The sequence below is a fragment of the uncultured Aliivibrio sp. genome, from assembly GCF_946479765.1.
In the GTDB taxonomy this organism is placed as follows: Bacteria; Pseudomonadota; Gammaproteobacteria; order Enterobacterales; family Vibrionaceae; genus Aliivibrio.
Genome location: NZ_CAMLHO010000007.1, coordinates 1 through 57,671 on the forward strand (window position 1 = coordinate 1; position 57,671 = coordinate 57,671).

A 57,671-nucleotide genomic window follows, 5' to 3' on the forward strand; every position below is an offset into this window, starting at 1 on the left:
CGCAACCTTGCCAAGGTTGAGGTCACGAGTTCGAGCCTCGTGTGTCGCTCCAAATAAAATAAAAGCGCTGAATTATATTCAGCGCTTTTATTTTATTTAAAATTAATGCTGTGAAGCATTAACCTCATAAAAAATTCTGCTCTTTTAGAACATTCTGATTCAAATATCAAACAAGAATCAAGCCGTCTATATTATCTATCTGTATTTACCGTATTTCTCAATGATTTATGGCAACAGAGGAATAGTTATATGTGTTCATTACCATATAACTAACAGACTTATCCACACGTTAAATTTTGTGGATAAGTCTGTTAGTTGTTTTGAAATGGCCTTATAAAAAAGAGATGGAATAAAGATCTTCTTTCTATTTAATGATCGTAGGTATTGTTGTTTTTATTTATCTACTTGATATTTAAGGATTTAATATTTTATATGCATTATTTTGAACGATTTGAAAGATCTTTTTGCTTGACTTCTTTGATCCTAATCATATTCCTGTCTTGTGTTTAACTTTTATATTAATCATATTGTTTGCCTCACATAAAAATGTTTTCCACATTTATTACGATCAGCCTCTAATTTTATTTATAAGTAAAAAGCGTAGCGTTATATGCTGTTGGGTATTAGGCGTCTCTTGGTAAGCCTTTTTCTATAATGCGAATAAGGCGTTGCTCTTTTCTATTTTGATTTACTTGATGAGATTGCTGCTGCTCTATTGCCCAAAGAAGGTGAATATCTAAATTATCATCTAGGTTAAGTCGTTCATTAAGTGCAGAGATAATCTCACTAGAGTGAGGTGCGTTTCCCATCGCAATAGATATATTACGTAACCATTGCAGGTGACCAATACGGCGAATGGCAGACCCTTCCATATTTTTTAAAAAGGTCGCTTCATCCCAAGCAAAAAGAGAAAGTAAGTCTGAATTATCTAGTGACTCTCTACGATAAAAGTCACTTTGTTGTGTAATGTCTGCTTCGCGGTTCCAAGGGCAGACCAATTGGCAGTCATCACAGCCATAAATTCGATTTCCCATTAATGAACGGAATTCTTCGGGAATGACGTCACTGCTTTCAATAGTGAGATAGGAAATGCAGCGACGAGCATCAATAACGCCATTATCTAATATCGCATTAGTAGGGCAAGAAGTGATACAAGCTGTACATTTACCACATTGATTCTCAATTGGCTTATCAATAGGTAATGGGATATCAACTAATAACTCACCTAAGAAAAACCAAGAACCAGCATTTTTATCAAGTAATAGTGAGTGCTTCCCTGTCCAGCCGAGCCCTGCTTTTTCAGCTAAAGGTCTTTCTAGAATAGGAGCAGAATCCACAAACGGTCGATAACCGAGTAGTTCGACTTCCGCTTCAATTTTTTGACCTAGTTTCTTGAGTTGGTTTCGGATCAGCTTATGATAGTCACGACCTAGGGCATATCGACTAATATAAGCTTGAGTTGGATCGCTTAAATTACTAGCGAAACCTGCTTGGGGTGGAAGATAATCCATACGAGCACTAATGACTCGAATAGTGCCAGGGTGAAGTTCATCTGGTCTTGCTCTCATTACTCCATGGCGGGCCATCCAGTCCATAGAACCGTGATAGCCAGCTTCAAGCCATTGCTCTAAAGCTGCTTCATGTTGAGACAGGTCAACGTCACAGATCCCAACTTTTTGAAAGCCAAGTTCCTGTGCCCATACCTTGATGTTATTTGCGAGTGCTTGATAGTTAATTTTCACAGAGAGATTACATTTTTTTATTACAGTATTATAAGTAAAAGTTTATCATATAGGATTGATAAGACGTACTTCAATACGATTAAAAGGCATTGAATTAACGCAGACTATACAGACTTGTGTGTAAATGTTCAGAATATAAATTGTGAATCTAATACCAAGTCCATCATTTTAGACAATTAAAATAGTGAAATTAGTGAATAATGGAACGCTTTGAATTTAATTTAGCTACTGAAGACGACACTGTTGAATTCGGTAGACAGCTCTCTCAAGCTTGTACCCAACAAACCACCATTTTTCTACATGGTGATCTTGGTGCAGGGAAAACTACATTTAGCCGAGGCTTTATTCGCTCTTTGGGTCACGTAGGTAATGTGAAAAGTCCTACCTATACTTTAGTTGAGCCTTATGAATTGGATAAGTGGCAAGTGTATCATTTTGATCTCTACCGTTTAGCTGATCCTGAAGAGTTAGAATTTATGGGGATCCGTGATTACTTTACTGATGATGCAATTTGTTTAGTTGAGTGGCCAGAGAGAGGCGAAGGGTTATTACCAAGTCCTGATATTGATATTGAACTTCGTTATGATGGTGAAGCTCGTCATGTTGTGATTACGGGTAATAATGAATATGGATGTAGTTTAGTGCAGCGGTTAGATTTGTGTTAATCGGTAAATATTTTCGAGTTTTATGGTATATGCTATTTGTTGTTTTATCGACAGGTAGCTTTTCTGTATTTGCTAATACGTTAGAGGGAGTACGGGTTTGGCCTTCGCCAGATGAAACTCGTATTGTTATCGATCTGAATTCAGAAGCGAATTATAGCTACTTTACGTTGAGTAGCCCTTCTCGTTTGGTTGTCGATCTTAAAGATACTAATGTAAAAGCCAAGCTACCATTAAATGTAAAAGACAGTAATGTCTTAAGTAAAATCCGTAAGAGCTCTCCTCCTTCAAAGGGGACGACTCGATTGGTTTTTGAGCTTAAGCATTCTGTGGTAGCTAAGTTATTTAAATTAGCACCTACGCCTGGGGGCCAATACGGTCACCGTTTAGTGATGGACTTGCCTCATACATCAACATCAGGATCTAAGCCAACGCCAAGCAAACCAACGAAACCTTCAAAACCTATAATCAACTCTACTATGAACCACATTGTAGGTAATGGAGAGATTGTTATTGCCATTGATGCAGGACATGGTGGTGAAGATCCAGGTTCTATTGGTCCAACAAGAAAATACGAAAAGCACGCCACGCTCGCTATTTCAAAAAAAGTGGTTGCTCAAATAAATGCTCAGCCAGGTATGCGAGCAGTCATGACTCGTGGCGGCGATTATTTTGTTAATTTGAATAAGCGTACTGAGATTGCTCGAAAGAATAAATCTCACTTACTGGTTTCTATTCATGCTGATAGCTTTCGTTCTCCACAACCAAGAGGGGGATCTGTTTTTGTACTTAATACTCGCAGAGCGAATACCGAAATTGGTCGTTGGGTAGAAAAACATGAGAAGCAATCGGAATTACTCGGTGGGGCAGGTGATGTACTTGCTAAAAACAGTAATGATAAAAACGTAAGCCAGACGCTACTAGATCTACAGTTTAGCCATTCTCAAAAGGAAGGTTATAAGCTAGCTACGGATGTTCTTGCTGACATGGGGAAAGTGATTAAGCTTCATAAGAAAGCCCCAGTTAATGCAAGTTTGGCAGTATTAAAGTCACCGGATATCCCTTCTATTCTGATTGAAACGGGTTTTATATCTAATCCAACAGAAGAGAAACAGCTTTTCCAACGTGGACATCAAGATAAAATTGCTCGTGCGATTTCAAAAGCGATCATTCGTTATCTTCATGAGAACCCACCACAAGGAACCTTGCTTGCTGCACAAGATCAGCAGAGTAAGCATAAAGTGAGTTCTGGTGAATCATTGTCTTTAATTGCTAAAAAATATGGTACGACAACAGCGAAACTGAAGAGTGCAAATAAACTAAAGAGTGCAAGCTTAGCAGTTGGACAAGTATTAATAATCCCAAGCAATAAACCAGTTTATGTTGCACCTAAAGTGTCGACACCAAAAGCGAAATCGTCAGTGACACAATCACGTAAAACGATTACTCACACGGTTCGCTCTGGTGAATATTTAGGAAAAATAGCATCGAGATATAAAGTATCTACCAGCAATATTCGTTCATTGAATAGACTTAAATCAGATACTTTGTTTGTCGGCCAAAGACTAAAAGTAAGCATTGTTGCTCCAATTCAAAAGCATACGGTGAAACGTGGTGAATTCTTAGGTAAAATTGCGACTAAATATGGAGTGTCTGTATCTAGCCTTAGAAAAACCAATAAATTGCGTTCAGATGAATTGGCTGTAGGACAGGTGCTCGTTATACCAACCAGTTAAAAAGGACAGGGTTATGCCAATTCAAATCTTACCAGCTCGATTAGCCAACCAAATAGCGGCTGGTGAGGTTGTGGAACGCCCTGCGTCTGTTGTTAAAGAGTTGGTCGAAAACAGTATCGATGCGGGAGCAACTCGCATCGATATTGATATTGAAAAAGGTGGAAGTAAGTTAATTCGTATTCGAGATAACGGCTCTGGTATCGCTAAAGAGGAGTTGACTCTAGCCTTGAGTCGTCATGCGACCTCTAAAATTACAACTCTTGATGACTTAGAAGCGATTGTTAGTTTAGGCTTTCGTGGTGAAGCGCTTGCTTCGATAAGTTCTGTATCCCGCCTCACATTAACCTCTCGTACGATAACTCAAGAAGAAGCGTGGTCAGCGCACGCTGAAGGTCGAGATATGGAGGTAAAATTAAAACCAGCTGCTCACCCAATTGGCACCACGATAGATGTAGTTGATCTTTTCTTTAATACGCCTGCTCGCCGAAAATTCCTTAAAGCCGATAAAACAGAATTTACTCATATTGATGAATTACTCAAACGTATTGCGCTTAGTCGATTGGATATTACGATCACTCTACGTCATAACGGTAAACAAATACGTCAATATCGAGCTGCTCAAACTAAAACGCAAGTTGAAAAGCGCCTTGCAGCAGTCTGTGGTTCTAACTTTTTACAGCATGCATTAGAAGTAGAATTAAAGCATGGAGAGTTAATATTTCATGGTTGGATTTCTTCACCTGAAGGGGCGCGTGTGCAGGGCGATATTCAATATTGTTACGTGAATGGTCGTATGATGAAAGATAAATTGATCAATCATGCAATTCGACAAGGTTATGAATCTTCGTTACTGGCGAACCAATATGCAGCATATATTTTATTTATTGAGATAGATCCACATGATGTTGATGTGAATGTGCATCCAGCAAAACACGAAGTACGTTTTCATCAAGCACGCTTAGTTCATGATTTTATCTATCAAGCTATTTATGGCGCACTACAGCAAAGTGCCACGTTATCTTTACCTCAAGACGGTGAAAGTATCATTGAGGATAAGGAAGCGTATTTCCCACCAATGAAAGAGTATGTTCGTCAGCCTCAACAAGATTACTTTCAAAAAGAGAGTAGCGCGAAGGCTGAACAACTAAAAAATGCGGTGGATTCAGCACCAAGTTATCCAAATAAAGCACCATCAGATTCTTGGGTATCTAGAGCGACAACACCTGTAACGTCATTTTCTTCAGCTAACATTAACAGTAGCCCTCGATCTTTTCAAAATGACAAGCCATCACAAAAAGAGCTGAATCAATATAAGGCGTTATTAACAACGAAGGACAGAGATGCGAAGTCATCATTTCATCAAGTTAATGAAACGACGTTAAATACGGCTGAAAAAATGCCAACAATAGAAAAACATGTACCAACAATGAGTGCTGTTTCTGATGATAACGTATCATTAGGAAAGGTATTAAGTGTGGTAGAAAGAGTCTTTGCTTTGTTACAGCAGGGAGCTCAATTGCAATTGGTTGATTTACGTTATGCTGAATTCTTAAAAAGTTACGGGCAACTTAATAGCATATATATTGAGCCATTAAGAGCTCAGCCTTTATTAATCCCACTTTCTGTCGGAGTTGAAGAGGGGATATGTAATAAAGTATTAGATTACGTTTCTTTCTTGAAACCTCTCGGTATTGATCTTAAAGTTAAAAATAGTACTAACGTGATCGTTATGGCGGTTTGTCAGCCGATCAGGCAGCAGAATTTACAACAATTGATCCCGAATCTGTTAAGGTATCTAAACGACATCAATCCGTCACTTGAACAGGTAATAACTTGGCTTGCTCATCAGGTTCAACATGAAGAAGCAAATTATAGTACCGCTCAAGCGATACAATTAGTGATGGAATTAGAGCAGTTATGGGGAAGTAAGCTCCCTCAGTTTTATCAAAAACTGCTTAAAAACATCGATATTACTCAGGCGATACAAGCATTTAGTCATGAATAAAGCATTACCACAAGCCATCTTCTTAATGGGACCGACTGCGTCAGGTAAAACAAATTTAGCAATTGAATTGCGAAAACGTTTTCCTGTAGAGTTGATAAGCGTAGACTCAGCCCTTATTTATAAGGGTATGGATATTGGTACAGCAAAACCAAATGAAGCGGAACTTTTACAGGCTCCTCATCGTCTTATTGATATTCTAGAACCGACGGAAAGCTATTCAGTAGCAGAATTTCGTCGTGATGCGCTAAAAGAGATGGAAGACATTGTTGCTCAAGGAAAGATACCTTTATTAGTCGGTGGTACAATGTTGTACTACAAAGCACTACTTGAAGGTCTTTCGCCATTACCAGCAGCGGATGCTGACATTAGAGCTCAAATTGAGCAAGAAGCGGAGAATCTTGGATGGGAGGCTATGCATGATCAATTAAAACAAATTGATCCTGTATCAGCAGAGAGAATTCATCCAAATGATCCACAACGACTTTCCCGAGCGTTGGAAGTATTTCGAATTTCGGGTAAAACATTAACCGAATTAACCCAGATTAAAGGGGAAGCTTTGCCTTATCAGGTGCATCAATTTGCGATAGCACCAAAAGAAAGGGCAGAAATTCACCGTCGTATTGAACTGCGATTTGAGAATATGATGGAAGCTGGTTTTGAAGAAGAGGCTCGTGCGTTATACGAACGAGAAGAGCTTCATACAGACTTACCTTCTATTCGATGCGTAGGCTATCGACAAATGTGGGACTATTTTGACGGGGAATGCACATTAGATGACGCAATTTTTCGCGGAGTTTGTGCGACTCGTCAATTGGCCAAGCGACAAATTACCTGGCTACGTAGCTGGAAAGAATTAACTTGGCTGGATAGTGATGACATTGATGGTGCCCTACAGACGATCTCTGATCGTTTAGAGAAAAAATAAGCACAAAAACGTATCAATGTTGTTTAACTTCAGAGCATTTAGTCATAAGCTAAAGACTAATAGCTAAATAAAATTACAATTACAAACCAAAAAGGAAAAAAAAATGGCTAAAGGACAATCTTTGCAAGACCCATTTTTGAATGCACTGCGTCGTGAAAGGATTCCAGTGTCTATCTATTTAGTAAATGGGATTAAATTACAGGGACAAATCGAATCATTCGATCAATTTGTTATCCTATTGAAGAACACAGTAAATCAGATGGTATATAAGCATGCGATCTCTACTGTAGTTCCAGCTCGTGCTGTAAGCCATCACACTGCAAGTGATCGCCCACAAGACGAGCGTCCACAAGAAACAACAGAAGAATAGTCCTATTCTATTATTGAATAGATGGCCTATTAAGGAGTTAATGCTTGTTTGACCGTTATGAATCCGGTGAACAGGCTATTCTTGTGCATATTAACTTCACTTATAAAGGGGAGTTGGAAGATCTCGACGAATGCAAAATGTTGGTATCTTCTGCGGAGATAAACACATTAGCTGTTGTGAAGGGAACCCGTCAATCTCCACTCCCTAAATATTATGTAGGTGAGGGTAAGGCTCTCGAAATTGCTGAGCCAGGATCAGAGCTGAAATCCCAACTGTTTGCTACGCTCGATCCTACGCTACGTAAGATTGAAGTTGCAGATGTGGGTACTTCAATACTTGTTGATACCGTCGGTTTTATCCATCATTTACCCCATGATCTTGTTGCTGCCTTTAAAGGCAACACAGCAAGAAACGCAAGAAGCTAATATCTTGTTACATGTTGTCGATGCCAGTGATGAGCGTTTTCGTGAGAATATTGAAGCAGTAGATATGTTCTTGAAGAGATAGATGCCCATGAGGTGCCTTATCTTCTCGTAATGAATAAGATTGATAACTTAGAAGATCAACAACCACGAATTGAACGTGATGAGGAAGGGGTTCCTCAATGTGTTTGGGTTTCAGCAATGGACGGTCAGGGCATTGATTTACTTTTTCAAGCATTAACGGAACGATTAGCAGGACAAATGGTAGAGCATACATTGTTATTACCACCTGAGTTGGTTGGGTGTTTTCGAAGTAAGTTCTTTCAAATGCATAGCATTATAAAAGAAGAATATCAGGATGATGGCAGCTTGCTTATTGATATACGTATGCAGCAAGTTGATTGGTCTAAATTAGAAAAACGTGAAGAGACTCCGTTAAGTCATTTTTTAATGATGCAATGAGAGTACACAGAATTCTTTATCTTCATAATTACTTTGGAGTTTTCTAATGGCGTGGAATGAGCCTGGAAATAATAACAATAACGACAACAGCAAGAGTGGCGGTGGCGATAATAAAGACCCTTGGGGTAATAAAAATCGTGGCGGTCGTGATCAAGGTCCACCAGATCTTGATGAAGTATTTAACAAGCTAAGTCAAAAACTGAGCGGTAAGTTCGGTGGTGGCAATAAGGGCGGAAACAATAAAGGTGGCAGTGGCTTACCTTCATTTGGTAATGGTGGTGCAATTGGCCTAGGCCTTATCGCCGTTGTTGCCATTGGTATTTGGGTTTTCTCTGGTTTCTATACGATTGGTGAAAGTGATCGTGGTGTGGTTCTGCGTTTAGGGAAATACGATCGCATGGTTGATCCAGGTCTAAACTGGAAACCAACGTTTATTGACCAAGTAACACCAGTAAATATTCAAGCTATTCGTTCATTAAACTCAAAAGGTTTAATGCTAACGAAAGATGAGAATGTAGTTACGGTTGAAATGGGTGTTCAATATCGTGTTGCGGATGCAAGAAAGTATCTGTACACCGTAGTCAATGCTGATGATAGTTTACGTCAAGCGACTGATTCTGCGCTTCGTGCGGTAATTGGTGATGCGAAAATGGATGACATTTTGACCAGTGGTCGTCAAGTGATCCGTCAACGTACTCAAGAGACTCTGAATCGTATTGTTGATAAATATGATATGGGGTTAATAGTCGTTGATGTCAACTTCCAACTTGCTCGTCCACCAGAACAAGTGAAAGCGTCATTTGATGATGCTATCGCAGCTCGAGAAGATGAAGAGCGTTTCATTCGTGAAGCAGAAGCATACAGTAATGATATTCTTCCTAAAGCGACAGGTCGTGCTGAACGTCTGAAGAAAGAAGCTCAAGGTTACACAGAACGTACAGTTAACGGAGCGATTGGTCAAATTGCTCAGTTTGAAAAGCTATTACCTGAATATAATAAAGCACCTGAAGTCACACGTACTCGTTTGTATCTTGATACGATGGAGCGTGTATACAGCAACACAAGTAAGGTTCTTATTGATTCTGAATCTAATGGTAACTTGTTATATCTTCCATTAGATAAAATGATGGGTAGCCAAGGTTCTGTTAAGTCAGCTCCTCAAACATCAACGTCATCATCTAAAAATTATGATTTTGAGTTAGAGAAGAACGGACAACCTGAACCAAAAACAAATACTACAGGTCGAACTACAACTCGTGAAGGGAGATATTAATCATGCGTAAGTTAATGATCCCAACGCTTATCGTTGTTATCGCTATTTTCTTAATGTCACTGTTTGTGATCCCAGAAGGTGAACGCGGTATCGTTACTCGATTTGGTCGTTTGATTAAAGACGATAACGAAATTACACGTATCTACGAACCTGGTTTGCATTTCAAAATGCCAATGTTCGATCGTGTTAATACGTTAGATGCTCGTATTCAAACAATGGATGATCAATCAGACCGTTTCGTAACATCAGAGAAAAAAGACGTTATTATCGATTCATACGTTAAATGGAAGATCAAAGATTTTGGTCAATTCTATCTAGCGACTGGCGGTGGTAACATCTTAACGGCAGAGTCACTATTACAACGTCGTGTATCTGATGGCCTACGAGCTGAGATTGGTAGTAAAACCGTGAAAGAGATCGTTTCTGAGAAGCGTGAACAAGTAATGGCGACAGTACTTTTAGATTCTCAAGAAGGTACGGGTGATTTAGGTATTGAAGTGATTGATTTACGAATCAAGAAAATCAATTTACCTGAAGAGATCTCTGAATCGATTTACCGTCGTATGCGTGCAGAGCGTGAAGCTGTAGCTCGTAAATTACGTTCTCAAGGTCGTGAGAAAGCCGAGGTTATTCGTGCTCAATCAGAACTTGAAGTAGCGACTATTATTGCAGAAGCAGATAAGACCGCACAAATTACTCGTGGTGATGCGGATGCGAAAGTTGCAAAACTGTATGCAGATACGTTTAACAAAGAGCCTGAATTCTTTAGTTTTATTCGTTCATTACGTGCATATGAAAAATCATTCAACAGTAAGAATGACATCTTAGTACTTGATCCTAAGACTGACTTCTTCAAATACATGAATGATCCAATGGGTGGAAAATAAATCTAGTCCTAGATTTTAATTCATACTAATTAAACAAGGTCCTTCGGGGCCTTGTTTTGTTTCTGCTAGGTAGATATTGAAAGGGTAAGTGATGAGTAATGCAGTATGGTTAGCGATTGGTGGTGTACTTATTGTTGAAGGTTTAGGTCCATTAATTGCCCCTAATGGCTGGCGTAATATGGTCGCTCAATTGAGTGAACAGCCCGATAATACATTGCGTCGGATTGGTGGGTGTTTGGTGGTTTCTGGGATAGTTATTTGCAGTGTGATGTTTTGATCTTTTATCTATATGTGAGGTTGTAAACTTGTTTTTTATTTTATTGAGAATAATAAATGATAAATTTGTTTATATTGACAGCGCTTTATTGTGAAAGTGAGATTTCGCTTAAAAATAACTGAAACATTTTTCTATCAATGCTAGAATCCATTTTTAACTAACAAGCAGACTTTGGAAAGATGGGAAATAACGTAGTCGTTCTGGGCACCCAATGGGGTGACGAAGGTAAAGGTAAAATAGTAGACCTTTTAACTGAAGATGCAAAGTATGTGGTTCGCTATCAAGGCGGTCACAATGCAGGCCATACTCTAGTTATCGACGGTGAAAAAACCGTTCTACACTTGATACCATCAGGTATCTTACGTAATAATGTTGAATGCATTATTGGTAATGGCGTAGTACTTTCACCTGATGCTTTACTAAAAGAAATGGCGCCACTTGAAGCGCGTGGCATTCCAGTTCGTGAACGCCTATTCATTTCTGAAGCTTGTCCTCTAATTCTTCCTTATCACGTAGCGCTAGACCAAGCGCGTGAAATCGCACGTGGTAACAAAGCAATTGGTACAACTGGTCGTGGTATCGGTCCAGCGTACGAAGATAAAGTATCTCGTCGTGGCCTACGTGTTGGCGATCTGTTTGATAAAGTTGTTTTTGCTGAAAAACTAAAAGAAGTAATGGAATACCATAACTTCGCGCTAGTTAACTACTACAAAGTAGAGGCAGTAAGCTATGAAGAAGTTCTTGAGCAAGCAATGAGCTATGCTGATCTACTTACTTCAATGGTTATCGATGTTACTGATACTCTTGATGCAGCGCGTAAGCGTGGCGACAAGATTATGTTTGAAGGTGCTCAAGGTACACTTCTAGATATCGACCATGGTACTTACCCTTATGTAACGTCTTCTAACACGACTGCTGGTGGTGTTGCTGCTGGTTCTGGTTTTGGTCCTCGTCACTTAGGCTATATCCTAGGCATTACTAAAGCATACTGTACTCGTGTAGGTTCTGGTCCGTTCCCTACTGAATTGTATGACGGTCTAGATAAACAAGATCCAGTTGGTAAGCACTTAGGTACTGTTGGTCATGAATTTGGCGCAACAACAGGCCGTTTACGCCGTACTGGTTGGTTTGATGCTGTTGCTATGCGCCGTGCAATCCAAATCAACTCTCTATCTGGTATATGTCTAACTAAACTAGACGTATTAGATGGCCTAGAAGAACTTAAAATCTGTACTGGTTACAAGATGAATAATGGTTCTGTACTAGAAGTTTCTCCAATGGCTGCTGAAGCATTTGAAGAAGCAACGCCAGTATACGAAACTATGCCAGGTTGGTCTGAAAATACATTTGGTGCGAAAACAATTGAAGAGCTTCCACAAGCGGCTCTGAATTACATTAAGCGTATTGAAGAATTAACAGGCGTGCCTATTGATATTATCTCTACTGGTCCTGACCGTAACGAGACAATTATCAAAGTACACCCATTCCAAGTTTAATCGCTTAGAGAATGAAGAAAAACCAGCTCATGTAGCTGGTTTTTTTATGTCTAAATTTTGAGGGTAAAGTATTTCATTCATATTTATATCAACATCTGATCAACTATTAATCAATAACTTATAAGGTATGGGCAAAAAATTGCCACTTAGGGCAAATTTTGTCTAAAGAACTTGCCGCTTACGTCGATACAATAAATACAGTTATAAAGAGTTGATGAATTATGAAACTACGACATCTCGTAGCAGCCTGTATGGTAGCACTTGTGCCTATGCATGCTTCTAGCGAAGAGATTGGGGCACCGATCCCAATTTATACCGAAAACCAACTATTTCGACTGTTTGATACCAATTCGCAGCTAAGTCGTGTGAAGACGGTGGATAATTGTCAGTTAGTTGAAGATATCGTTGCACGTGCAACCCAAATTGATTCTCCTGCTTATGAATTCCTTTATGGAGACATGTTGGCGTGGGGTGTGTGTGTAGACCGTGATGTAGAGCTAGGGCTTTACTACATGGAAAATGCAGCAAGGCAGGGTTTGCCTGCCGCATTAGAGCAAATAGGCCGATATTACGCCAAAGGCACATTGGTACAACAAGACCGAGAACGAGCTATCCCATATTTACGTGAAGCGGCAGGTATGGGGAATATAAATGCTCGTATTCATTTAGCTGAGTTGCTTCTTAGTGATTATGGTAGCCCGCTAGATTATGAAGATGCATATCGATGGCTGTATAACTCAGTGACTTCTGATGGCGGTCAGCATAGACGAATTGCAAACTTAAGAAATGGATTGGAAATGCGTATGCCTGGTAATGTGATTGCCAGAGCAAAAAGGCGAGATACGTTCTGGTAGAACGTAATCGTTAATATCTGGCTATGTTAGTTAGATAGGTAATTTCATCAGCTCTAAAAAACGCCCAGTGATTAGTAATCACTGGGCGTTTTTGCATTTTTTAATTTAGCGATTTACAGAACTTTATGAGGGCCAAAGCATTCGTAGTGGATACGATTTTCAGTAACACCAAGTTCAATTAACTGTTTCGCGACATGTTGCATAAAGCCAATAGGACCACAGAAGTAATAATGACCAGCATCAGAGATAATCTCTTCTTTAACTTCAGATAGATTAATCAAACCACTGAATTGGAAATCACAGCCAAGCTTATCAGTGTCTTGTGCTTGGTTATACCAAGTGTAAGCTGAAATATGATCATGCTTTTTAGCTAAAGCAGAAATGTGCTGTTTGAACGCATGCTGAGAGCCATTTTCAGTTGCGTGCAACCAAGTGACTTTTTCTTCATGCTTAGTGAGCGTTTCTAGCATCGAAAGAGTAGGAGTTAAGCCCACTCCTGCTGAAATAAGCGTAACTGGTGTCGATGCCTCAACATCTAAGAAAAAGTCTCCAGCGGGTGCGGTAAGATTTACTTTATCGCCAATATTGAGTGACGCATGTAGGTAATTTGATGCTTTACCGCCTTCTTCTCGTTTTACGGAGATGCGATATGTTTTATCTTGAGGTCCTGAAGATAAGCTGTATTGGCGCACTTCTTGGTTTTCGAATTCTTCAGGGTTTAAATAAATACCGATGTATTGACCTGGCTTAAATGAAGAGACCGCTAAGTCATCTGTTGGCATAAACGTAAAGCTAGTGATGAATTCACTTTCTTTTTCTTTTGTGATTAATTCAAACTCACGCAGTTCACGCCAGCCACCATCAAGATCGTTATTGTCTTGGTAGATTTGCTCTTCGCGTTGAATAAATACGTTAGCAAGAATACCGTAAGCTTCAGCCCACGCATCTAGTACTTCTTGGCCTGGAGAAAACATTTCATCAAGCGTTGCAATTAAGTGACCGCCAACAATATTGTATTGCTCAGCGGTGATCATGAAGCTGGTGTGTTTGTGTGCTATTTTTTCAACAGCAGGCAGTAAGACTGCTAGGTTTTCAATATTACCCGCATACGCGCAGATTGCATTGAATAACGCTTCACGTTGATCGCCATTACGTTGGTTACTCATGTTAAAAATATCTTTTAACTCTGGGTTATGAGCAAACATGCGATCGTAAAAATGAGCGGTTAATGCAGGACCGGTTTGTGCCAGTAATGGAATTGTTGATTTGATGATATCGATAGTGTTTTTGCTGAGCATGATTATTACCTTTAAAGGTGTATTTATAATGTATGTTATAAGTTGTATCTAAAATATATCTTTTAGTCAAGAGAAGAATTACAATGAAAAAGAGACTAAGGAGAGGATATGCAGCTTACAAATTTTACTGACTTTGGCTTGAGAGCCTTGATATACCTAGCTTCGTTGCCTAAAGACGAATTAACCAGTATAACTATTGTGACCGAAACGTTTGATGTTTCGCGTAATCACATGGTGAAAATAATAAACAAATTGGGGCAAGAAGGTTACGTAAAAACCGTTCGAGGAAAGAATGGTGGTATCAGTCTAGGTCAGCCAGCGGATCAGATTATTATCGGTGATGTCATTCGTTCTATTGAGCCATTACAAGTCGTTAATTGTGCTCCTGATTTTTGCCATATCACGTCAGCTTGTCGATTGAAGAGTGCACTTGCTAACGCGAAGCAAGCCTTCTTGAATGAACTGGATAATTACACCATTCAGGATATGTTAACTGATAACAATGAATTGCTGATTTTGTTGCAACGAGTTTAGCTTGTAATTCCAGATCCTTTCCTATCTGTTGTTTCTATACTCAGGTACAATTACCTTATTATCTCCTCTGACTAAGCAGGTCCGCCTATGTCTAAGATTATTCAAAACGATCCTTTCAAAGATCGAGAAGCAGAAAAGTACGAGAATCCAATTCCAAGTCGTGAGTTCATTCTTGAATTTTTCCAAAAAGCAGAAGCGCCTTTAAATCGTAATGACTTATTCGAAGCCCTAGGTTTATCTGGCGAAGATAACTATGAAGGTTTACGTCGTCGTTTAAGAGCGATGGAGCGTGATGGACAATTAGTCTTTACACGTCGTCAGTGTTACGCATTACCAGAACGCATTGAAGTGTTAAAAGGTGTGGTACTTGGACACCGTGATGGCTTTGGCTGGGTTCGTCCTGAAGGGAGCGTTGGTAAAGACAACGATGTGCTTTTACCTTTCCACCAAATGAAAAAAGTCATTCATGGTGATGTGGTATTAGTTCAGCCTACAGGTACCGATAAACGAGGTCGCAAAGAAGGTCGTGTTATACGTGTAGTAGAGCCGCATAATGATGGCATTGTAGGTCGATTCTTTATTGAAGATGGTCTAAGTTTTGTTGTGCCTGATGATTCACGCATCAATCAAGATATATTTATTCCTAATGAGCACAAAATGAGTGCTCGTATGGGAAATGTCGTTGTGATTAATATCACTGATCGTGGTGGTCGTGCTCGCGGCATGTCAGGTCACGTTATTGAAGTTCTTGGTGAGAATATGGCTCCAGGAATGGAGATCGATATTGCGCTACGTACTCACAATATTCCTCATGTATGGCCAACAGCGGTTGAAAAACAAGTTGAAGGCTTAGCAGAAGAAGTACCAGAAGAAGCGAAAGAAGGTCGTGTTGATCTTCGTGAATTACCGTTAGTAACTATTGATGGTGAAGATGCACGAGATTTCGATGATGCAGTATTCTGTCAAGCGAAAGCTTCTGGTGGCTGGCGTTTATGGGTAGCGATTGCTGATGTGAGCTACTACGTTCGTCCTGATAATGCATTAGACAAAGAAGCAATTCAGCGTGGTAACTCGGTTTACTTCCCTGCGCAAGTAGTTCCAATGTTGCCAGAAGTATTATCGAATGGTCTGTGTTCATTGAACCCACAAGTTGATCGTTTATGTATGGTGTGTGAGATGACTATCTCTGCATCAGGTAAATTGTCAGGCTTTAAACATTATGAAGCGGTGATGAACTCACACGCTCGTCTTACTTATAACAAAGTAAGCGATATTCTTGATGGTAATGAAGAGCTAAGCCAGCGTTACGAACCATTGGTTCCGCACCTTAAAGAACTGCATAACATGTATCAGGTGCTGAAAACTACACGTGAAGCGCGTGGTGCGATTGAATTTGAAACCATTGAAACCAAATTTATCTTTAATGCTGATCGTAAGATTGATCGTATTGAACCTGTGATCCGCAACGATGCTCATAAAATCATCGAAGAATGTATGATTTTAGCCAACATTGCTTCTGCTTCTTTTGTTGAAAAAGCAAAAGAGCCAGCCTTGTACCGTGTGCATGAATCTCCAGGTGAAGAGCGCTTAATGGGTTTCCGTGATTTCCTAGGAGAGCTTGGTTTAAGCCTATCTGGTGGGTTAACACCATCGCCAACAGATTATGGACAATTGGTGCATTTGATTGCCGATCGTCCAGATAAAGAATTGATCCAAACAATGCTACTGCGCTCAATGAAGCAAGCAGTATATAACGCAGACAACCAAGGTCACTTTGGTCTAGCATTGAAGCGTTATGCTCACTTTACGTCGCCAATTCGTCGTTACCCAGATCTATTGTTACATCGTGCAATTAAGTACCTTGTAGCGAAAGAGAAAGGCCACAATACCGATCGTTGGACACCAACGGGTGGTTATCATTATTCATTTGATGATATGGATGTTTTCGGTGAACAATGTTCAATGACAGAGCGCCGTGCAGACGATGCAACACGTGATGTGTCTGATTGGTTGAAATGTGAATACATGCAAGATCACATTGGCGAAGAGTTAGAAGGTGTGATTGCTAATGTCACCGGTTTTGGTTTTTTTGTTCGCTTGAATGAAATACACATCGATGGTTTGGTTCATATTTCTTCTTTGGCAAATGATTATTACCAATTTGATGCCGCAGGTCAGCGTTTAACGGGTGAAAGCTCAGGTCAGATCTTCCGTTTGGGTGATCAAGTGACGGTGAAAGTTCTTGCCGTTAACTTAGATAGTCGCAACATTGACTTCGAATGCACGACCTCAATGCGTAAAGCGCGTGGTCAAGGTAAAACAGCCAAAGATAATGCGAAGACGCGTGATGATAAAAAAGCACCTCGTCGTGATCCAAGTTTTAAGCCAAAGGCAAAAGATGATAAATCTGAGCCAAAAGGTCGTGGTCAATTAGCTGATCGTAAATCCAAAGGTAAGGGCAAAGTTAATTCAAAAGCTCAAGCTATGGTTGAACCAACGAAACGTCCTGACGGTTCTGCTGAAGGCGTTCCGGCGAAGAAAAAGCCAAGGCATAAGAAGAAAGTACGCGCAAGAAAACCTAAGCCAAAAGCTGAATAGAACACATTCGATGATGAGGCGTTAATGCCTCATCAGAACTACTAATTTGTAATAGAAAGAAGCGATAACATGAGTAATGAATTTCTTTTTGGTATCCACGCTACCAAAGCTGTATTAGAGCGTGATCCTGCCCGTTTTATTGAAATATTTGTATTAAAAGGTCGTGAAGATGATCGTTTATTGCCAATTATCAAAGAGCTAGGTGATCTTGGGTTTAAGATCCAAGAGCTTCCACGTAAAACGTTAGACGACAAAGCTAAAGGTGCGAATCACCAAGGTATTATTGCTCGTGTTACGCCTGCTAAGCAGTTGAATGAACGTGATTTAGACGACATCATGGATAACACAGCGAATCCATTATTCTTGGTTCTTGATGGCGTAACTGATCCTCATAACTTAGGTGCTTGTCTGCGTAATGCTGACGGTGCTGGTGTGGCAGCTGTGATTGTTCCTAAAGATAAATCAGCATCAATGACAGCAACGGTAAGTAAAGTTGCTTGTGGTGCCGCTGAAATGGTTCCTTTAGTTCGTGTGACTAACTTGGCTCGTACTATGCGTGCGCTACAAGAAAAAGGTGTGTGGTTCGTCGGTACCGCAGGTGAAGCAACACATGATGTATATCAAGCTAAACTAACAGGCCCGTTAGCGATTGTTATGGGTGCGGAAGGTGACGGTATGCGTCGCTTAACTCGCGAGACCTGTGATGACCTGATTAAAATTCCTATGGCAGGTTCTGTAACCAGTTTAAATGTTTCTGTAGCTTCAGGTGTTTGTTTATTTGAAGCGGTACGTCAGCGTTCGCTACAAGGCTAAATAGTCTATAAAACAATTGGCTAAGACGGAAGATGATGACGGTTTCATCGTCTTCTTTTTTTTAATTAGATCCGCGAAAATATTTTTGTGATTTAGGTATCTTTTTCTTGCCAATAACGCTGTTTTTCTATACTATCCGCCGTTCTTAATTCTCAGTCTTTTTTTTAGTTCCTTGCTTCCCTTGGATGACTGAGCCAATCGTGGAAGCTGAATAATCCGTAAGGAGCAACCAATGCGTCATTATGAAATCGTATTCATGGTGCATCCTGATCAAAGCGAGCAAGTTGCTGGCATGATCGAGCGTTACACAGGTTCAATCACAGAAGCTGGTGGTACTATCCACCGTCTAGAAGATTGGGGTCGTCGTCAAATGGCTTACCCAATCAACAAACTGCACAAAGCACACTACGTTCTTATGAATGTTGAGTCTGAGCAAGCTGCAATTGATGAACTAGAAACTGCATTCCGTTACAACGATGCTGTTCTACGTAACATGATCATGCGTACTAAAGCTGCGATCACTGAGCCATCAGTAATGATGAAAGCTAAAGAAGAGCGTTCTGCTAAGCGTGAAGACGCTGCACCACGCGCTGAAGAAGCTGCTGAGTAATTGATTTGATGACCAATCGATTGGAGTTAAGCGGTATTATCGCGAAGGCTCCGGTTCGAAGTCTTAGTCCTGCGGGCATACCTCATTGTCATTTTGTCATTGAGCATCGTTCGATTAAACAGGAGGCTGGCTTATCACGTGAAGTCTATTGCAGAATGAACGTGGTAGTTAGTGGACAAGGGTCTCAAGCTTTAACCGCAAACTTGGTTCAGAGTTGTAACATTATGGTGGGTGGTTTTATCACGTATCAGACAGGCCGAAATGGTGTGTCTAAAGTAGTGTTACATGCTGAGCATATTAACTTAATTTAGATCTGGAGATAGCCCATGGCTCGTTTCTTCCGTCGTCGTAAATTCTGCCGTTTTACAGCAGAAGGCGTACAAGAGATTGACTACAAAGACGTAGCAACTCTAAAAAACTACATCACTGAAGCTGGTAAAATCGTACCTAGCCGTATCACTGGTACTCGTGCTAAATACCAACGTCAGCTAGCTCGCGCTATCAAGCGTTCTCGTTACCTTGCACTTCTACCGTACACAGATAAGCATCTGTAAGTCGATAGCGGTTTAAATAAGTTTATAGAGGACTAAGATAATGCAAGTTATTCTACTTGATAAAATCGGTAACCTAGGTAGCCTTGGCGACCAAGTTAACGTTAAAGCTGGTTACGCACGTAACTTCCTTATCCCACAAGGTAAGGTTGTTATGGCAACTAAAGCTAACGTAGAGATGTTTGAAACTCGTCGTGCTGAACTAGAAGCTAACGTTGCTAAGCAACTAGCTGCTGCAGAAGCTCGCGCTGAGTCTGTTAACGCTCTAGAAGTTACTATCGCATCAAAATCTGGTGACGAAGGTAAACTATTCGGTTCAATCGGTAATCGTGATATCGCTGACGCTGCTACAGCTGCTGGCGTTGCAATCGCGAAAAGCGAAGTTCGTCTTTCTGAAGGCGCTCTACGTACAACTGGTTCTTTCGAAGTTAGCATCCAACTTCACTCTGAAGTATTTGCTACATTGAAATTAGTTGTTGTTGCTGAGTAATCATCAATAGCCAATTAATAATTTAAACGTCAGCCTTAGTGCTGGCGTTTTTTTTATCTATCAATTATCTTGTTTAGCCCCTACCTTTCTCGTCTTCTTTATTTCATCTTGAAAATAGCTCAATAACTACTTGAGAAAAATTCATAATCAGTCTCTTGACTTTGAACCCTATAGCATACATTCTGTAGACATATAGACGTCTAAATCGATGTCATCACGGATGATAGATTTTTTGTAGTACTCATTTTAGGTATTACAGCAGGGAGAGAAAGACATGGCCTACTCACACGCAAGCCACTTAGAGTCACTAAATCAAAATATTGCCGAGCTAGATGGTAGCATTAATGTATCTTTTGAATTTTTTCCACCAAGTTCGGAGAAAATGGAAGAAACGCTGTGGAATTCTATTCACCGTTTAAAAACACTGAAACCAAAATTTGTATCGGTTACTTACGGTGCTAACTCTGGCGAGCGTGATCGTACTCACTCCATTATTAAAGAAATTAAAGAGCAAACGGGTCTTATTGCAGCTCCGCATTTAACGTGTATTGATGCGAGCCGTTCAGAGCTTATTGATATCGCGAATGACTATTGGAGTAATGGCATTAAAGATATTGTGGCGTTGCGTGGAGATATTCCTACTGGTGGCGGTGCTCCTGATATGTATGCGTCTGACTTGGTCGAGTTACTAAGATCACTGCATGATTTTGATATTTCAGTCGCTGCTTTTCCAGAAGTTCATCCTGAAGCAAAAAGTGCACAAGCAGATTTATTGAATTTAAAGCGTAAAGTGGATGCGGGTGCGAACCGTGCGATTACTCAGTTCTTTTTTGATGTTGAAAGTTATTTACGTTTCCGTGACCGTTGTGTGTCTGCTGGTATCGATGTTGAGATTATTCCAGGTATTTTACCGGTTTCAAACTTTAAGCAAGCCTCTCGTTTTGCCAAGATGAATAACGTGAAGATCCCAGGTTGGATGGCTCAGCAATTTGAAGGCTTGGATGATGATCCAGTGACTCGTCAAATGGTAGGGGCAAGTCATGCAATCGATATGACACGTATTCTAAGCCGCGAAGGGGTAAAGGATTTTCACTTCTATACGTTAAATCGTGCCGAGCATACCTATGCACTTTGTCATACGCTAGGTGTTCGACCAAAAGGTTAATATCAATAATAATCAAGATAAGTATTATTTAAAGAGCCGTTCATAGTAACGGTTTTTTTTCGTCTGTAGTCTGGGATAGGGATAATAAAAAAGGCCACCGAAGTGACCTTGAATATAGGAAGGTTAATGTTAACGCTATGGTTAGCCTGTATTACGCATACCTGCAGAAATACCTGCAATGGTAACCATCAAGGCTTCTTCAAGCTCTGGTGATGTCTCTTCTTGTTGACGAGTACGGAACAGCAGCTCAGCTTGTAACATGTTTAGTGGATCAACATAGATATTACGTAGTTTGATTGACTCTGAACCCCATGGGTCACTTTCCATTAAGTGATCGCTGTTCTCTACGTTCAATACCGCTTTAATATCCGCTTGTAATTGATTACGTAGACGCTCACCTAGAGGCCATAGAGATTTGTCTGTTAAACGTTGATCGTAGTACTCTGACATTTGTGGGTTACACTTGGTGTATACCATTTCAAGCATACCAAGGCGAGTAGAGAAGAATGGCCATTCACGACACATTTCTTCTAATAGCTCTTGGTGACCTTTATCAATCGAGTACTGAATTGCTTCACCCGCGCCTAACCATGCAGGAAGTACCAGACGGTTTTGGCTCCATGAGAAGATCCAAGGAATAGCTCGTAGACTTTCTACGCCACCATTTGGATTACGCTTAGCAGGACGCGAGCCTAGAGGCAATTTACCTAGCTCTAACTCAGGAGTTGCCGCTCGGAAGTAAGGCACAAAATCTTTTTCGCCACGGACAATGCTACGGTATGCTTCACATGATACTTCAGAAAGTACTTCCATCAGATCACGCCATTCTTGCTTAGGCTCTGGTGGTGGAAGAAGGTTCGCTTCAAGAATCGCACTTGCGTATAAATTAAAACTGTTTACTGCCACTTCAGGTAGACCCAATTTAAATCGGATCATCTCACCTTGTTCTGTTACGCGTAAACCGCCTTTTAAGCTTTTTGGTGGTTGAGATAGAAGTGCAGCATGTGCAGGAGCACCACCACGACCAATGGTGCCGCCGCGACCGTGGAATAAAGTAAGTTCAATATTCTCTTTCTCACAGACTTCAACTAACGCTTCCATCGCACTGTATTGCGCCCAACCTGCAGACATAACACCAGCATCTTTCGCTGAATCAGAGTAACCAATCATTACCATTTGGTGATTCTGGATGAATCCACGATACCAATCGATAGAGAACAGTTGTTCCATCACTTCTTTTGAGCGGTTTAAATCGTCTAGGGTTTCAAATAATGGACAAACATCCATACGGAATGGACAGCCAGCTTCTTGAAGTAGTAAGTGAACAGCCAGTACATCAGATGCAGTACGAGCCATTGAAATAACATAAGAGCCTAATGCTTCTTTTGATTGCTCTGCAACCACTTTACACGTATCTATAACCTCTTGAACTTCGGGAGATGGCTCCCAATTACGAGGAAGTAGCGGACGTTTAGAGCTTAATTCATTAACAAGGAAAGAGATCTTATCTTGCTCGCTCCATTGATCATAATCGCCAATGCCTAAGTAGCGAGTCAACTCTGATAATACGTCTGAGTGACGAGTGCTTTCTTGACGGATATCGAGACGGACTAAGTGTGCACCAAACGCTTTTACACGACGAAGTGTATCAAGTAGAGAGCCTTCAGCAATAATACCCATACCGCAAGCATGCAGAGATTGGTAACAAGCAAACAGAGGATCCCAAAGCTGTGAAGCGTCGGTCAGGATCGTTTTGTTTGGTGCTAATTCGCTTTTCATTTGTGCGTCTAGGTTTTCTAACGTATCTCCTAAAAGAACGCGAAGTTGTTTTAGAATTGCACGGTAAGGTTCGTGTTGATCGCCTGCGAGTTCACGAACTTCATCAGAGCACTTCACCATAGAAAGTTCACTGATTAATTCGTTAATGTCTTTTAGATAAAGATCCGCCGCTTTCCAACGAGAAAGAAGCATCACCTCACGAGTGATTGTATGAGTCACAAATGGATTACCATCGCGATCACCACCCATCCAAGAAGACATATGGACAGGACGAGCATCAATTGGAAGGCCTTCACCTAAGTGACTTGTTAAGCGTTGATCAAACTCACGTAAGAATTCCGGAATACCTTGCCATAGTGAATTCTCAACAACCGCAAAGCCCCACTTAGCTTCATCGAGAGGCGTTGGACGTTCTTGACGAATAACATCTGAATGCCATGCTTGAGCGATTAGTTGCTCAAGACGACGCTCTGTTTTATCGCGCTCTGAAAAAGAAATATCACTAAGTTCAAGTTTTGATAAACATTCATTAATTTTAACCAACTTGTTGATCATGGTGCGACGGGCAATTTCAGTTGGGTGCGCAGTTAAAACAAGTTCGATATTTAATTCACGAACCGCTTGTGCAGTATCCAATTTACTAACGTTATTTTGGTTTAACTTAGAGAATAGAGTACTAATGGCATCAGGTTCGCATACATGGGCTTCACAGTGACGTGAAATGGTATGGTACTGCTCTGCCATGTTAGTTAAATTTAGAAATTGACTGAATGCACGAGCAACAGGAGTCAGTTGTTCATCGGGAAGATTTTTTATTTCTTCAATAAGTGCATTACGGTCATCATCGCTTCCTGCGCGTGCTGTTTTAGACAGCTTACGAATGGTTTCAACTTTAGCTAATAGCTCTTCACCATGTGCGTCTCTAATCGTGTTACCAAGTAGATGACCCAACATGCTTACATTGCTTTTTAAAGCAGCGTACTTTTCATTCATACATACTTCCTATACTGTAATTTTGTTACATCCTAAATTTTTTCTACATCCAATCTATCCGAATTTACCGCGTCGCGTCAAATGTTGAAGAATAAACGATGGCTTTTTAAACAATACATTGCCGTAGATCATCGAATATCTATTTCTGGATTGACGGGTTTTGTAAATTTATTTCAGCTAGAAACAGTTTTTGTACATTAACTTACTCAACACATTAATGGTTGGGTCAATAAAAGAAAATGCTAAGAATTCATCAGGTTGGTGCGCTTGCTCTATAGAACCTGGGCCTAAAACTAAAGTGGGACAAAGATTTTGTAAGAAGGGTGCTTCAGTACAATAGTTAACGGTTTCTACTTCTTGACCACAAATTTCAGCCACATTGGTCACAATCGGGCTATCAGGGCTACATTCATAACCTGGAATAGGTTCGTGAAGCGGGGTGATATCAATACGTCCTGGCCATTTAGCTTCAACGTCTTTCAATGCATCACGCAGCATATTATCTAATCCATCAAGGCTAATTCCCGGTAATGGGCGTACGTCATAATGAAGTTCACAACAGCCGCAAATACGGTTCGGACTGTCACCGCCATGGATATGACCAAGATTTAAGGTTGGATAAGGAATGGAAAACCCAGGGTTGTGGTATTCCTTAACTAACTTATTTTTTAAGTTCATTAAGGCGAACATGATTTCATTCATGATTTCTAGTGCGTTAACACCATGAGCAGGATCAGAAGAGTGACCTGACTTACCAGTAACACGCACCGCATTAGCTACATGCCCTTTATGGCCACGAATTGGTTTTAAGCTCGTAGGTTCACCAATAATGCAATAATCAGGCTGGATTTGTGTATTGGATGCGAAGTGACGAGCACCTAGCATGGTGGTTTCTTCATCACAGGTTGCCAGAATATAAAGCGGTTTGGATTGGTCTTTCCAATTGATGTTTTTCATTGCTTCTAAGATAAATGCAAAGAAGCCTTTCATGTCGGCAGTGCCTAAGCCATAGAAACGGTCATTGGCTTCGGTTAATGCGTGAGGGTCGTAGTTCCAACGACCTTGGTCATAAGGCACGGTATCTGTGTGACCTGCCAATAATAACCCACCTTCACCTGAACCTAATTTAGCCAGTAGATTGAGTTTACCTTTCTCGATTTCTTCAATCTCAACTTCACAGCCTAAATCTTCACACCATTGAGCGAGTTTATGAATCACTTCAGCATTGCCTTCATCCCAACTCGAGTCCGTTGAGCTGATTGAAGAGGTTGAAATGAGTTGTTGATAATAATCTTTAAATTCTGGAAGTTTCATTTATTCATATATCCACTGTTGACACAAAAGAGAGAACCCTGTAAAACACATATTAAATCACATAAAGTGAATAGAAATACAGTTTAGTTTAATTTTGATGAATAAACTAAAATTTAAAAAGGAAAAGTAGTCTCTAATATGTGTAACTCTCAAGTTACCTTGAATGGCATTTTCCTTCAATAGATGAAGAGATAAACGGACGTATTTATGTTGAAAACAACCATCATCGGAGCAAGCGGATACACAGGTGCAGAGTTAGCACTGATGGTATTTAAACACCCACACCTTTCTTTAGCGGGTTTGTATGTGTCAGAAAACAGCTTAGATAAAGGAAAAGCGATCAGTGAACTGCACGGTTCATTAAAAGGGGTTGTGGATGATACTTTGCAGCCTTTGGTGGATGTAGTTCAAGTGGAAAAAGAGTCTGACATTATTTTATTAGCGACCGCGCATGAAGTGAGTCACGATTTAGCGACGACGTTTTTAGATAATGATTGTGTTGTTTTTGATTTATCTGGTGCGTTTCGTGTTCAAAAAGAAGGCTTTTATTCTGAGTTTTATGGCTTTGAGCACCAACATGCAGAATGGTTAGATAAAGCGGTGTATGGTTTGGCTGAATGGAATGCTGATGCTATTGCACAAGCACAATTAATTGCAGTTCCCGGTTGTTATCCAACGGCGTCACAATTAGCGTTAAAACCTCTCGTTGAAGCGAAATTATTAGATCAAAATCAATGGCCTGTGATTAATGCAACAAGTGGTGTGACAGGAGCTGGACGTAAAGCGAATTTAACCAGCAGCTTTTGTGAAGTTAGCCTTCAACCTTATGGTGTATTTAATCATCGTCATCAGCCTGAAATTGCCACGCATTTAGGCTGTGATGTTATTTTTACTCCTCATCTTGGTAATTTCAAACGTGGGATTTTAGCGACGATTACGACGAAGTTAGAAAAAGGCGTCACAGAAGAGCAAATTAAAAAAGCGTTTGATGACGCCTATACAGAAACGCCAGTCGTTCGTTTACTTGAGAATGAAATTCCTAAATTACAATCGGTTGAGAAAACACCTTTCTGCGATATAGGCTGGAAAATGCAAGGTCAGCATTTAATTGTTGTTTCAGCGATTGATAACTTATTAAAAGGGGCATCAAGCCAAGCAATGCAGTGCATTAATATTCGTTTTGGCTTTCCAATGTTAACGGCTTTAATATAAAGTATGGTATTAAGTATGAATCAGCGTCCATTAGTGATTAAGTTAGGTGGTGCAGTATTGTCATCAACCGAAACCTTAACGCAATTGTTCAAAACGATTGCAAATTATCAACAACAAGCACAACGTTCGTTAGTTATCGTGCATGGTGGTGGTTATTTAGTTGATGAGTTAATGGCTAAATTACAGCTTGAAACCGTTAAAAAGGAAGGTTTACGTGTCACGCCAAAAGATCAAATTGGTTATATCACAGGTGCGTTAGCCGGGACGGCAAATAAAATGCTGCAGGGCCAAGCGATGAAAAATGGTGTAAATGCGATGGGGTTAAGCTTGGCTGATGGTGGCCTGTGTACAATTACACAACTTAATTCTGAACTAGGTAATGTTGGCTTAGCGACACCGGGTAATGCAACGATATTAAATGCAGTGTTAGCAACACATGTGACACCAATCATTAGCTCTATTGGCATTACTGCTGAAGGCGAGTTAATGAATGTAAATGCAGACCAAGCGGCGGTTGCGGTTGCTACCGCGTTAGATGCTGATTTGGTGTTGTTGTCTGATGTTCCCGGCGTATTGGATGCAGATAAAGTATTAATACCAAGTTTAGATGCAGAACACGCTGAGTTATTGATTCAACAAGAAGTGATTACAGATGGCATGATCGTGAAAGTTCGTGCTGCTTTAGAGGCCGCACAAGAATTAGGCCGAGCGATAGAGGTGGCGTCATGGCGTTCACCAGAAAAATTAGCTGAGTTGTTTATTGGAAACAGCATTGGCACTCAGTTTCAGCCTTAATTGGCATTGAATAGAATTAACTTTATAGAATACAGTCGCCGCGAGTATGCGGATCAAGGAGAATAGAATGAATAAGAAAGTCGAAGTAAACAAGGTTGTTGTTGCATACTCTGGTGGTCTAGATACGTCTGTGATTATTCCGTGGCTAAAAGAAAACTACAATTGTGAAGTTATCGCATTTGTTGCTGATGTAGGCCAAGGTGCTGAAGAACTTGACGGTATTGAAGCAAAAGCTATCGCATCAGGTGCGTCTGAATGTTATGTGACTGACTTAAAAGAAGAAATGGTTGCTGAGTATATTTTTCCTACGTTAAAAACCGGTGCGCTTTATGAAGGTAAATACCTACTAGGTACTTCAATGGCTCGTCCTATTATCGCTAAAGCGCAAGTAGAAGTCGCACGTCAAGTGGGTGCAGATGCCCTATGTCATGGTTGTACAGGTAAGGGTAATGACCAAATTCGTTTTGAAGGGGCCTTTGCTGCATTGGCACCAGATCTACACGTGATTGCGCCATGGCGTGAGTGGGATTTAGTGAGTCGTGAAGAGTGTCTTGATTATCTTGCTGAGCGTAATATTCCGTGTTCAGCGTCACTAACTAAAATTTATTCTCGTGATGCAAACGTATGGCACATTTCAACAGAAGGCGGTGTTCTTGAAGATACATGGAATGAGCCAAATGAAGATTGCTGGGCATGGACAGTCGATCCAGAGCAAGCGCCAAATGAATCAGAAACAGTATCAATAAAAGTTGAAAAAGGCGCGGTTGTTGCTGTTGATGGTAAAACGATGACTCCTTATGAAGTGGTTGTTTACCTAAACGAGAAAGGCATTAAGCACGGTGTTGGTCGAATTGATATCGTCGAAAACCGTTTGGTCGGCATGAAATCTCGTGGCTGTTATGAAACTCCGGGCGGTACGATTATTAATGAGGCGCTGCGTGCTGTTGAGCAATTGGTTCTAGATAAAGCATCGTTTGAGTTCCGTGAAGAACTAGGTATTAAAGCGTCTCACCTTGTTTATGATGGTCGTTGGTTTACGCCACTATGTAAATCAATCTTAGCGGCGACTGAAGAGCTAGCACAAGATGTGAATGGTGATGTTGTGATTAAGCTATATAAAGGGCAAGCGACAGTCACTCAGAAACGTTCAGATAACAGCTTATACTCTGAAGAGTTTGCAACGTTTGGTGCTGACGAAGTTTACGACCAAAGCCATGCTGAAGGCTTTATTCGTCTTTACTCGCTATCAAGCCGCATCCGTGCCCTTAATAGCAAGTAATTACATTTGAAGTAACAACTATTAAACAATTTTATTTACACTAGTCGAAGTTCATTTAATGATTAAATGAACTTCGATTTTTTTTGTCTAAATTATAATAATAACCACGCTTACTAACGCCTGAATAAATATGTAAAAATAATGCATTTAATTCTTTATTTTTATCTGAAATTGCCGTAAGTTTGAATCATCAAGAAAAATACTGAATTAAATCAGACTTAATAGTTTCAAAAAGCAGTGAGCACTGTGCATTTAGGAGAAACACCATGGCATTATGGGGCGGACGTTTTAGTCAGGCAGCAGACACAAGATTTAAACAGTTTAACGATTCACTTCGTATCGATTATCGCCTTGCAGAACAAGACATTGTAGGCTCTATTGCATGGTCTAAAGCACTGCTTTCAGTTAATGTCATTTCAGAGTTTGAGCAGCAAAGACTTGAGTTGGCGTTGAATGAACTCAAGCTTGAAGTAATGGAAGATCCAAAGCAAATTTTATTATCTGATGCTGAAGATATTCATAGTTGGGTAGAAACACAGCTGATTGGAAAAGTTGGTGACCTAGGTAAGAAATTACATACAGGTCGTTCTCGTAACGATCAAGTCGCGACGGATTTAAAATTGTGGTGTCGTCAACAAGGTCATCAATTACTTCGTACTCTTGATTTACTTCTAAATCAATTGGTTAATGTAGCGTCTGAGCATCAAACAACGGTACTTCCGGGTTATACGCACTTACAACGTGCACAACCGGTAACATTTGCTCATTGGTGTTTGGCTTATGTTGAAATGATTGAGCGTGATCACTCTCGTCTGGAAGATGCGATTAAGCGTTTAGATACGTGCCCATTAGGATCAGGAGCTTTGGCTGGAACGGCTTATCCAATGGATCGTGAGAAATTAGCTCGTAATCTTGGTTTCCAACGCGCAACACGTAACAGTTTAGATTCGGTATCGGATCGTGATCATGTGATGGAGTTAATGTCGATTGCTTCTATCTCAATGGTTCATTTATCGCGTCTTGCTGAAGATATGATTTTTTATAACTCAGGTGAATCAAACTTCATTGAGTTGGCTGATACGGTAACGTCAGGTTCATCATTGATGCCACAGAAAAAGAACCCGGATGCCTTAGAGCTTATCCGTGGTAAATGTGGCCGTGTATATGGCGCACTGGCTGGTATGATGATGACAGTAAAAGCGCTACCGTTGGCTTATAACAAGGATATGCAAGAAGACAAAGAAGGTTTATTTGATGCGTTAGATAGCTGGTCTGATTGTATTGAAATGGCGGCACTTTGTTTTGAAGGCATTAAGATCAATAAAGAACGTACTCTAGAAGCGGCAAAGCAAGGGTATGCAAACTCAACAGAGTTAGCGGATTACTTGGTAGCGAAAGGCATTCCCTTCCGCGAAGCTCATCATATCGTTGGTGTTGCTGTGGTTAGTGCTATAGAAAAAGGCTGTGCATTAGAAGAGTTATCTATTGCAGAATTAAAAGTATTCTCTGATGTGATTGAAGACGATGTGTATGCAATTTTAACTATCGAATCGTGTCTTGCAAAACGTAATGCACTTGGTGGTGTAGCTCCAGAGCAGGTTGCTTATGCTGTTGAGCAAGCAGGTAAGCGTTTACAAGAACGTGATTCCACGGGCGTTAAAGTTCGTCCTGCACGTTTAACAGATTTAGATGCGTTAGAAGGAATGGTGGCATACTGGGCTGGACTTGGTGAGAACTTACCGCGTAATCGTAATGAGTTAGTGCGCGATATAGGCTCGTTTGCTGTTTCAGAGCATCATGGTGAGGTAACCGGTTGTGCTTCCTTGTATGTGTATGATTCAGGTTTAGCAGAGATTCGTTCATTAGGGGTTGAAGCGGGGTGGCAGAGTCAGGGTCAAGGAAAAGCGATTGTTCAACACTTGGTAGAAAAAGCACGTGAAATGGCGATAAAGAAAGTATTCGTATTAACTCGTGTGCCTGAGTTCTTTATGAAACAAGACTTTATTCCAACGTCTCGTTCATTGCTGCCAGAGAAAGTGCTCAAAGATTGTGACCAATGTCCTCGTCAACATGCATGTGATGAAGTGGCTTTAGAGGTGAATCTTCAAGAGCAAATAATCATTAAAACGAACGTGGCGTAATCATTAGCATTGTTACAAATAGTTATGCGATTCACTTAGCTATTTAGTCGGAAATAAAAAAGAAAAAGTGGTGAACTTTTTAATTAGATACTAGTCTTATTAATACTGCTTTTTCTTAGAAAGATTCTAAGAGGCCCCAATATCTTGATTGATGTTGGGGTTTTATTTTTTATACGGCCCATTCTTTTTTGACGGTTTTACGCAGCGATAGTATCCCATCATCAATAGATGCAGAGTAAGCAACCCTGTAAATGCAGCACTAATCATAAAGGTCGCAATGGCTTCTATTTGGTAAGGGCTCGCTTGAAAAAATTCCAGCCAAGTTAACCATCCTCCGATAGATAAAAAAGTGAGTTGTTTGATGCAACGTAGGCAGCGGCCTAATTTCTGCTTGAAAATATCCGTTCGACAAGATTGGCAAGCCATATCGGTTCACTTAAAAATAATGGTAAGGCGGCTATTTTAGCGAGTGACTCGTGAGATAGAAATAAAAAAATCGATGTTTTCACATCGACTTTTATTTTGCTCTTGTTATTTATTTTTGATTAACAGCCGGGGCCACAATCTAGACAGTGTTTAATTGTCTCTGGACCTAGGTGTAATTTAGCATTCAAATCACGAAGTGCAGTACGCACGCCTTCCTCAATTACTGGGTGATAAAAAGGCATATCCAGCATTTCTGAAATCGTCATTTTGTTTTGGTGAGCCCAAGCTAACAAGTGCGCTAAATGCTCTGCATTTGGTCCCATCATTTCAGCACCAAGGAAACGACCTGTACCTTGTTCACCGTATACATGAAGAATCCCTTTATTACGTAGCATCACTCGTGAACGACCTTGGTTTTCAAAAGACACTTCACCCGTTGCAAAACAGCCACATGTCCCTAAGCGAGTGGTGATTTCTTTATACGTTTCACCAACCATTGCTATTTGTGGGTCAGAGAATACCGCTGAGATTTTTGAGCGGCGCAGGCCTGCGCGGATCTCAGGGAAGCGTCCTGCATTATCACCGGCAATACGAGCTTGGTCAGCCGCTTCGTGTAATAACGGCAGTTGGTTACTTGCATCACCAGCAATGAAAATTGTTGGTTGTGATGTTTGTAGTGTGTAGTGATCAGCGGTTGGTACGCCACGTTCATCTAGCTCAAGAGAAGTATTTTCTAAACCTAACTTATCTGTGTTTGGACGACGTCCCGTTGCCGCTAATACATACTCAACAAGGTTTGTGTCTAGTTCACCTTGTTTATTGATGAACTTGATCTCAACACGGTCTTCACCAGACTCAGTAGTAATGCGTTTCATGCTTTCTATCTTTACATCTGCATCAAGATAGAATTCTTCATTGAAGGCTTTATTTGCATAGGCCATCACTTCTGGGTCAGTAACAGGACCAACTTGACCACCTAAACCAAATAATTTAGTTTCAACGCCTAAGCGATGTAGTGATTGTCCAAGTTCAAGACCAATAACTCCAGGGCCAAATACAGCCACCGATTTTGGTAAGTCGTCCCAGTTAAATACATCGTCATTGATGATCAAGCGATCACCTAACTCATTCCAGACCGCAGGATAGGCAGGTCGAGAGCCTGTTGCGATAACAATACGTTTTGCAGTGATGATCGTATGGTCATCAACTTGCAATGTATTATCATCTAAAAATTTAGCGTAGCCAGAGATTTTATCTTCTGCTGGTATTTCATCAACGCCTTCTAAAACAAAGCCAACAAAGCGATCACGTTCAAATTTAACTCGGTCCATGACTTCACGGCCGTTAATTACGATCTCACCTTGAGGGTGGATACCGAACTGAGGTGCTTTTTTAATTTGGTGAACGCTTTCTGCCGCTGCAATTAACAGTTTTGATGGCATGCAACCAACACGAGCACAAGTGGTGCCGTAAGGGCCGCCTTCAATCATGACAACACTGTCAGTATGTGCTTTTGCCGCACGGTAAGATCCTAAACCTGCTGTACCACCACCGATAACAGCTACATCAACATTGACTTGTTTCATAATAATTCTCTCGTAATGGTATTTTTTGAGTGCACGAATCCTGCCGACTTTTATTATTTTTTGAAAGTAAGTCAGAATGCTGGATTTGCTGTTTTGTGAGTGTATCTAATTAAGGGGGTTACTAGCCTACAATGCAGTAGGCTAGTTATGGTACGTTCTAGTAGATTAAGCTAGGAAAGCTTCTAGTTCTTCGCTACCACCGATGTGTTTACCACCGATGAATACTTGAGGAACCGTAGAGCGACCAGTAATAGCTCGTAGGCTTACTGTTGTTGCATCTTTACCTAGTACTACTTCTTCGTAGTTTAGGCCTTTATCAATTAGGTTCTGTTTCGCTTTCATACAGAAAGGACAGCCAGGTTTTGTAAATACAGTAATTGACTCTTGCTCTTTGTGCTCAGGAGCAAGGTAGTTCAGCATCGTATCAGCATCAGAAACGTTGAACGGGTCACCAGCTACGTCTTCTTCGATGAACATCTTCTCAACAACGCCATTTTTTACTAGCATGCTGTAGCGCCATGAACGCTTGCCAAAACCAATATCATTTTTCGCAACTAGCATGCCCATGCCATCAGTGAAGTCACCGTTACCATCTGGAATGAAAGTAATGTTTTCAGCTTCTTGGTCAGCTTTCCATGCGTTCATTACAAACGTATCGTTTACAGAAACACATAAGATGTCATCTACGCCATTCTCTTTAAATACAGAATGCAGCTCGTTGTAGCGAGGTAGATGGCTTGAAGAGCACGTTGGTGTAAATGCACCTGGAAGGCTAAATACGATAACGGTTTTGTCTTTGAATAACTCTTCAGTTGTTACGTTAACCCAAGCATCACCTTTACGTGTTGGAAAAGTAACTTGAGGAACTGATTGACCTTCTTTAGATGTAAACATAATGATGTCCTTTAAATTTTAAATAATTTTGAATTTCTTATTCGGGGTCTGCCCGGTTGATGTAGCTATTATGCAAAAGCTAGCTTGATAGTTCTAATCGTTTGGTGTTATCGTTTCAATCGTTAAAATCTATCAATATTGATTTTTATTAAAAATGCAAAGCTTGCAGGAGTGTAATACATGAACATCCGTGATTTTGAGTACTTGGTCGCACTTGCTGAGCATAAACACTTTCGTAAAGCCGCTGAATCCTGTTTTGTCAGTCAGCCGACGCTAAGTGGACAAATTAAAAAATTGGAAGAGGAGGTTGGATTAACGCTGCTTGAGAGAACCAGCCGTAAAGTTCTATTTACCGAAGCTGGTTTACAGTTAGTTGATCAAGCAAAACGAATTCTAGCTGAAGTGAAGCTTTTTTCTGAACTTGCGAATCAGCAGGGTAAAGAAATGTCGGGTCCTTTACATTTGGGATTTATTCCAACTGTTGGCCCTTATGTTTTGCCTTGGATAGTCCCAACGCTGAAAGAGACGTTTCCTGATTTAAACTTATATCTACATGAAGCTCAAACGCATCAGCTAGTGAAAATGCTAGAAGAAGGCAAAATTGATTGTATGATCCTGGCATCAGTGGATGAGACAAGCAGATTCATAGAGATTCCGGTTTATGATGAACCTATGGTACTTGCTGTCCCGACGGATCATAAATGGGCAGAAGAAGATTCAATTGATATGTCTCGCTTAAATGGCGAGTCAGTGTTGATGTTAGGAGATGGTCATTGCTTGCGAGATCAAGCGTTAGGCTTTTGTTTTGCCGCAGGAGCAAAAGATGACGATCACTTTAAAGCAACCAGTTTAGAAACATTACGGAATATGGTGGCAGCAGGCAGTGGAATAACATTAATGCCTTATTTATCAGTGCCAAAAGAAAAAGTACGTGACGGTGTGTGTTATTTACCTGCAAAAGCTCCCGTTCCGCATCGACAAATTGTATTAGCTTATCGTCCGGGTTCTCCATTAAGGGCTCGTTATGAAGGATTAGCAAAAGAAATAAAGCAGAAAATGTCGACCGTTATTTAGATCGTTTCGTTCTTTCTATTATTGATATAAAAAAGGGGCGCTATATTTATAGCACCCCTTTTAAGTATTATTGATTAGAATAAACTTTCGTCTTCCTCTCCATCTCCATCTCCATCAACATCGCCTGATGAATAGATCGTATCTTGGAAATCTTGCTTGACGTATTCTGTTGGTTCAGTACCACCAGCAAAATATTCCCACATACTTGTCTCATCATTTTTATTGGTTAATAAACCGGTTTCACGATCTATCTTCACTTTGATGATATTGGCTGGTAAACGTTGATCTTTTTCTGGTACCCCTTCAAGAGTTACCTTCATAAAGTTAATCCAAGCATAGATTGCGGTTTTCCCTCCCGCTTCGCCACCAAATGGCATCTCTTCTTTGGTCATGTTGTCATTTTTAGTCGTGTAGCCTAAACGGTGTGATGGGTTATCAAAACCAACCCACGCAGCAGCAACAACATTTGGACCATAACCGTTGTACCATGCATCTACAGAGTCATTTGTTGTCCCTGTTTTTCCGCCGATATCACGACGTTTCAGTACTTGTGCACGCCAACCAGTACCATTCCAACCAGTGCCTTTACGCCAGCTACCGCCACCCCAGATATTGCTGTACATCATCTGTTTAGTTAAGAACGCATTTTGTGCTGAAATGACTTTCTTCGCATAAGGAGATCCTTCATCGTTCTGACGTTCACAGTCACGTTGACAAATAGTTTTTGGTGTTGCTTTGTAAACTTCATCACCAAATGGGCTATTAATATGGTCAATATAGTAAGGTTCTACGTAGTAACCATTATTGGCAAATACCGCAAAGCCTTGCGCCATTTGAACTGGCGTTAAGCTGCCAGCACCTAGTGCAATGGTTTCGGAACGAGGTAAGTCATCTTTATTAAAACCAAAACGAGTTAGGTAATCAATCGTTTCATCTAGACCTACTTCACGTAATACACGAACGGCCATTACGTTTTTAGATTGAGCTAAACCAATACGTAGACGAGCAGGACCAACATAAGTTGGTGGCGAATTTTTAGGTCGCCATGCTGTACCTTGACTCTGATCCCAAGTATTGATCGGAGCATCATTTACTAAGCTTGCTAGTGTTTTACCGTGGTAAAGAGCAGCAGAGTAGATAAATGGCTTAATACTAGAACCAACTTGACGCACAGACTGAGTAGCACGGTTAAATTTGTTGTGAACAAAGTTGAAACCACCCACTAGAGAGGTGATAGCCCCATCAGTTGGGTTCATAGCAACAAATGCGGTATTTGCTGCTGGCACTTGGCTTAACTTCCAAACTGTCGTTGTTACATCATCTTTCGTTTCTTCGCTTAATGGACGAACATAAATTTGTTGACCAACAGCAAGAATATCAGATGCTCGACGGGGAGCAGGACCTTGACGCTTATCTGTTTTAAAGCGACGAGCCCATTTCAAACCATCCCAAGGAATAGTAGCCATACCATTATTTTTGATATCAACGGTAACTGTTTTCCCTGAAACTTCAGTGACAACAGCAGGCATTAATTCACCATAAGAAGGTTCGTTTCTTAGGTGTTTAGTAATCGCGTTTTCGTCAAGCGGTGTTGCTTTAGGTACCCATACTGTTTTTACTGCACCACGGAAGCCATGGCGTTCATCATAAGCAAGAAGATTGTCTAATGTTGCTTTATTTGCCGCGGCTTGCATTTTTGAATCTACGGTAGTGTAGATATTCATACCTGAGGTATAAGCGGCTTCTTCACCGTATTTATTTACCATCCATGCGCGAGCAATTTCGGCAATGTAAGGGGCTTGTAGTTCGATCTCTGCACCGTGGTACTTAGAAATCACTTCTTCCGCTCTTGCATCATCAAACTCTTGTTTAGTGATGTAACCTTCATCAAGCATACGAGCCAATACCACGTTTCGACGAGTAGTGGCACGATCAACAGAATAAATAGGGTTCATGGTTGATGGTGCTTTTGGTAAACCAGCAATAATGGCGACTTCACCAAGAGTCAGTTGGCTTACTTCTTTACCAAAATAAACATGGGCAGCAGCACCTACGCCATAAGAGCGGTAACCTAAATAGATTTTATTTAAGTAAAGCTCAAGGATCTCTTGCTTGGTTAGTAGTTGCTCAATATGGACTGCAATGAAGATCTCTTTAATCTTACGCATGATTTTCTTCTCATTGGATAAGAAGAAGTTACGCGCAAGCTGCTGAGTAATGGTACTCGCCCCTTGTTTTGCTGAGCCTGATGCTAATACAGCAAAGGCTGCGCGAGTGATACCGATTGGGTCAAAGCCATAGTGACTATAAAAACGACTGTCTTCGGTCGCGATGATAGCTTCAAGCAAGTGAGGTGGCATCTCTTCTAATTTAAGAGGGATACGACGCTTTTCGCCAAATTGTGCGATTAATTTCCCATCGCGGCTGTATACCTGCATTGGTGTTTGTAGTTGAACATCTTTTAATGTAGCCACATCTGGTAATTCTGGTTTCACATATTGGTAAAAACCAAAAATTGTTGTGACTCCAAGAATAATGCAAACCAATGTAGCTATAAGCAGTGCCTTTATGAACTTCACCTGATAATTCCCATTTACTTTAATCTGTATTGTCGTTTCTAACCGATAACTGAGTAGTATAAATATAACACAATAAAAAATAACGCAAATAAACGCTTAATTTTGAGAAGTTTATTTATTACTTGGAGTTAAATCAGGATGATTTATCCCATCATTACCGGTTTGGATATAGGGCATCATAGCATTAAAGCGGTATCTGTGAGGTTAAAAAAAGGTCAATTTGAACTAATAAGCAGTGATGAGGTTTTATTGCCTGAATCTGTGTTTTTAGATATGAATACATTACATATGGAAGAGATAATACCTTACCTATCCCGTTTGAAAACACGAATAAAACGAAACCTGAGACAAGTCGCTTTTTCAATTCCAGACAGCAGTATTATTAGTAAGATAATTAGGCTGGATGGTCAGCTTGATGAAGAAGAAACAGAGTTTGCGATAATACATGCTTTTGAGCAGCAAACCTCGTTTTTAGCTGACGATCTTAATATTGATTATATTGCGATAGATCAGCGAGGTGTCGATAGTGAAAAAATAACAAATTTCCAAGTTTTTGCAGTAAAAAAAGAGTTAATACAGGCTCGTCAGAAATGTGTAGCGTCGGTAGGGTTTATTCCCATTTTGGCTGATGCACATTCCCATGCACTATTAACGTTATGGCAGCGAAGCGTAACGGTATATCCAGATAAAAAGAACTGGATGCTTATTGATATTGGTCACTTACACACAATTTTCTGTGTTATTTCTCCGAATCAACAGCTGTATACTAAATCTATTATTTTTGGTGCTTCTCAGCTGATGGGCAATCGTCCCATAGAATATTTAACAGCGGTTGAGGCTCAAGATAGCTCCCAGTTTACTGCTCTGCTTTCTGAGCATATTAGTCGTCAAATTACCTTATATTCTTCTATTCATAATCACAAGATTGAAGGGCTTTGGATTACGGGAGGTGGGGCAGCACTTCCTGGCTTATCTGATGTATTGAGCTATGAATTGTCACTGCCTATTTTAGAGTTAGCTCTTTCTTCGCTGTTTCATTGTACTGATCAGCAAGTAATGCGAGTTAATGCACCAGCAAGTCAATATGCATCAGCGATAGGGCTTGCATTAAGAGGGGTTGAGTGGCTTACCAAATAAATTTATTGCCTTGGAGAGAAAAAGAAAGATTGAGGTATAAGCGATCTTTTTTCATTTTATTATGCGTTGGCTTGCTTTTATCCGTGAGTATTCAAGGGAGTATTTTATTTTATTTAAGCCAACAAAAAGAATTACAAGAGACTCGTAATCATTCCTTAGAAAATCATATCGAGGGGTTAAATAGTGAATTAAAAGAACTTCACGAGATTGGTAATCAGCATGACACAATATTAACTCGTTTAAATGAAGTCGAAGAATTACAGCGTAATAGAAACACAACAACGCAGTTACTTAATTTATTACCAGAGATGATCTCTGGGGGGATTTATTTAAATAAAGTACGGATGAATAAGAGGCTCGTAGAGATTACAGGGGTTAGCGATAGTAATGTTCGTTTAGCGAGTATGCTCGATAAATTAGAGCGCTCTTCTTATATTTCGTCTGTTGACATACATTCAATTGTGTCTGAAGTTGATGTTTTTGATCATGGTATGAGTCGCTTTGAGGTGTCATTTATGCTGCTTTCTTCATACCAAGGAGAGAGAGAATGACGGATTGGAGAGAGCTTGAACTGGATGAGATTACGGAGTGGTCACGAGGTTTTCAATTACTGGTGATTTTGTTTTTATGCTTGTGTGTACAAGGTGTTGGTTATTGGTTTTGGTTACGGCCAATGGTTGAAAAAACAGAACAATTAAAACAAGACGAAATGGTGTTTAAAAATACGGTGAAATACAGGTATAACCAAGTTGCTGCGCTGCCAATAATGGAAGAACAGCTTAATGAGCTGAATTTTCGTTATGAGTTTTTAGCACAGCAATTACCTGCACAAAAAGAACTTGCAAGTATGCTCTCTGGTATTAATCGGGTTGGAATTCAAAATAAGTTAACGTTCACTCGTATTGATTGGGGGGAGAGGCAACAGAAGACCTTCCTCTATAAACTGCCTTTAAATATCGAACTAACAGGGCAGTATCATGATATTGGTGCATTTTCCGAGGCCATTGCCGATCTTCCTCGAATCGTGAATTTAGAAAATATGGATATTCAGCGTGTCAATAAAGAGAGCAATCTATTGCATTTTCGAGTTATGGCGTATACCTATCAATTTATGGGACAGCATGAATAAGCGTTTATTTTTTGCGGTGATTGTCTGGTTTTTTCTTACTGGATGTAAAGCAAATAAAGAATCACTGGAACTGTTTTATGCTGAGGCTAAAAAACAAGGTCATATTGACGTTGAGCAACTAACAACAGTCAGTACTTTTGATGTCGATGGCTACTCTCAAGTTGCTGGTCGCTCTCCATTTGTCTTACCAAAGCCAGCTGAATTATCGATGCCGCTTATAAATAAAAAGACATGTTGGCAGCCTAAAGAGCGAAAAAAAAAGGAATTTTTAGAGCAGTATTCGTTAAATAAACTGAGCTTTAAAGGCGTTATTGGTTCTGGTTCGGATATTACCGCGTTAGTGCAGATCCCAAAGGGAAATGTTGTAAAGGTAAACAAGGGACAATTCATGGGGAGTCATCATGGGCGGGTGCTTCAGATTAACTCACAGTATGTGCTCTTAAAGGAAACATTGCCTGATGGCGTGGGGTGTTGGCAAAAAAGACACATCAAATTGGTATTGAAAAATTAACGAAAAGAGTAGGGATAACTCATGTTGCTAGGATGCAAAATAACGATTACCTCATTCGCTATTCAATGGTGGTTGCTTCTTATATTCAGTGTTGTCAGTGTGCCGAGCTCTGCGGAAGATGGAGTGATGAATAGATTAATTAATGTGGATTTTCAGCTAAATAAGAACAAAGAAGGGGTAATTATCGTTGAACTCGCCTCTACTGCCTCTGCCGTTGATTTAAGAACAGAGAATACTCAATTGATGATTGAACTGCATGATACGCAAGTCAGTGATGATAAGTTAATCATCTTAGATGTCGAAGACTTTGCAACGTCAGTTTCTCATATTGAGACGTTTAGGGAGCCGAATAGCACATTATTGGTTGTGGATATTAAAGGTGGTTATCAATACGACTATTTTTTAAAAGATAATTTATTACAAGTGGTGATATCGAAGCAATCGAAGCAGGCGAACAAAATACAGAGTAGCGGACAAGAAGAGAGTAAACCTATCTCAATTAACTTCCAAGACATCCCCGTGAGACATGTATTGCAATTGATCGCTGATTATAACGATTTTAACTTAGTGGTTGCTGACTCAGTAAAAGGCAATGTAACGTTACGCTTAGATGGTGTGCCGTGGCGACAAGTACTGGATATTATTTTACAGGCAAAAAACTTAGATAAACGAGTTCAAGGAAACGTGGTATTAATTGCCCCAACATCAGAGTTTGATGCGCAAGAAAAAAAGGTATTAGAACAAGCTCAAATGGCCTCTGAGTTAGCAGCACTTACCTCTGAAATACTCTCTATTAGTTACGCTAAAGCGTCAGATATTGCGGAGCTTTTGGTTGGTGAAGGCGAAATAACGATGCTTTCTAATCGTGGAAGTATTACGGTTGACGAGAGAACAAATTCTTTATTGCTACGAGATGTGCCTGAAAATATTGCGGTTATTAAAGAGATAATTGAAACACTCGATGTGCCAATTAAGCAAGTTCAAATTGAAGCAAGAATAGTAACGATTAACGAGGGTAATTTGGCGGAGCTTGGTGTTCGCTGGGGAATAAGTAATACCAATGGTAGCACGACTGTCGGAGGAACAATTGAAAGTAATCTAGCCAGTGTAGGGCTTTATGATGGCGGTAATGGTAGTCTTCCTGTTGATGACTTTTTAAATGTCAATTTGGGCTTGGTTAACCCAGCAGCTTCTAGTATCGCCTTTCAGGTAGCAAAGCTTGGGTCTAATTTTTTATTGGACCTTGAGTTGTCTGCATTGCAGGCTGAATCTAAAGCAGAAATCATTTCAAGTCCGAGATTAATTACGACTAATAAGAAACCTGCTTACATTGAACAAGGGACTGAAATTCCTTATTTGGAAGCGTCATCCAGTGGGGCTACGTCGGTATCTTTTAAAAAAGCAGTATTAAGTTTGATGGTGACACCACAAATAACGCCGGATAATCGCTTAGTTCTTGATTTAACTGTTACACAAGATAGACCGGGTCAAATAGTGAAAACAGGAACAGGTGAAGCCGTTGCAATTGATACTCAGCGAATTGGCACACAAGTACTGGTCAATAATGGAGAAACCGTTGTTTTGGGAGGAATTTATCAGCGGTCATTATCAAATACTGTGGAGAAAGTCCCATTACTTGGTGATTTACCTCTGCTTGGGGCTCTGTTTCGTCGTAGCTCAGAAAATATAGGTAAAAAAGAATTATTGATCTTTGTTACACCAAAAGTTGTTATACAGTAATAACATAGCGTAACTTAAAGCATCAGATTGTTATGAAAATAGAGCATAAAATAAATTATTATGCTGAACTTTTCATCTAGCTATTGCAATCACTAGCTATAAGCTGAGATAATTTTCGGTCTGATCACGAAATATCTGTGAGGAATATGGTGCCACAGACAAGCGTCTATAGAGACAACTGTTGGCAATGTCGTTAATGAACTTTGCATAATTTCTAAAAAATGGCTGAAAAACGAAATATTTTCCTTGTTGGCCCAATGGGCGCCGGCAAAAGTACAATTGGTAGACACTTAGCACAGCAACTTCATATGGAGTTTCTTGATTCTGATACGGTAATTGAAGAACGTACAGGCGCAGATATTGCCTGGGTATTCGACGTTGAAGGTGAAGAAGGATTCCGTGTACGTGAAGAAGGTGTAATTAACGATTTAACTCAAGAGCAAGGCATTGTACTTGCGACGGGTGGTGGCTCTGTAATTAGTAAAGAGAGTCGCAATCGTTTATCTGCTCGTGGTGTTGTTGTATATCTTGAAACTACAATTGAGAAGCAATTAGCTCGCACACAACGCGATAAAAAACGTCCGTTGCTTCAAACTGATGAGCCTCGAGAAGTGCTAGAAGCACTAGCGAAAGAGCGTAATGCACTTTATGAAGAAGTGTCTGATTATGTTGTTCGTACCGATGATCAAAGTGCAAAAGTAGTGGCAAATCAAATCATCCAAATGCTTGAAGAGCGTTAATTCAAGACATTTAAATAAGACAGAAAGTGGGAACGAATCATGGAAACGATTCATGTAGATTTAGCAGAGCGTAGCTATCCCATCTCTATCGGCGCCGAGTTGCTTTGCAACCCGGCGCATTTTTCATCTGTAATACCTGCTAAAAAACGAGTTGTCGTTATCAGTAATGTAACGGTTGCGCCGTTGTATGCTCAACAAATTATCGACACTTTACATACGTTTGAATGCCAAGTATCACTGCTTGAATTAGACGATGGCGAGCAATATAAAAATTTAGATACTTTTAATAAAATTATTACCTTCTTGCTTGAAGAAAATCATAGTCGTGATGTTACGATTGTTGCTTTAGGTGGTGGGGTCGTTGGTGATGTGGTTGGCTTTGCTTCTGCTTGTTACCAGCGTGGTGTTGATTTTATTCAAATACCTACGACTTTACTTTCTCAAGTTGATTCATCTGTTGGGGGTAAAACCGCAATAAATCATCCGCTTGGTAAAAATATGGTAGGTGCGTTTTATCAACCTAAAGCTGTTATTATTGATATTAATTGCCTGAAAACCTTATCTGAGCGTGAATTCGCCGCGGGTATGGCAGAGGTGATTAAGTACGGAATTATTATTGACCGTGACTTTTTTGATTGGCTAGATGAAAACATGGATAAGCTATATGCACTCGATCATGATGCATTGGTGTATGCCATTTCACGTTGCTGTCAAATTAAGGCTGATGTTGTTGCTAAAGATGAAAAAGAATCAGGAATGCGCGCACTCTTGAACCTAGGTCATACATTTGGTCATGCGATTGAAGCAGAAATGGGTTACGGTAATTGGCTTCATGGTGAAGCGGTTTCTGTCGGTATCGTAATGGCCGCAGTGACAGCAGAAAAAGAAGGGCTTATTTCGCAAAATGATGTCGATCGTATTTGTGCATTATTAGAAAAAGCGAAATTGCCATTAAAAGCACCGAAAGAAATGACAATAGATGCATTTATGAAGCACATGATGCGTGACAAGAAAGTGTTGTCAGGTATGTTACGCTTGGTACTGCCGACATCAATTGGTAGTTCTGAAGTGGTCACTGGTGTTTCTGAAAATGTGCTTACTAAAGTAATTGAGCAATGTAAGGCGTAAAATAAATATGAATATTGGTCATGATTTAACTGTATTGGAATTAGAAAGCCAAGTCGATGTGTTATCACGCATTCAATTTGTCTCTCGTTTTGGTTCTAATTTAGTGCATATAGAAGGAGTGGAAGGCTCTGGGAAATCATGGCTGGCTCAACGCTATCTTGAAAAGTGGTGTGATGATGCGGATCAAGCCCTGCTCATGTGCCACTCAAATCAGTCAATACAGCAGCAGCGCAGTATTATCTTAAAGCAGGTTGTCCGAGATCCTCTATTTAATGAATTTGATACGGTTATAGACAGTATTGGACGAATGTTGGCTGGAGAAAAGTGCAATCTGATTTTGGTTATTGATGATGCACATTTACTCTCACCTGAACTATTGAGTGAACTGTGGTTATTAGTCCAAAAAGCGCAATCAACACTAAACTGGCAAATAAATGTTTTACTCTTTTCACAAGTAGATAAATTAACTCAAGCTTTATCTCGAATGTCTTATGGGCAAGAAAATAAAGCGGTTGATATTGATATTGAACCGTTAACTGGTGAAGAGGCGGTGACATTTACTGAAATGTTAGTGGTTCGTTTTATTCCAAGCAGAGAAGATAAAATCCGAATTCGTAATCTAGTAGATAAAACGAATCGTCTGCCTGCTGAATTAATCGCATTAGGTGAAAAGAAAAAAGAACGTCGAGTGATCATTCGCTCGGTGACTCATTCTCCTGTGGGTATTTTAGGGTTAGCATCGGTTTTATTATTGGGTGCTGCGGGTGCACATTGGTGGCTGAACAATCAATTGTTAGAACTTCCTGGTGTTGATGAACTTATCGAAAGCAATGAATCATTAGTGGTTATTCTTGATGATAAAGCTCTTGTTGATAACGTTATTATTGATAAAGTTGAAGCGGAGCTACTACCGATTAAAACGGATGCATTGCAAAATATAAATCAGCCTGAAGATGATGGTCATACTCTGCCACTAGAAGTTATTGATACTCCAATTATTGCTGATTCAACGGTTGAAGTAGGTAAACGCGTTATTGTGCCATCTGCCTTGGTGGATTCATTGATTGATGATTCAACACAAGAGCCTAATGACGTGATTGTAAAAGAAGCCCCGAAACCTGATGTAAAACCAGCACCAAAGCCTGATGTAAAGCCAGCACCAAAGCCTGATGTAAAGCCAATACAGCAGCAAGCTACAGAATCAAAAGTTACATTTACGCTAGCGGATAAAGAGTTAAAAACACTATCTGAAAAACGCTATATTTTACAATTGGCGGCACTAACTAATAAAGAAGCAGTTCAAGATTTTTTAGATGAGCATAAGATAGAACCGTCGGCTCGTATCTACCAAGCACTTCGAAATGGATCGATTTGGTATATTGTGACGCTTGGTGATTATGATTCTATTTCATCGGCGCGTGGTGCGGTGCAGAGACTTCCGAATTCAGTGCAGAGTTTAGGGCCTTGGGTTAAATCTTTAGTACAAGTGCATCGTGAGATTGATTCTGTAAAATAAGAGATAAGATAAACAGACCCTAGTAAAAAAATAGGGTACAATCCCCCGCTTTCTGGATTAAGGTAAAAGGCGTAAAAGAAGTATGAAAAAGCATCGTGCATTTCTCAAGTGGGCTGGCGGTAAATATAGTCTAGTAGAAGAAATTCAACGCCATCTTCCCGATGCTAGAAAACTGATCGAACCTTTTGTTGGGGCGGGCTCAGTATTTTTAAATACCAACTATGATCATTACCTTCTTGCCGACATCAACCCTGATCTGATTAATCTTTATAACCACCTTAAAGATGACCCAGAGCGTTTTGTTGAAGATGTTCGTGTGTTGTTTCAACCAGAATATAATCAAAAAGAAGTGTATTTAGATCTGCGTATTGAATTTAATCAATGCACAGATACTTACCGGCGCTCACTGCTTTTCTTATATATGAATCGTCATGGTTTTAATGGCTTATGCCGTTACAACAAAAAAGGCGGTTTTAATGTCCCTTTTGGTTCATATAAAAAGCCCTACTTCCCTGAAAAAGAGATGTATTTTTTTGCTGAAAAAGCCAAGAAAGCAACGTTTGTGTGTGAGGGATATCTAGATAGTTTCAAACGTGCCCGTAAAGGTTGTGTGATTTATTGTGATCCCCCTTATGCGCCATTATCGTCTACCGCGAACTTTACCTCGTATGCGGGTAATGGTTTCTCTTTAGATGATCAAGCAGCTCTTGCTGATGTTGCTGAGAAAGCCGCATTTGAGCGTGATATTCCAGTATTAATTTCAAATCATGACACAATATTAACTCGTCGTTTGTATCTTGGTGCAACGCTGAATACGATTAAGGTAAAACGTACCATTAGTCGAAATGCTGGCAGCAGAAATAAAGTGGATGAACTTATGGCTTTATTTTATGCGCCAAAATGTACTGAGTAAATTGAACGTCACCCTTCAAAAATCCGCTAGAAAGGTTAACAGAGCTTAAGACAGTTTTAAAATTATCAGGTAGAATTGCGCCGTCGATTTAATCGATTGCGCTATATCGTCATAGCCGTATTATAGATAATAATTAACCCTGAGGCTCAACATGAAAGATTTTTTGATTGCACCATCTATTCTCTCTGCTGATTTTGCACGTCTTGGTGAAGACGTTGAAAAAGTCTTAGCGTCAGGTGCTGATGTCGTTCACTTCGATGTAATGGACAACCATTACGTACCAAATTTAACGTTTGGTGCTCCAATCTGTAAAGCGCTACGCGACTACGGTATTACAGCCCCTATTGATGTTCACTTAATGGTGAAACCGGTTGATAGTATGGTTCCTGAATTTGCTAAAGCTGGCGCAACCATGATTACTTTCCATGTGGAAGCATCTGAGCATGTTGATCGTACTCTTCAGTTAATTAAAGAGCATGGCTGTCAGGCGGGTGTGGTTCTTAATCCAGCGACGCCATTATCTTGTCTTGATTATATTCTGGATAAAGTAGACATGATTCTACTTATGTCGGTAAATCCAGGTTTTGGTGGTCAATCATTTATTCCACATACGTTAGATAAGTTGCGTGCAGTACGTAAATTAATTGATGAATCAGGTCGTAATATTCGTCTTGAAATCGATGGCGGCGTGAAGGTAGATAACATTCGTGAAATCGCTGAAGCGGGTGCGGATATGTTTGTTGCAGGCTCTGCTATTTTCAATCAACCAAACTATAAAGAAGTGATTGATGAAATGCGTGCAGAATTAGCAAAAGTGAAAGGTAACTAGAATTCATGTTTGAAAATATCAAACTGATCGCTTTTGATTTGGATGGAACGTTACTTGATAGCGTTCCAGACTTAGCTCGTGCGGTTGATCTTGCTATGCAAGACGTTGGTTATCCAAGAGTAACACTAGAACAAGCGTCTCATTGGATTGGAAACGGCGCTGACGTCTTAGTTTCTCGCGCACTAAGCCAAAGTGTGACAGTACAAGAAGGGCTAGATCCTGAATTGATTAAGCAAGCTCGTGCTCGTTTAGATCATCATTACCATGATGGTGGACATAAGTTAAGTCACTTATATCTAAAGGTCAAAGAGACACTAGAAGCGCTTCATCAACAAGGGTATACATTAGCTCTTGTTACCAATAAACCCGCTCAATTTGTACCTGAATTATTGGAGCAGCACCAACTTGCTCATCTATTTGTTGATGTGATTGGTGGTGATACGTTTGTTGAGAAAAAACCAAACCCATTTGCGCTGAATTGGTTGCTTGATAAATATCAATTAACACCTTCTGAGATGCTGATGGTGGGTGACTCAAGAAATGATATTCAAGCAGCGAAAGCAGCAGGGTGTCGTAGCTTTGGTTTAACTTATGGTTATAACCATGGCGAGCCTATCGCAGATAGTCAACCTGATGTGGTTAGTGATGAATTTAATCATTTATTAGCCGTGATGAGTGTGGCAAGATAGTATTCATTGGTAAGTACAGTTAATTATGAAATATTAACCTTATCAAACCAAACAGAATAACCATTAAATGATCCCATTGTGGATCATTTAATTTTTACAGTTAAACAAGGAATTATAACCATGAGCAAGCCCATCGTATTAAGTGGTGTTCAACCGTCAGGTGAACTAAGTATCGGTAACTACTTGGGTGCTCTACGTCAATGGCAACAGATGCAAGACGATTACGATTGTCAGTACTGCGTAGTAGACCTTCATGCAATTACGGTTCGCCAAGATCCTAAAGCACTTCATGAAGCGACACTGGATGCACTGGCAATTTGTCTAGCGGTTGGTGTTGATCCAAAGAAGAGCACGCTATTTGTTCAGTCGCATGTACCAGAGCATGCTCAACTTGGTTGGCTTCTTAACTGTTACACCCAAATGGGTGAATTGAATCGTATGACTCAATTCAAAGATAAATCAAAGCGTTATGCAAATGACATCAATGTTGGTTTATTTGATTACCCAGTATTAATGGCGGCGGATATCCTACTTTATGGCGCACACCAAGTACCTGTTGGTAGCGACCAAAAGCAGCATTTAGAATTAGCGCGTGATATTGCCAATCGTTTTAACAATATCTACAGCCCTGAAGCGCCATTATTTACCGTACCGGAACCGTATATTCCTCAAGTGAATGCACGCGTAATGAGCTTGCAAGACGCGACGAAGAAGATGTCTAAATCAGACGATAACCGTAAGAACGTTATCACGCTGTTAGAAGATCCTAAGTCGATTCTTAAGAAGATAAACAAAGCGCAAACAGACGCCGAAATGCCACCACGCATTGCTCATGATTGGGAAAATAAAGCGGGTATTTCAAACCTAATGGGTCTGTACTCTGCTGCATCAGGTAAAACGTTTGAAGAGATCGAAGCACAATACCAGGGTGTTGAAATGTACGGTCCATTCAAGAAAGACGTTGGTGAAGCTATTGTTACCATGCTTGAGCCTATCCAATCTGAATACAAGCGTATTCGTGACGATCGTGCTTACATGGATTCAGTAATGAAAGACGGTGCTGAGAAAGCATCAGAGCGCGCTGCTGTAACGCTGAAAAAAGCGTTTGAAGCGGTTGGCTTCGTTACTCGCCCGTAGTGATGTTTCTTTATTAAATAGATTGCTCGTAGGGTTACCTACGGGCAATTTTTTTCATTTATCTTTTTTAAAAGTAGTTTTATATGCTGTTAATTATCGACAATTATGATTCTTTTACTTACAACCTATATCAGTATTTCTGCGAGTTGGGTGCCGAGGTAAAAGTAGTTCGTAATGATCAAATCGACATTCTAGGCATTGAAGCTCTCAACCCATCTCACTTAGTGATCTCTCCCGGCCCTTGTACTCCTAATGAGGCTGGAGTTTCTTTGCAAGCAATTGAATATTTTTCAGGCAAACTTCCGATCCTTGGCGTTTGTTTAGGTCATCAATCCATCGCTCAAGTATTTGGTGGTGATGTGGTACGAGCCAAAAAAGTGATGCATGGAAAAACCTCTCCAATAATTCACACCAACCAGAGCGTATTTAAAGGATTGAATAATCCTCTTACCGTCACTCGCTATCACTCTCTTATTGTCAAAGCTGAAACTCTACCTAGTTGCTTTGAAGTAACTGCATGGACTGAAAATGAAGCAGGAGAAATGGATGAAATTATGGGTTTTTGTCATAAAACGTTGCCCATTGAAGCGGTCCAATTCCACCCTGAATCGATAATGACTGAGCAAGGTCACGATATCTTGTCTAATTTTTTTAATAAATAATTAATATATCCAGAATACTCTAGAGCGATCCAGTTCACCCTTCTTACTTTTTCTTTACTTCCTTATCTTTCCTTTTTATCTGATGATTTATGCAAAAAGGCCATATCGTCTATTCTTATAAATTCGTTTACTTATCTCATTACCTGCTATAGCTTGGATTATAACTATTCTAATAAACTGACTTATCAGTCATTTTTTAATGGGTGATGGCACTTTTTTAGTTCAAAAAAAGAATTTTGTGCTATTGAAAAGGTTAATGATTTGTAAATACTATGCTGAAAAACGGCATACGCAGAAGGAAAGTGTGATGACGACCAATTCACAAGTCGAACGTAAAGATTTTAATGATGTAATGGTACCTTGCTATAACCCGATGGAAGTGATTCCAGTGAAAGGGGCTGGTGCTCGAGTGTGGGATCAAGCGGGTAAAGAATACGTTGATTTTGCAGGTGGTATTGCAGTGAGCTGTCTTGGCCATTGTCATCCAGTCATGGTGACGGCATTGCAAGAGCAATCTCAGAAGCTGTGGCATTTAAGTAATGTGATGACCAATGAGCCAGCGATTCGTTTAGCAAAAAAGTTAACGGAAGTCTCATTTGCTGAGAAAGTCTTTTTTGCTAACTCTGGTGCGGAAGCGAATGAAGCGGCATTGAAGCTAGCTCGTCGTTGGGCTGTAGATGTTCACGGTGTAGAAAAAAGTGAAATTATCGCTTTCAAACAAGGCTTTCATGGTCGAACGTTCTTTACCGTAACGGTTGGAGGTCAAGCCGCTTATTCAGATGGTTTTGGTCCTAAGCCCGGTGATATTTCTCATCTTGAATACAATAATCTTGCAGAACTTGAAGCGCACATGTCAGAAAAAACCTGTGCGATCATGATGGAACCACTGCAAGGCGAGGGTGGTCTTATTTCACCAACCGCTGAATTTGTTGAAGGTGTGAGAGCACTCTGTGACAAATATCATGCCCTACTTATTTTTGATGAAGTTCAAACGGGTAATGGTCGTACTGGTGATTTTTATGCGTATCAAGGTTTAGGGGTAACGCCTGATATTTTAAGTACAGCAAAATCATTAGGTGGTGGTTTCCCAATTGGTGCCATGCTAACAACGACAGAGCTCGCTCAGCATTTAAAGGTGGGAACACATGGTTCAACCTATGGTGGTAATCCATTAGCTTGTGCAGTGGCTGAAGCTGTCATTGAAGAAGTATCAAAACCTGAAACTCTTGCGGGCGTAAAAGAGCGTGAGCAATGGTTCCGTGAGCATCTTAATGTGTTGAATGCTAAATATGACATGTTTTCTGAGATCCGAGGTAAAGGCTTATTGCTTGGTGCTGTCTTAAATGATGCATGGCAAGGGCGAGCGCGTGATGTTCTGGTTGCTGCTGGTGAGCAAGGATTAATGGTTCTTGTTGCTGGTGTTAATGTGGTTCGTTTTACCCCATCTCTTGTTATTACAAAAGAAGATGTAGAGTTAGGTTTTGAGCGTTTAGATAAGGCGCTTGCTTCACTCAATAGCTAGAATTTCCTAGGGATTTGGGCAGCTTCAGAGTTGCCCTATTTTTGTTCGCTATATAAACCAATTTTACATTCTAAGTGTTCACTCCAATGGATAGCCTTGAAGTTATATCTATTGGACTTAGCACAACCTATGAAACATCGCATCGGAGGGAATATTGATGCTTGTTATTCGCCCTATCACTCAGGAAGATTATCCTGCGCTTCATCAGTGTGCCGTTGAATCGGGACATGGATTTACCTCGTTACCTGTGAATGAAGAACAGTTACGAAATCGAATAGAACATTCTATTGGTAGCTTCCAAAAAGAAGTGCAAGCCCCGGGAACAGAAGGTTACTTAATGGTTGGGGAAGATTCGGTTTCTGGTGAGGTTACTGGTACCACAGGAATTGAAGCTGCCGTTGGTTTAGATTCTCCTTTCTATAATTATCACATCAGTAAAGTCGTTCATTTTTCAAGAAAACTAAACGTGAATAATGTTGTTAAAGTGCTCACGTTTGGCAGTAATTACACCGGCAGTACTGAAATTTGCACCCTTTTCTTGCGTCCTGAATTTCGTGAAGGCCTTAATGGACGATTGATGTCTAAAGCTCGATTCTTAATGATGGCAGAGCATCCTCATCGGTTTTCTGACACCATTTTTGCAGAGATGCGTGGTGTGTCGGACAAGGAAGGAGGGTCGCCATTTTGGAAGTGGCTACAAAAGCATTTTTTTTCTATTGATTTCACTGAAGCTGATTATTTAACAGGTATTGGTTATAAAGGTTTTATTGCCGATCTTATGCCTAAATTACCGATTTACGTTAGCTTATTAAGTAAAGAGGCACAGGAAGTCATTGGTAAGGTGCATGACAACACTAAGCCTGCGTTGAAGCTATTAGAAAATGAAGGCTTTCGTTGTCGCGGCTACGTCGATATTTTTGATGCAGGTCCAACCGTTGAGTGTGATTTACGCAGCATTGAATCCGTTAGAAATTCATTTAAAGCCAAAGTCATTATTACGGAACATAACAGCTCGCAACAGTATTTAATCTCAAATACATCGTTTGAGAATTTCAGAGCAACAGCAACTATCGCCGCTTACGATAAAGCGACCGATACCGTTCATTTAACCCAAGAAGCGGCAACAGCTTTACAAGTTAATGTGGATGATTACGTACGTTTATTAGCTCAATAGAGGACAACGGATATGACACATTGGATTGCAGGGGATTGGGTTTCAGGTAATGGTGAAACAATACAATCAGTAAGCCCGTACAACAGTGAAATAGTGTGGGAAGGGGGCAGCGCAACCAAAGAACAGGTTGAGTCAGCCGTTAGTGCGGCACGTCATGCCTTTATTGAGTGGAAAAAACAGCCTTTTGAAGCACGCCAAGCAATCGTTGAGCGTTTTGCAGAATTAGTGAAAGAGAATACTGATTTGATAGCAGAAGTTATCGCGAAAGAAACCGGTAAGCCATTTTGGGAAACCAAAACTGAAGCGGGCGCTATGGTTGGTAAAATTGCCATTTCGATTCGTGCTTATCATGAAAGAACGCCTTATAAAGAGCGTGAATCTGCGGGAAATAAAATAGTACTAAGACATCGTCCATTAGGTGTTATGGCTGTCTTTGGGCCGTACAACTTCCCTGGGCACCTGCCTAATGGTCATATCGTTCCTGCATTGCTTGCGGGTAATACCGTGGTATTAAAGCCATCAGAACAAACGCCATGGACCAGTGAAGTGGTCATGAAGCTATGGCAGCAAGCAGGGTTGCCTAATGGAGTCATTAATCTAGTCCAAGGTGCTCGTGCAACAGGTGAGGCGCTAGCAGGAGCTAAGGGGATTGATGGACTGTTATTTACCGGTAGTGCGAATACTGGGCATATATTACATAGCCAATTCTCAGGGGATACAGGAAAAATGCTCGCTCTAGAAATGGGAGGTAATAATCCAATGGTTATTTCCAAGTCCTTTGGTGAGCAAGAAGCTGCCGTTTATACGATTATTCAATCGGCATTTATTAGTGCGGGTCAGCGTTGTACTTGTGCTCGTCGTTTGTATGTTCCTACAGGTAAGGCGGGAGATGAGTTATTAGTTCGTCTTGTTGAAGTGGCAAAAACCATCGTGGTTGATCAACCTTTTGCCGAGAATACGCCATTTATGGGACCACAAATCTCAGTTGCAGCAGCAGAGTTTATTCTCAACGCTCAGAAGAATTTACAAGATTTAGGTGGGGAGTCTTTGCTTGAAGCTAAAAGCCTAGGTCACGCCTTTGTTTCTCCGGGTATTATCGATGCTACTAATGTTGCTGAATTACCTGATGAAGAATACTTTGGACCATTACTACAAGTCGTGCGTTATGAGACATTAGAAGAAGCGGTAGAGCTTGCTAATGACACTCGCTATGGTTTATCTGCGGGTCTAGTATCGACGGATGACAGTGAGTGGGAATACTTTGTAGAACACATTCGTGCTGGTATCGTTAATCGCAATCGTCAATTGACTGGTGCGAGTGGTGATGCGCCATTTGGTGGGCCAGGTGCCTCTGGCAATATGAAACCAAGCGCGTATTACGCTGCGGATTACTGTGCATACCCAATGGCGTCAATGGAAGGGGATGCCTGTGAAATTCCTGCTCAACTTTCTCCGGGTCTAACTCTATAAGTTAAGGTGATAAGAATGAATAAGGTAAATTCTTTATTTGCAGCATTGTGGCAAGATTATGTTGATCGTCTATCGCCATCGGCAGGCAAGGTACATCAGTTATTGTCTAATGGCGATGAGTTGATTAATGATCATATTGCGTTACGTACTTTTAATTTACCCAAGGTAGGTTTGCAGGCGTTAGCAGCACCATTTTTAGCGATAGGTTATAAAGCGTGTGATACTTATTATTTTGAAGCGAAGAAGTTGAAAGCACAGCACTTTGAGCATCCAGATCCTAATGCACCACTTGTTTTTATTAGTGAATTGTTAGTTGAAGAATTGTCTGTTGAAACTCAGAAAATCATCCATTCTTTAGTTGAACAAGTTCCAGCGCATTATTTTGCCACCAGTGATTTTCTTTCTTCTGGAAGGCCTTGGGCATTACGCTTTGAAGAGTATCAAACCTTAGCAAAAGAGAGTGAATATGCTTCTTGGTTAGCGGCTCATGGTTATGGAGCTAATCACTTTACTGTCTATGTAAATCAGCTTGAAGAGTTTGCTGAAGTGGTTGATGTAAACCAATACTTACGTGATTCTGGTTTTGCGATGAATGAAGTTGGTGGTGAAGTGAAAGGCTCTCCTGAGGTTTATTTAGAGCAATCATCAACGATGGCAGATAAAGTAACAGTAAGCTTTATTGAGGGAGAGTTTGACATTCCAGGTGGTTTCTATGAGTTTGCTAAACGTTATGAATTACCAAATGGAAAGATCTATACCGGTTTTGTCGCTGCGTCTGCTGATAAAATTTTTGAAAGTACAGATGGGTAGATTTTAAATATTTAGGCATAAAAAACGCAGCCAATCAGCTGCGTTTTATGTATTTATGGTAAGCGTTAAATTAACGAGTACCGTAAACTACGATTGTTTTACCGTGTGCTGAAATCAAGTTTTGCTCTTCAAGCATCTTCAAGATACGACCAACAGTTTCACGTGAACAACCTACAATTTGACCAATCTCTTGACGAGTGATTTTAATTTGCATGCCATCTGGGTGAGTCATAGCATCTGGTTGCTTAGCTAGATTCAGTAGCGTCTGAGCGATACGGCCTGTTACGTCTAGGAATGCTAAATCACCGACTTTTTGGCTAGTGATTTGTAGACGAGTTGCCATTTGAGCAGAAAGGCGCATCAGAATGTCAGGGTTTACTTGAATAAGCTGACGGAATTTCTTGAATGAGATTTCAGCTACTTCACAAGGGCTTTTCGCACGAACCCATGCAGAACGCTCTTGACCTTCTTCAAATAAGCCAAGCTCACCGATGAAATCACCTTGATTAAGGTAAGAAAGGATCATTTCTTTACCTTCTTCATCTTTAATAAGTACAGCCACTGAACCTTTAACGATGTAGTAAAGCGTTTCTGCTTTTTCGCCAGCGTGGATTAGTGTGCTTTTTGAAGGGTACTTATGGATATGACAGTGAGACAAGAACCATTCTAATGTTGGATCTGTCTGAGGTTTACCTAGAACCATATTTTATACTTCCTCTGCGTTTGCCAAGTAGGCGATGTCCATTTTAAAATAACTGAGCCAAATATCAGTTTGGCCTATACAATATGGTTATCGGAACAAGGCTGCATGTTCGTTGAGATAATTGATAAAATCATACCCTGTTTCGCAACCAATTTCTTGACTTTGATCGTATGAATAGTGGGACCAAGGGCACAGTTTCGTGAAATGAATCACGAGTTTTCCTTTTATGTAGTAAAGAGGCTTTTATGAATGCTGAAGTTAAATGGATTGATGGATTTACTTTCTTAGGTCAATCTCAATCTGGTCACTCTGTTGTTATGGATGGTAATGGTGGAGAAAAAGCCCCAAGCCCGATGGAATTAGTATTAATGGCTGCGGGTGGGTGCAGTTCTGTTGATGTGGTTGATGGTTTAAAATCAGTAAATCAAGTTGTGACAGGGTGTATCGCCAAGCTATCAAGTGAGCGAAGAGAGAGTGCGCCAAAACTGTTTACTCATGTGAATATTCATTTTGAAGTGAGTGGACATAATCTTGATCCTAAGGTGGTTGAGCAAGTTACAGCGGATTCATTACAGAAGTATTGTTCGGTGTGTTTAATGCTAGGTGAAGGCATTGAGATGACGCATTCTTGGGAAATTATAGCTTAGGTAATTCTTCCAAATAAAAAGCCTCACACATGGTTATGAGTGAGGCTTATTTTTAACTATTATTTAATCGTAAATTATAGAATAAAACGACTTAGATCTTCATCTGCAACCAGATCACCTAAACGAGATGTGACGTAAGCCGCATCGACTGTTAGACTCTCGCCATCTTTTTCTGAGGCGTCGTAAGAGATTTCTTCCATTAAACGCTCCATCACCGTATGTAGACGGCGAGCCCCAATGTTTTCTGTATTTTCATTTACTTGGAATGCCGATTCTGCAATTCCTGAAATACCATCTTCAGTAAATTCAAGGTTAACATTTTCTGTTGCCAATAAAGCGATGTATTGCTCAGTTAACGATGCATTTGGTTCCGTGAGAATTCGTTTAAAGTCATTCGCAGTTAATGCTTCAAGTTCAACACGGATTGGTAAACGCCCTTGCAGCTCAGGGATAAGATCCGATGGCTTCGCCATTTGGAATGCACCTGAAGTGATAAATAGCATATGGTCTGTTTTTACCATGCCGTGTTTTGTGCTTACAGTGCTGCCTTCCACTAATGGAAGTAGGTCACGCTGCACACCTTCACGAGAAACATCACCAGATTGTGAGTTTGAGCCTTTACAGATTTTATCAATCTCATCAATAAAAACGATACCGTTATTTTCTACGTTGAATATCGCTTGTTCTTTTAGCTCTTCAGGGTTAACTAATTTAGCGCCTTCTTCTTCAGCTAGGGCTTTAAGTGCGTCTTTGATTTTCATCTTACGCTTTTTAGTTGTCTCGCCACCAGATAGGTTCTGAAACATGCCTTGAAGTTGATTTGTCATTTCTTCCATACCTGGAGGCGCCATGATTTCTACGCCAATTTGAGGTGCGGCAACATTAATTTCTATTTCTTTATCGTCTAATTTGCCTTCACGTAATTTTTTACGGAAAGATTGTCGAGTTCCAGAGTCATTATCGCCCTCTTCGTTTTTACCCCACGCATCACGTGCTGGTGGAAGTAAAATATCGAGAATACGATCTTCAGCTTGTTCTTCAGCGCGGAATTTTACTTTTTCTACCGCTTGTTGATGTGTCATTTTCATTGCTACATCAGTTAAGTCACGAATAATACTGTCGACTTCTTTGCCAACATAGCCCACTTCGGTGAACTTAGTCGCTTCAACTTTAATGAAAGGGGCATTCGCCAATTTTGCTAAACGACGTGCAATTTCAGTTTTACCAACACCCGTTGGGCCAATCATTAAAATATTCTTTGGTGTTACTTCTGCACGCAACTCTGGATTAAGTTGCATACGACGCCAGCGGTTACGTAGTGCAATAGCCACGGAACGTTTTGCTTTATCTTGACCAATAATATGGTTATCTAGTTCGTGTACGATTTCACGAGGAGTCATCTCAGACATGGGTATTCCTTATTATTTGTCGTTAAACGTTCAATTCTTCAACGGTATGATTATGGTTAGTGTAGACGTCAATATCACCAGCAATAGTTAATGCTTTAGTTGCGATTTCTCGCGCGTCTAATTCGGTATTTTCTAATAATGCAGTCGCTGCAGATCGAGCGAAATAGCCACCAGAACCAATGGTTAGAAGGTCGTTATCAGCATTAATTAAATCACCAGTACCACTGATGATTAGAGAGGTTGTCTTATCGGCAACGATCAACATGGCTTCAAGACGGCGTAAAGCTCGGTCACTACGCCACTCTTTTGCTAGCTCAACGGCAGCTTTGGTCAGATTTCCTTGGTGCATTTCTAATTTACGTTCACACAGGTCGAACAAAATAAAGGCATCGGCTGTGCTACCAGCGAAACCTACCAGCACGGAATCATTGTATAAGCGACGTACTTTTTTTACGTTGCCTTTTGCGATCATATCACCTTGAGATGCTTGGCCATCGCCAGCCACCACAACTTTGCCTTCGCGGCGAACAGAAACAATTGTAGTCACGAGTAAACCCTCTTAT

General features: G+C 40.4%; 52 protein-coding genes and 1 pseudogene. 42 read left to right on the top strand and 11 right to left on the bottom strand.

The annotated features are described in order from the left end of the window. Window positions 1-623: 623 nt before the first annotated feature. Window positions 624-1,736: a tRNA epoxyqueuosine(34) reductase QueG gene (gene queG, locus Q1K78_RS04590; protein ID WP_300175046.1), complete on the bottom strand. Its 1,113-nt coding sequence runs from the start codon at window positions 1,734-1,736 to the stop codon at window positions 624-626. Window positions 1,737-1,942: 206 nt separating this feature from the next. Between queG and tsaE the strand changes: the two genes are divergently transcribed. The 11 genes and pseudogenes from tsaE to Q1K78_RS04645 all read left to right on the top strand — a co-directional run bounded on the left by tsaE (window position 1,943) and on the right by Q1K78_RS04645 (window position 13,111). Then, on the top strand, window positions 1,943-2,407 hold the full coding sequence (gene tsaE, locus Q1K78_RS04595; protein ID WP_300174899.1) for a tRNA (adenosine(37)-N6)-threonylcarbamoyltransferase complex ATPase subunit type 1 TsaE: 465 nt from the start codon (window positions 1,943-1,945) through the stop codon (window positions 2,405-2,407). A gap of 29 nt (window positions 2,408-2,436) precedes the next feature. Next, complete coding sequence (locus Q1K78_RS04600) at window positions 2,437-4,140, top strand: LysM peptidoglycan-binding domain-containing protein (RefSeq protein ID WP_300174901.1); 1,704 nt, start codon at window positions 2,437-2,439, stop codon at window positions 4,138-4,140. A 13-nt stretch (window positions 4,141-4,153) separates the two neighbouring features. Continuing rightward, window positions 4,154-6,145 (top strand): DNA mismatch repair endonuclease MutL, encoded by a 1,992-nt coding sequence (mutL, locus tag Q1K78_RS04605; protein WP_300174903.1) that lies wholly within the window; start codon window positions 4,154-4,156, stop codon window positions 6,143-6,145. Beyond that, the gene (miaA, locus tag Q1K78_RS04610; protein WP_300174905.1) at window positions 6,138-7,070 is read left to right on the top strand and encodes a tRNA (adenosine(37)-N6)-dimethylallyltransferase MiaA; all 933 of its coding nucleotides are present in this window, start codon (window positions 6,138-6,140) and stop codon (window positions 7,068-7,070) included. The genes mutL and miaA overlap by 8 nt, the downstream gene beginning before the upstream one ends. Window positions 7,071-7,173: 103 nt before the next feature. Next, window positions 7,174-7,440: an RNA chaperone Hfq gene (gene hfq / locus Q1K78_RS04615; protein ID WP_300174907.1), complete on the top strand. Its 267-nt coding sequence runs from the start codon at window positions 7,174-7,176 to the stop codon at window positions 7,438-7,440. A 44-nt stretch (window positions 7,441-7,484) separates the two neighbouring features. Next, a pseudogene (locus tag Q1K78_RS04620) lies at window positions 7,485-8,324 on the top strand (GTPase). A gap of 46 nt (window positions 8,325-8,370) precedes the next feature. Beyond that, window positions 8,371-9,597 carry an FtsH protease activity modulator HflK gene (gene hflK, locus Q1K78_RS04625; RefSeq protein ID WP_300174909.1) on the top strand — a complete coding sequence of 409 codons (1,227 nt, stop codon included), beginning with the start codon at window positions 8,371-8,373 and terminating at the stop codon, window positions 9,595-9,597. A 2-nt stretch (window positions 9,598-9,599) separates the two neighbouring features. Beyond that, window positions 9,600-10,484, top strand: a complete 885-nt coding sequence (gene hflC / locus Q1K78_RS04630; protein WP_300174911.1) for a protease modulator HflC — start codon at window positions 9,600-9,602, stop codon at window positions 10,482-10,484. Window positions 10,485-10,575: 91 nt separating this feature from the next. After that, a complete protein-coding gene (locus tag Q1K78_RS04635) occupies window positions 10,576-10,761 on the top strand; it encodes a DUF2065 domain-containing protein (protein ID WP_300174913.1) in 186 nt (61 codons plus the stop codon). A 179-nt stretch (window positions 10,762-10,940) separates the two neighbouring features. Beyond that, window positions 10,941-12,257: an adenylosuccinate synthase gene (locus Q1K78_RS04640; protein WP_300174915.1), complete on the top strand. Its 1,317-nt coding sequence runs from the start codon at window positions 10,941-10,943 to the stop codon at window positions 12,255-12,257. A 221-nt stretch (window positions 12,258-12,478) separates the two neighbouring features. Next, window positions 12,479-13,111, top strand: a complete 633-nt coding sequence (locus Q1K78_RS04645) for a tetratricopeptide repeat protein (protein ID WP_300174917.1) — start codon at window positions 12,479-12,481, stop codon at window positions 13,109-13,111. A gap of 113 nt (window positions 13,112-13,224) precedes the next feature. On the opposite strand, the gene hmpA is transcribed toward Q1K78_RS04645, so the two are convergent. Beyond that, a complete protein-coding gene (hmpA, locus tag Q1K78_RS04650) occupies window positions 13,225-14,409 on the bottom strand; it encodes an NO-inducible flavohemoprotein (protein ID WP_300174919.1) in 1,185 nt (394 codons plus the stop codon). 108 nt (window positions 14,410-14,517) lie between these two features. Between hmpA and nsrR the strand changes: the two genes are divergently transcribed. The 8 genes from nsrR to metF all read left to right on the top strand — a co-directional run bounded on the left by nsrR (window position 14,518) and on the right by metF (window position 21,170). Beyond that, window positions 14,518-14,943: a nitric oxide-sensing transcriptional repressor NsrR gene (gene nsrR / locus Q1K78_RS04655; protein ID WP_300174921.1), complete on the top strand. Its 426-nt coding sequence runs from the start codon at window positions 14,518-14,520 to the stop codon at window positions 14,941-14,943. 87 nt (window positions 14,944-15,030) lie between these two features. Continuing rightward, the gene (gene rnr / locus Q1K78_RS04660; protein ID WP_300174923.1) at window positions 15,031-17,541 is read left to right on the top strand and encodes a ribonuclease R; all 2,511 of its coding nucleotides are present in this window, start codon (window positions 15,031-15,033) and stop codon (window positions 17,539-17,541) included. A gap of 69 nt (window positions 17,542-17,610) precedes the next feature. Then, window positions 17,611-18,354, top strand: coding sequence for a 23S rRNA (guanosine(2251)-2'-O)-methyltransferase RlmB (gene rlmB / locus Q1K78_RS04665; RefSeq protein WP_300174925.1), 744 nt, complete (start codon window positions 17,611-17,613; stop codon window positions 18,352-18,354). A gap of 232 nt (window positions 18,355-18,586) precedes the next feature. Further along, window positions 18,587-18,964 (top strand): 30S ribosomal protein S6, encoded by a 378-nt coding sequence (gene rpsF, locus Q1K78_RS04670; RefSeq protein WP_300174927.1) that lies wholly within the window; start codon window positions 18,587-18,589, stop codon window positions 18,962-18,964. Between the two features lie 8 nt (window positions 18,965-18,972). Next, complete coding sequence (gene priB / locus Q1K78_RS04675) at window positions 18,973-19,275, top strand: primosomal replication protein N (RefSeq protein WP_300174929.1); 303 nt, start codon at window positions 18,973-18,975, stop codon at window positions 19,273-19,275. Window positions 19,276-19,290: 15 nt separating this feature from the next. Then, window positions 19,291-19,518 carry a 30S ribosomal protein S18 gene (gene rpsR / locus Q1K78_RS04680; RefSeq protein WP_005421136.1) on the top strand — a complete coding sequence of 76 codons (228 nt, stop codon included), beginning with the start codon at window positions 19,291-19,293 and terminating at the stop codon, window positions 19,516-19,518. Between the two features lie 40 nt (window positions 19,519-19,558). Further along, a complete protein-coding gene (rplI, locus tag Q1K78_RS04685) occupies window positions 19,559-20,005 on the top strand; it encodes a 50S ribosomal protein L9 (protein ID WP_300174933.1) in 447 nt (148 codons plus the stop codon). A 274-nt stretch (window positions 20,006-20,279) separates the two neighbouring features. After that, on the top strand, window positions 20,280-21,170 hold the full coding sequence (gene metF, locus Q1K78_RS04690; protein ID WP_300174935.1) for a methylenetetrahydrofolate reductase: 891 nt from the start codon (window positions 20,280-20,282) through the stop codon (window positions 21,168-21,170). A gap of 141 nt (window positions 21,171-21,311) precedes the next feature. On the opposite strand, the gene ppc is transcribed toward metF, so the two are convergent. Both ppc and argE read right to left on the bottom strand, forming a co-directional pair. Beyond that, on the bottom strand, window positions 21,312-23,942 hold the full coding sequence (ppc, locus tag Q1K78_RS04695) for a phosphoenolpyruvate carboxylase (protein ID WP_300174937.1): 2,631 nt from the start codon (window positions 23,940-23,942) through the stop codon (window positions 21,312-21,314). 177 nt (window positions 23,943-24,119) lie between these two features. Then, window positions 24,120-25,256: an acetylornithine deacetylase gene (argE, locus tag Q1K78_RS04700; RefSeq protein ID WP_300174938.1), complete on the bottom strand. Its 1,137-nt coding sequence runs from the start codon at window positions 25,254-25,256 to the stop codon at window positions 24,120-24,122. A 207-nt stretch (window positions 25,257-25,463) separates the two neighbouring features. Here argE and argC point away from each other — a divergent pair, with 207 nt between their 5' ends. From argC to argH, 4 genes are all read left to right on the top strand, one after another. Continuing rightward, window positions 25,464-26,468 carry an N-acetyl-gamma-glutamyl-phosphate reductase gene (gene argC, locus Q1K78_RS04705; protein WP_300174940.1) on the top strand — a complete coding sequence of 335 codons (1,005 nt, stop codon included), beginning with the start codon at window positions 25,464-25,466 and terminating at the stop codon, window positions 26,466-26,468. Between the two features lie 15 nt (window positions 26,469-26,483). After that, window positions 26,484-27,263, top strand: coding sequence for an acetylglutamate kinase (gene argB, locus Q1K78_RS04710; protein ID WP_300174941.1), 780 nt, complete (start codon window positions 26,484-26,486; stop codon window positions 27,261-27,263). 67 nt (window positions 27,264-27,330) lie between these two features. Then, window positions 27,331-28,542, top strand: a complete 1,212-nt coding sequence (locus Q1K78_RS04715) for an argininosuccinate synthase (RefSeq protein ID WP_300174943.1) — start codon at window positions 27,331-27,333, stop codon at window positions 28,540-28,542. 266 nt (window positions 28,543-28,808) lie between these two features. After that, window positions 28,809-30,683, top strand: a complete 1,875-nt coding sequence (gene argH / locus Q1K78_RS04720; RefSeq protein WP_300174945.1) for an argininosuccinate lyase — start codon at window positions 28,809-28,811, stop codon at window positions 30,681-30,683. A gap of 162 nt (window positions 30,684-30,845) precedes the next feature. Here argH and Q1K78_RS04725 read toward each other — a convergent pair whose 3' ends face one another. From Q1K78_RS04725 to Q1K78_RS04735, 3 genes are all read right to left on the bottom strand, one after another. Continuing rightward, window positions 30,846-31,109, bottom strand: coding sequence for a DUF3624 domain-containing protein (locus Q1K78_RS04725; RefSeq protein ID WP_300174946.1), 264 nt, complete (start codon window positions 31,107-31,109; stop codon window positions 30,846-30,848). Between the two features lie 119 nt (window positions 31,110-31,228). After that, complete coding sequence (locus tag Q1K78_RS04730; protein WP_300174947.1) at window positions 31,229-32,695, bottom strand: dihydrolipoyl dehydrogenase; 1,467 nt, start codon at window positions 32,693-32,695, stop codon at window positions 31,229-31,231. Between the two features lie 165 nt (window positions 32,696-32,860). Then, window positions 32,861-33,589 carry a glutathione peroxidase gene (locus Q1K78_RS04735; protein ID WP_300174949.1) on the bottom strand — a complete coding sequence of 243 codons (729 nt, stop codon included), beginning with the start codon at window positions 33,587-33,589 and terminating at the stop codon, window positions 32,861-32,863. 180 nt (window positions 33,590-33,769) lie between these two features. On the opposite strand from Q1K78_RS04735, the gene oxyR reads away from it, so the two are divergent. Continuing rightward, window positions 33,770-34,663: a DNA-binding transcriptional regulator OxyR gene (gene oxyR, locus Q1K78_RS04740; RefSeq protein ID WP_300174951.1), complete on the top strand. Its 894-nt coding sequence runs from the start codon at window positions 33,770-33,772 to the stop codon at window positions 34,661-34,663. Between the two features lie 74 nt (window positions 34,664-34,737). Here the strand turns inward: oxyR and Q1K78_RS04745 are convergent, their stop codons facing one another. After that, entirely contained in the window at window positions 34,738-37,242 is a 2,505-nt protein-coding gene (locus Q1K78_RS04745) for a penicillin-binding protein 1A (RefSeq protein ID WP_300174953.1), read from the bottom strand. 138 nt (window positions 37,243-37,380) lie between these two features. Between Q1K78_RS04745 and pilM the strand changes: the two genes are divergently transcribed. The 17 genes from pilM to Q1K78_RS04830 all read left to right on the top strand — a co-directional run bounded on the left by pilM (window position 37,381) and on the right by Q1K78_RS04830 (window position 54,349). Next, window positions 37,381-38,379 carry a type IV pilus assembly protein PilM gene (gene pilM / locus Q1K78_RS04750; RefSeq protein ID WP_300174955.1) on the top strand — a complete coding sequence of 333 codons (999 nt, stop codon included), beginning with the start codon at window positions 37,381-37,383 and terminating at the stop codon, window positions 38,377-38,379. 83 nt (window positions 38,380-38,462) lie between these two features. Then, window positions 38,463-38,930, top strand: a complete 468-nt coding sequence (locus Q1K78_RS04755) for a PilN domain-containing protein (RefSeq protein WP_300174957.1) — start codon at window positions 38,463-38,465, stop codon at window positions 38,928-38,930. Continuing rightward, on the top strand, window positions 38,927-39,508 hold the full coding sequence (pilO, locus tag Q1K78_RS04760; RefSeq protein WP_300174959.1) for a type 4a pilus biogenesis protein PilO: 582 nt from the start codon (window positions 38,927-38,929) through the stop codon (window positions 39,506-39,508). The genes Q1K78_RS04755 and pilO overlap by 4 nt, the downstream gene beginning before the upstream one ends. Next, window positions 39,501-40,019, top strand: coding sequence for a pilus assembly protein PilP (locus Q1K78_RS04765; RefSeq protein WP_300174961.1), 519 nt, complete (start codon window positions 39,501-39,503; stop codon window positions 40,017-40,019). The genes pilO and Q1K78_RS04765 overlap by 8 nt, the downstream gene beginning before the upstream one ends. A 21-nt stretch (window positions 40,020-40,040) precedes the next feature. Beyond that, window positions 40,041-41,759, top strand: coding sequence for a type IV pilus secretin PilQ (locus Q1K78_RS04770; RefSeq protein WP_300174963.1), 1,719 nt, complete (start codon window positions 40,041-40,043; stop codon window positions 41,757-41,759). 221 nt (window positions 41,760-41,980) lie between these two features. After that, complete coding sequence (gene aroK, locus Q1K78_RS04775; protein WP_045101110.1) at window positions 41,981-42,499, top strand: shikimate kinase AroK; 519 nt, start codon at window positions 41,981-41,983, stop codon at window positions 42,497-42,499. Window positions 42,500-42,538: 39 nt separating this feature from the next. Beyond that, entirely contained in the window at window positions 42,539-43,627 is a 1,089-nt protein-coding gene (gene aroB, locus Q1K78_RS04780; protein WP_300174968.1) for a 3-dehydroquinate synthase, read from the top strand. A gap of 7 nt (window positions 43,628-43,634) precedes the next feature. Continuing rightward, window positions 43,635-45,143 (top strand): SPOR domain-containing protein, encoded by a 1,509-nt coding sequence (locus Q1K78_RS04785; RefSeq protein WP_300174970.1) that lies wholly within the window; start codon window positions 43,635-43,637, stop codon window positions 45,141-45,143. Between the two features lie 82 nt (window positions 45,144-45,225). Next, the gene (locus Q1K78_RS04790) at window positions 45,226-46,056 is read left to right on the top strand and encodes a Dam family site-specific DNA-(adenine-N6)-methyltransferase (protein WP_300174972.1); all 831 of its coding nucleotides are present in this window, start codon (window positions 45,226-45,228) and stop codon (window positions 46,054-46,056) included. Window positions 46,057-46,207: 151 nt separating this feature from the next. Continuing rightward, entirely contained in the window at window positions 46,208-46,885 is a 678-nt protein-coding gene (rpe, locus tag Q1K78_RS04795; RefSeq protein WP_300174974.1) for a ribulose-phosphate 3-epimerase, read from the top strand. 5 nt (window positions 46,886-46,890) lie between these two features. After that, window positions 46,891-47,574, top strand: a complete 684-nt coding sequence (locus tag Q1K78_RS04800; RefSeq protein ID WP_300174976.1) for a phosphoglycolate phosphatase — start codon at window positions 46,891-46,893, stop codon at window positions 47,572-47,574. A 120-nt stretch (window positions 47,575-47,694) separates the two neighbouring features. Beyond that, on the top strand, window positions 47,695-48,711 hold the full coding sequence (gene trpS / locus Q1K78_RS04805; protein ID WP_300174978.1) for a tryptophan--tRNA ligase: 1,017 nt from the start codon (window positions 47,695-47,697) through the stop codon (window positions 48,709-48,711). An 83-nt stretch (window positions 48,712-48,794) separates the two neighbouring features. Then, a complete protein-coding gene (locus Q1K78_RS04810) occupies window positions 48,795-49,373 on the top strand; it encodes an aminodeoxychorismate/anthranilate synthase component II (protein WP_300174980.1) in 579 nt (192 codons plus the stop codon). A 307-nt stretch (window positions 49,374-49,680) separates the two neighbouring features. Further along, on the top strand, window positions 49,681-50,895 hold the full coding sequence (locus Q1K78_RS04815; RefSeq protein ID WP_300174982.1) for an aspartate aminotransferase family protein: 1,215 nt from the start codon (window positions 49,681-49,683) through the stop codon (window positions 50,893-50,895). A 157-nt stretch (window positions 50,896-51,052) separates the two neighbouring features. Continuing rightward, window positions 51,053-52,069: an arginine N-succinyltransferase gene (astA, locus tag Q1K78_RS04820; RefSeq protein ID WP_300174984.1), complete on the top strand. Its 1,017-nt coding sequence runs from the start codon at window positions 51,053-51,055 to the stop codon at window positions 52,067-52,069. A 12-nt stretch (window positions 52,070-52,081) separates the two neighbouring features. Continuing rightward, entirely contained in the window at window positions 52,082-53,539 is a 1,458-nt protein-coding gene (gene astD / locus Q1K78_RS04825) for a succinylglutamate-semialdehyde dehydrogenase (RefSeq protein WP_300174986.1), read from the top strand. A gap of 15 nt (window positions 53,540-53,554) precedes the next feature. Next, window positions 53,555-54,349: a DUF1338 domain-containing protein gene (locus tag Q1K78_RS04830; RefSeq protein WP_300174988.1), complete on the top strand. Its 795-nt coding sequence runs from the start codon at window positions 53,555-53,557 to the stop codon at window positions 54,347-54,349. 70 nt (window positions 54,350-54,419) lie between these two features. Here the strand turns inward: Q1K78_RS04830 and crp are convergent, their stop codons facing one another. Continuing rightward, window positions 54,420-55,052, bottom strand: a complete 633-nt coding sequence (gene crp, locus Q1K78_RS04835; protein ID WP_005421074.1) for a cAMP-activated global transcriptional regulator CRP — start codon at window positions 55,050-55,052, stop codon at window positions 54,420-54,422. A gap of 245 nt (window positions 55,053-55,297) precedes the next feature. Here crp and Q1K78_RS04840 point away from each other — a divergent pair, with 245 nt between their 5' ends. Further along, window positions 55,298-55,699, top strand: coding sequence for an OsmC family protein (locus Q1K78_RS04840; protein ID WP_300174993.1), 402 nt, complete (start codon window positions 55,298-55,300; stop codon window positions 55,697-55,699). Window positions 55,700-55,773: 74 nt separating this feature from the next. Here the strand turns inward: Q1K78_RS04840 and hslU are convergent, their stop codons facing one another. Then, complete coding sequence (hslU, locus tag Q1K78_RS04845) at window positions 55,774-57,108, bottom strand: HslU--HslV peptidase ATPase subunit (RefSeq protein WP_300174994.1); 1,335 nt, start codon at window positions 57,106-57,108, stop codon at window positions 55,774-55,776. A 22-nt stretch (window positions 57,109-57,130) separates the two neighbouring features. Then, on the bottom strand, window positions 57,131-57,655 hold the full coding sequence (gene hslV, locus Q1K78_RS04850) for an ATP-dependent protease subunit HslV (protein ID WP_060992620.1): 525 nt from the start codon (window positions 57,653-57,655) through the stop codon (window positions 57,131-57,133). Between the last annotated feature and the right edge of the window lie 16 nt (window positions 57,656-57,671).

Excerpts from the sequence above, each read along its gene's own strand:
- oxyR (WP_300174951.1), top strand. The coding sequence starts at position 33,770 with ATGAACATCCGTGATTTTGAGTACTTGGTCGCACTTGCTGAGCATAAA.
- argH (WP_300174945.1), top strand. The coding sequence starts at position 28,809 with ATGGCATTATGGGGCGGACGTTTTAGTCAGGCAGCAGACACAAGATTT.
- rpe (WP_300174974.1), top strand. The coding sequence starts at position 46,208 with ATGAAAGATTTTTTGATTGCACCATCTATTCTCTCTGCTGATTTTGCA.
- hmpA (WP_300174919.1), bottom strand. The coding sequence starts at position 14,409 with ATGCTCAGCAAAAACACTATCGATATCATCAAATCAACAATTCCATTA.
- Q1K78_RS04770 (WP_300174963.1), top strand. The coding sequence starts at position 40,041 with ATGTTGCTAGGATGCAAAATAACGATTACCTCATTCGCTATTCAATGG.
- Q1K78_RS04800 (WP_300174976.1), top strand. The coding sequence starts at position 46,891 with ATGTTTGAAAATATCAAACTGATCGCTTTTGATTTGGATGGAACGTTA.
- trpS (WP_300174978.1), top strand. The coding sequence starts at position 47,695 with ATGAGCAAGCCCATCGTATTAAGTGGTGTTCAACCGTCAGGTGAACTA.
- hfq (WP_300174907.1), top strand. The coding sequence starts at position 7,174 with ATGGCTAAAGGACAATCTTTGCAAGACCCATTTTTGAATGCACTGCGT.
- Q1K78_RS04810 (WP_300174980.1), top strand. The coding sequence starts at position 48,795 with ATGCTGTTAATTATCGACAATTATGATTCTTTTACTTACAACCTATAT.
- Q1K78_RS04765 (WP_300174961.1), top strand. The coding sequence starts at position 39,501 with ATGAATAAGCGTTTATTTTTTGCGGTGATTGTCTGGTTTTTTCTTACT.
- Q1K78_RS04815 (WP_300174982.1), top strand. The coding sequence starts at position 49,681 with ATGACGACCAATTCACAAGTCGAACGTAAAGATTTTAATGATGTAATG.
- miaA (WP_300174905.1), top strand. The coding sequence starts at position 6,138 with ATGAATAAAGCATTACCACAAGCCATCTTCTTAATGGGACCGACTGCG.
- aroB (WP_300174968.1), top strand. The coding sequence starts at position 42,539 with ATGGAAACGATTCATGTAGATTTAGCAGAGCGTAGCTATCCCATCTCT.
- Q1K78_RS04830 (WP_300174988.1), top strand. The coding sequence starts at position 53,555 with ATGAATAAGGTAAATTCTTTATTTGCAGCATTGTGGCAAGATTATGTT.
- Q1K78_RS04635 (WP_300174913.1), top strand. The coding sequence starts at position 10,576 with ATGAGTAATGCAGTATGGTTAGCGATTGGTGGTGTACTTATTGTTGAA.
- ppc (WP_300174937.1), bottom strand. The coding sequence starts at position 23,942 with ATGAATGAAAAGTACGCTGCTTTAAAAAGCAATGTAAGCATGTTGGGT.
- argC (WP_300174940.1), top strand. The coding sequence starts at position 25,464 with ATGTTGAAAACAACCATCATCGGAGCAAGCGGATACACAGGTGCAGAG.
- pilO (WP_300174959.1), top strand. The coding sequence starts at position 38,927 with ATGACGGATTGGAGAGAGCTTGAACTGGATGAGATTACGGAGTGGTCA.
- hflC (WP_300174911.1), top strand. The coding sequence starts at position 9,600 with ATGCGTAAGTTAATGATCCCAACGCTTATCGTTGTTATCGCTATTTTC.
- argE (WP_300174938.1), bottom strand. The coding sequence starts at position 25,256 with ATGAAACTTCCAGAATTTAAAGATTATTATCAACAACTCATTTCAACC.
- tsaE (WP_300174899.1), top strand. The coding sequence starts at position 1,943 with ATGGAACGCTTTGAATTTAATTTAGCTACTGAAGACGACACTGTTGAA.
- mutL (WP_300174903.1), top strand. The coding sequence starts at position 4,154 with ATGCCAATTCAAATCTTACCAGCTCGATTAGCCAACCAAATAGCGGCT.
- astD (WP_300174986.1), top strand. The coding sequence starts at position 52,082 with ATGACACATTGGATTGCAGGGGATTGGGTTTCAGGTAATGGTGAAACA.
- rpsR (WP_005421136.1), top strand. The coding sequence starts at position 19,291 with ATGGCTCGTTTCTTCCGTCGTCGTAAATTCTGCCGTTTTACAGCAGAA.
- astA (WP_300174984.1), top strand. The coding sequence starts at position 51,053 with ATGCTTGTTATTCGCCCTATCACTCAGGAAGATTATCCTGCGCTTCAT.
- Q1K78_RS04735 (WP_300174949.1), bottom strand. The coding sequence starts at position 33,589 with ATGTTTACATCTAAAGAAGGTCAATCAGTTCCTCAAGTTACTTTTCCA.
- aroK (WP_045101110.1), top strand. The coding sequence starts at position 41,981 with ATGGCTGAAAAACGAAATATTTTCCTTGTTGGCCCAATGGGCGCCGGC.
- Q1K78_RS04640 (WP_300174915.1), top strand. The coding sequence starts at position 10,941 with ATGGGAAATAACGTAGTCGTTCTGGGCACCCAATGGGGTGACGAAGGT.
- Q1K78_RS04715 (WP_300174943.1), top strand. The coding sequence starts at position 27,331 with ATGAATAAGAAAGTCGAAGTAAACAAGGTTGTTGTTGCATACTCTGGT.
- rnr (WP_300174923.1), top strand. The coding sequence starts at position 15,031 with ATGTCTAAGATTATTCAAAACGATCCTTTCAAAGATCGAGAAGCAGAA.
- nsrR (WP_300174921.1), top strand. The coding sequence starts at position 14,518 with ATGCAGCTTACAAATTTTACTGACTTTGGCTTGAGAGCCTTGATATAC.
- Q1K78_RS04725 (WP_300174946.1), bottom strand. The coding sequence starts at position 31,109 with ATGGCTTGCCAATCTTGTCGAACGGATATTTTCAAGCAGAAATTAGGC.
- Q1K78_RS04785 (WP_300174970.1), top strand. The coding sequence starts at position 43,635 with ATGAATATTGGTCATGATTTAACTGTATTGGAATTAGAAAGCCAAGTC.
- hslU (WP_300174994.1), bottom strand. The coding sequence starts at position 57,108 with ATGTCTGAGATGACTCCTCGTGAAATCGTACACGAACTAGATAACCAT.
- crp (WP_005421074.1), bottom strand. The coding sequence starts at position 55,052 with ATGGTTCTAGGTAAACCTCAGACAGATCCAACATTAGAATGGTTCTTG.
- Q1K78_RS04840 (WP_300174993.1), top strand. The coding sequence starts at position 55,298 with ATGAATGCTGAAGTTAAATGGATTGATGGATTTACTTTCTTAGGTCAA.
- priB (WP_300174929.1), top strand. The coding sequence starts at position 18,973 with ATGACCAATCGATTGGAGTTAAGCGGTATTATCGCGAAGGCTCCGGTT.
- rlmB (WP_300174925.1), top strand. The coding sequence starts at position 17,611 with ATGAGTAATGAATTTCTTTTTGGTATCCACGCTACCAAAGCTGTATTA.
- Q1K78_RS04790 (WP_300174972.1), top strand. The coding sequence starts at position 45,226 with ATGAAAAAGCATCGTGCATTTCTCAAGTGGGCTGGCGGTAAATATAGT.
- argB (WP_300174941.1), top strand. The coding sequence starts at position 26,484 with ATGAATCAGCGTCCATTAGTGATTAAGTTAGGTGGTGCAGTATTGTCA.
- pilM (WP_300174955.1), top strand. The coding sequence starts at position 37,381 with ATGATTTATCCCATCATTACCGGTTTGGATATAGGGCATCATAGCATT.
- hflK (WP_300174909.1), top strand. The coding sequence starts at position 8,371 with ATGGCGTGGAATGAGCCTGGAAATAATAACAATAACGACAACAGCAAG.
- rplI (WP_300174933.1), top strand. The coding sequence starts at position 19,559 with ATGCAAGTTATTCTACTTGATAAAATCGGTAACCTAGGTAGCCTTGGC.
- metF (WP_300174935.1), top strand. The coding sequence starts at position 20,280 with ATGGCCTACTCACACGCAAGCCACTTAGAGTCACTAAATCAAAATATT.
- Q1K78_RS04600 (WP_300174901.1), top strand. The coding sequence starts at position 2,437 with ATGCTATTTGTTGTTTTATCGACAGGTAGCTTTTCTGTATTTGCTAAT.
- rpsF (WP_300174927.1), top strand. The coding sequence starts at position 18,587 with ATGCGTCATTATGAAATCGTATTCATGGTGCATCCTGATCAAAGCGAG.
- Q1K78_RS04645 (WP_300174917.1), top strand. The coding sequence starts at position 12,479 with ATGAAACTACGACATCTCGTAGCAGCCTGTATGGTAGCACTTGTGCCT.
- Q1K78_RS04730 (WP_300174947.1), bottom strand. The coding sequence starts at position 32,695 with ATGAAACAAGTCAATGTTGATGTAGCTGTTATCGGTGGTGGTACAGCA.